The sequence below is a fragment of the Agromyces litoreus genome (assembly GCF_040496015.1).
Classification (GTDB): Bacteria; Actinomycetota; Actinomycetes; order Actinomycetales; family Microbacteriaceae; genus Agromyces; species Agromyces litoreus.
In genome coordinates, this window is the sequence record NZ_JBEPKA010000005.1 from 1 (window position 1) to 56,413 (window position 56,413).

Consider the following 56,413-nt stretch of genomic DNA (forward strand, 5'->3'; position numbering starts at 1 on the left):
GGCTCCGTGCCACGGTGGAACGCGGCCCCGGCGCGACGCTCGACGAGCAGTCCACGCTGGCCTCGACGCAGCGGATGCTCACCGGCAGGACCGAGGAGATCGCCACCCTCGCGGGCAACCTCGCCTCGCGCAGCGGCTACGACGCGACCGGCGCGGTCGACGACCTCGGACTCGCGTTCGTCCTGCTCGCTCCGGCGACCGAGGATCCTCGTGCGGTCGCCGTCGAGCAGCGGGCCCGTGCGGCACTCGACGGCAACGCGCAGGTCGCCAGCGTCGGCGAGACCGAGTTCGGGCCGCTCTGGCGATTCGCCGACGCGGAGCCCGGCCCGGCGGTGCCGCCCCCGAGTCCGCTCGCTCGGTGGATCGTCGCGGGCCAGATCCTCGTCGTCGGTGCGGCGGTGCTCCTCTCGATCCCAACCGGCGGCGGTCGCGAACCCGACCGCCGACCAGCGTCGGTGCGCCGTCGGCGCCGTCGCGGAGGTCGCGGAGCCGGCTCATCGGATCATGCGGGCGAGGGCGACGTCGGCCCGGACGACGCAGCTCCGCGGGCCGACGCGCCGCAGGAGGGCGCGGGTCCGGCCGCGGGCGTCCGTTCCGACGAGGACCTCGATCCGGCCGACGACCGCGACCCGCGGGAGGACGCGGCCACCGACCGGGAGTCGACGCCCGACGCCGCCGAGGCATCGATCGACCCCGACGGGGCTCGGCGTGCCGCGCACGTCGGCGCGCCGGACGACGAGGGAGGCGACCATGCCGGCGAGGCGTAGCGTACTCCGGGCGATCGGGCGCGGGGCTGCCGCGCTCGCCGTCGTCGGCGCCGCGGGAGGCGCGCTCGTCGCGGCCTCCGTCCTGCCGCTGCCCCGGGTCGAGGCCGAGCCGCCGTCGACCGTCGTCCAGCCCGCCGAGAGCCGCCAGCTCCGGGTGTGCCCGGGCCCGCTGCTGACGCTCGCGGACGACGCGACGCAGGCGACCGACGTGCGATCGGCGGGCCCCTCGACGCTGGCCATCGCCGCCGACCCCGCCGACGCGGCGGTCGAGCAGCGACCGCTCGAGGTGCCCGACGACACCGGCGGCGGGCAGGAGGGCGCGCCGACCGCCATCTCCGCGCAGCCCGGCGCGGTCCAGGCCGGCATGCTCGCGGGCACGCAGTCGCAGTCGGTGGACGCCGACTCGCTGCGCGGCCTGGCCGTGGCCGCGTGCGCCGAGCCGTCGTCCGACTCCTGGCTCGTCGCCGGGGCCACCGACGTCGGACGCGCCGGCCTCGTGCTCCTGTCGAACCCGGGCGACGTCACGTCGACCGTCGACGTCCGGGTCGTCGGCTCCACCGGTTCCGTCGAGGCGCCCGCCGGCCTCGGGATCGTCGTGGCCCCCGGCACCCAGCGGATCGTCTCGCTCGCCGGGCTCGCCCCGAACCTCCGCACCCCGGTCGTGCACGTGACGAGCACCGGCGCCCCGGTCGCGGCGGCGCTGCAGCACTCGGTCGTGCTCGGTCTCGAGCCGGCGGGCGTCGAGCTCTCGACCCCGGTCGCGGCTCCCGCCGAACGCCAGGTCGTGCCGGGCTTCAGCGTCGTCGACCGGCGCGGGGTCGATCCGGGCGACGACGAGGCGGCCGGGGACGACCACCCCGCCCTGCGGCTGTACGCGCCGGGCGGCGAGGAGACGGCTGCCGTGGTCGAGGTGCGGGACGAGCAGGGACGGGCCGTGGCCAGTCTCGAGGTCGGGCTCACCGCGGGCCGGGCCATCGACCTGCCGCTCGGTTCGCTCGCCCCGGGCACCTACTCGATCCTCATCCAGGCGGGAGCGCCGGTGATCGCGGCCGCGCGTTCCACCGTGCTCGGCGAGGGCGACGATCCCATCGTGGCCGACCTCGCCTGGGCGGGGTCGACCGGGGCGCTCCTGGACCGCGCGGTCGTGGCGGTGCCATCGGGCCCGGGCAGCGTCCTCTGGCTGGCCAACCCCACGGACGCGACGATCGCGGCGACCGTGTCGACCGAGTCGGGGGAGCGCATCGTGGAGGTGCCCGCCGAGGGCGGCGCGTCGGTGCAGGCCGCGCCGGGCGGTCGCCTGGTCCTCGAGGGCGTCGAGGGCCTGCACGCCGCGCTGACCTACCGCGGCCAGGGCGCGCTGGCATGGGCGTCGGTCGCTCCGCCGGGTGCGCTCGACGCGCCCGTGCGGGTGTTCCCGCAGTGAGGGCGGTCGGACCGGGCCGCGTCGAGGCGATCGGACCCGGTCGCGACGAGGGACCGGCCGGTCAGAAGTGCCGGTACCTGCCGGGGGCGAGCTCCCACGGGTCGCGGCCGAGGAAGTCGCCGACGGCTCGGAACACGCAGCTCTCCACGAGCAGCTTCTCGTCCTTGTCCTCGCCCTCCTGCGTCCGCAGGAAGCGCACGATCGGGAGCCGGAAGAAGATGATCCGCCGCTCGTCGTGGTGGACCTTCCATCGGTCGATGTGGTCGTCGTGGATGGCCTCGGACGGAGCGTCCGCCACCTGGAACGACACGCCACCGAGCTCGGGCCAGAGGCCGCGCAGGTACGCCGCGGTCGACGCCACGGTGAGGTCGAACTCGTCGATCCTGGTGCGCAGCGGAGGAAGGTGCGGGCCCGTGACGGCCGAGCGCATGCCACGACCGTGCCGATCGCGGGAGAGTCGCCGGGACGATGGCGCCGTCGCGGCGACACGACGGGAACGTGGCATGGCGTCCATCGTACCGGCCCCTCGCATCGCTACGCTGGTGGCGCCATGAGACGTTGTTCGCGCACCGCATGCACCGCAGAGGCGGTCGCGACGCTGACGTACGACTACGCCGATTCGCTCGCCGTCCTCGGTCCGCTCTCCCTCGTGCGCGAGCCCCACTCGTACGACCTCTGCGCCGTGCACGCCGGTCGCACCTCCGCGCCGAGGGGGTGGCAGGTCATCCGGCACGCGACCGTCGGTGAGGTAGGGTTCACCGCATGAATCCCCCCGCTCAGACGGGCGCTCGTTCGCGCCTCGAAACGATCGTCAAGGCCTACGACGTCCGCGGCATCGTCGGCGACGTCCTGACCGGAGACGTGGTCGAGGCCATGGGCGCGGCCTTCGTCGACGAGGTCGGCGCCGCCGGCGGGCGGGTCGTCGTCGGCCACGACATGCGGGACTCCTCGCCGGGATTCGCCGAGGCGTTCGCGCGCGGCGCGACCGCCCGCGGCGCCGATGTCGTCGCGATCGGGCTGTGCTCGACCGACGAGAGCTACTTCGCCTCCGGCTCGATGTCGGCGCCGGCCGCGATGTTCACGGCGAGCCACAATCCGGCCGTGTACAACGGCATCAAGTTCTCGCGCGCCGGGGCGCAGGGCATCTCGCTCGACACGGGCCTGGCCGCGATCCGGGACCGCGCCGCGGCCTACCTCGACGCCGGACTTCCGACGTCCGATGCCCCGGGTCGCATCGAGCGGGTGGACGTCCTCACCGACTACGCGACGCACCTCCGCTCACTGGTCGACCTCGGCGGCATCCGGCCCCTGAAGGTCGTCGTCGACGCGGGCAACGGCATGGGCGGGCTGACCGTCCCGGCCGTGCTCGGCGACGCGGCCGGGCTGACGCGCCTCCCGCTGGAGATCGTGCCGCTCTACTTCGAGCTCGACGGCACCTTCCCGAACCACGAGGCGAACCCCCTCGACCCGGCGAACCTGGTCGACCTGCAGCAGGCCGTCCTCGAGCACGGCGCCGATCTCGGGCTCGCGTTCGACGGCGACGCCGACCGGTGCTTCGTCGTCGACGAGCGCGGCGAGGCCGTCGATCCCTCGGCGGTCGCCGCGATCGTCGCCCTCCGCGAGATCGCGCGCGTCCGCGTCGCGGGCGAGGCCCAGCCGACGGTGATCCACAACCTCATCACCTCGCGGTTCGTCGCGGAGACCGTGACGGCGGTCGGAGCCGTCGCGGAGCGCACCCGCGTGGGCCACTCGCTGATCAAGGACCGGATGCACGAGACGGGCGCGGTCTTCGGTGGCGAGCACTCCGCGCACTACTACTTCCGCGACTTCTGGGGCGCCGACAACGGCATGCTCGCCGCGATGCACCTGCTCGCCGAGTTCGGCTCGCAGCCCGAGCCGCTCTCCACGCTCGCCGCCCGGTTCACGCCGTACGCGCTCTCCGGCGAGATCAACTCGACCGTGTCCGACGTCCCCGCCGCGTACACGCGGATCGTCGAGGCGTTCCGGGGTCGCGTGGAGTTCGACGAGCTCGACGGGCTCACGGCCACTGGGGTGACCGCCGAGGACGAGCCGTTCTGGTGGTTCAACGTTCGTCCGTCGAACACCGAGCCGCTGCTGCGGTTGAACGTCGAGGCCGAGGACGCCGCGACGATGGCGACCATCCGCGACGAGGTGCTCGCACTGATCCGCGCCTGAGCGGGCGCGTCGCGGCGCAGCGGATGCCGCGGCGCCGCGCGGCTGCGAGAATGGGGCCCATGACGCTCGCCACGCCCTCCGCGACATCCGCACTGCCCTTCAAGGTCGCCGACCTCTCGCTCGCCGAGTCGGGCAGGCACCAGCTCCGCCTGGCGGAGAACGAGATGCCGGGTCTCATGGCGCTGCGGGCCGAGTACGGCTCGTCCAAGCCGCTCGCGGGCGCACGCATCGCCGGCAGCCTCCACATGACCGTGCAGACCGCGGTGCTCATCGAGACGCTCGTCGCGCTCGGCGCCGAGGTGCGCTGGGCGAGCTGCAACATCTTCTCCACGCAGGACGAGGCCGCGGCCGCCGTGGTCGTCGGTCCGGACGGCACGGTCGACGAGCCGCGAGGCGTGCCCGTCTTCGCCTGGAAGGGCGAGACGCTCGAGGAGTACTGGTGGTGCACCGACCGGATCTTCGACTGGTCCGCCGAGGCCGAGGCGGCAGGTGCCGACTGGATCGGACCGAACATGATCCTCGACGACGGGGGCGACGCCACCCTGCTGGTGCACCGCGGCCGCGAGTTCGAGGCGGCGGGGTCGGTGCCGGCGGCGACGGACGGCGCTTCGGCCGAGTACCGGGTCGTGCTCGACACGCTGCGCCGCTCGCTCGAGGCCGGTCCGGACCGCTGGACGAGGATCGCCGACGAGCTCCGCGGCGTGACGGAGGAGACCACGACCGGCGTGCATCGGCTCTACGAGCTGCACGCCGCCGGGGAACTGCGGTTCCCGGCGATCAACGTGAACGACTCAGTGACGAAGTCGAAGTTCGACAACAAGTACGGCATCCGCCACTCGCTGCCCGACGGACTGAACCGCGCGACCGACGTGCTCATCGGGGGCAAGGTCGCCTTCGTCGCGGGCTACGGCGACGTCGGCAAGGGGGCCGCGGAGGCCCTGCGCGGCCAGGGCGCCCGCGTGATCGTCTCGGAGATCGACCCGATCAACGCGCTGCAGGCCGCGATGGACGGATACCAGGTCGCCCGGCTCGAGTCCGTGGTCGACCAGGTCGACATCCTCGTGACCGGGACCGGAAACAAGGACGTCGTGCGACTCGACCACCTGCTGGGTCTGAAGCACCAGGCGATCGTCGCGAACGTCGGGCACTTCGACAACGAGATCGACATGGCCGCGCTCGAGTCGCTCGAGGGCGCCGAGCGGGTCGAGATCAAGCCGCAGGTGCACGAGTGGCGGTTGCCGAACGGACGCAGCATCCTCGTGCTGTCCGAGGGGCGGCTCATGAACCTCGGCAATGCGACGGGGCACCCCTCGTTCGTCATGTCGAACTCGTTCGCCAACCAGGTGCTCGCGCAGATCGAGCTCTGGACCCGCCCCGAGGCGTACCCGGTCGGCGTGTACGTCCTGCCCAAGCGCCTCGACGAGAAGGTGGCGCGCCTGCACCTCGACGCGCTCGGCGTGGAGCTCACGGAGCTCACCCCCGAGCAGGCAGCGTACATCGGCGTCCCGGTCGACGGGCCCTACAAGGTCGACCACTACCGGTACTGAGCCCGTCGCGTCGGGTCAGCGCTCGGGGAAGCCGGTGGGCCGGGCCTCGAGGATCGGGCCCAGCTGCCGGACCCGGGCGTCGACGAGCGCCAGCGCGGTGAGGTCGCGCTCGCGGCGCAACGCGGCAAGGGCGGCGAGGAAGAGCTCGGGGTCGGCCTGCGGAACCGGAGCCGCGAACGCCGCCGCCTCCTGCGCCAGCGAGGCGGCGACCCGTGCGCGGCTGGCCGGGGCCAGCTGGGGCGCGCTGCGCAGGAACGAGGCGATGCGTCGGGCGAGCGGGTCGGGCAGTCGGCCGACATCGGCTGTCGCCGCCCAGCCCGCGAGCGGGGCGGGCACCCCCGACGCGAGCGGCACGTAGGCGCGCACCCGCTCCACCTGGCCGTGCGTGCCGGCCAGCAGGTCGCCGAGGCGCTTGGAGTCGGGGTTCAGGAAGCCCACGAGCATCGCGAGGCCGCCGAACGTGAGCCAGATCTCCAGGACGCCGACCATCGCGCGGATGAACGAGTGCCGGAAGCCCGTCGCTCCGCCGTCGTCCCGGACCACGCGGACGCCCATCGCCAGCTTGCCGAGCGAGCGTCCGCGCGACGCGGTCTCGACCGCGGTGGGGGCGACGACCAGCAGCAGGACCGCCAGCGAGATCCCGACCGCGCGCAGCGCGGCGTCGTCGAGGTCGAGGCGCGACACCGCGAGCAGCACCAGGACGGCCACGACCACGGTCGCCAGGACGTCGATCGCGGCGCCGCCCGCGCGCATCACTGCGCTCGCCGGCCGGAGGTCGAGCGCAACCGCTTCGCCGGTGAGCACGCCCTCGTCGTCGAGCACGTGACCGGGCCGCTGCAGGACCCGATCTGAGGCGGGGACGGGCATGGCTAGTATTCAAGCAGATGGACCTCGACGCCCTCGCCACCGCCCGCCACGACGACTGGCAGCGGCTCGACGCGCTCGCGCGGCGCTCGCGCCCGACCGGCGACGAGGCCGACGAGCTGATCGAACGGTACCGCGCCGCGTCGGCCGATCTCTCGCTGGTGCAGACCACGGCCGGCTCGACGGCCCTCGGCGAACGGCTCTCGCTGACGCTCGCCCGGGCCCGGCACCGGTTCACCGGCGTCGCCGACGACCCGCTGCGGCAGTTCTCGCACTTCGCCCTCGTCGCCCTGCCCGCCGCACTGTACCGGATCCGCTGGCTGACGCTCGCCGTGGCGGCGGCCACCTTCGTCGTCGCCGCCCTCTACGCCGTGTGGGTGCTCGCCGACCCTCGCGTCCTCGCGAACCTGGGCAGCGAGGAGGAGCTGGCCGAGCTCGCCGAGCGCGGCTTCGTCGAGTACTACTCGGAGAACCCCGCCGCATCCTTCGCGGGGGCGGTGTGGACGAACAACGCGTGGATCGCGGCGCAGTGCGTCGCGTTCGGCATCACGGGCATCTGGGTTCCCTGGGTGCTCCTCCAGAACGCGCAGAGCCTCGGGATCGTGGCCTCGATCATGATCGCCTACGACGAGGCCGACACGTTCTTCCTCTACATCGCCCCCCACGGGTTGCTCGAGCTGACCTGCGTCTTCGTCGCGGCCGCGGCCGGCCTGCGCATCTTCTGGGCGTGGGTGGCGCCCGGGGCACGGACGCGCGGCGAGGCGGTCGCGGCCGACGCGAGGGCGCTCTTCACCGTCGCGCTGGGCCTGGTGTTCTTCCTCTTCCTCGCGGGCCTCATCGAGGGCTTCGTCACGCCGGCGCCGTGGCCGTGGCCGGTGAAGATCGGCATCGGCGCGTGCGCCCTCGGCCTGCTCCTGTTCACGATGCTCGTCCTCGGACGTCGCGCGGCGCTCGCCGGGGAGACCGGGGACCTGCCGGAGTTCGAGGCCGGCGCGCGACGGGCGACCGCGGGCTGATCGCGTCCGCCGACCGGGTGCGGGCCGGCCCGAGACGACGACGGCGGATGCCCGCGTCGGGGCATCCGCCGTCGCCCGGTGATCTCCGGGGTCGCCCGTTCAGGCCGCCAGGACCGCCTCGGCGTCGGCCGCGCGGGAGAGCGTCGCCGGTCGCTCGAACAGCACGCGGAACAGCAGGCCGGCGATGGCCGCGCCGGCGATGGGCGCAGCGAAGGAGGCCCAGAGCTGCGTCAGCGCCTCGCCGCCGGCGAAGACCGCGGTCGCGAGCGAGCGGGCGGGGTTGAACGAGGCGTTGCTCACCGGGATGAACGCCAGCGCCATCGCGGTGAGGGTGAAGCCGATCGCGATCGGCGCGAGGGCGCCTGCGCCGCGGGCGGAGGTCGCGCCGAGGATCACAAGCACGAGGACGGCGGTCGCGAGCACCTCGGCGACCAGGAACGCCCCGAGGCCGAAGCCGGCGGGGGAGAGGGCGTCGAAGCCGGTGGAGACGCCGCGGAAGGCGGTCGCGACCTCGGCCGCGGGGCCGTTCACGAGGATCGCGGCGAGCGCGGACGCGGCCACGAGGCCGCCGACGGCCTGGGCGATCGCGTAGCCCGCGACGTCCTTCCAGGCGAAGCGTCCGGCGACCGCGAGGCCGATGCTCACCGCCGGGTTGAAGTGGCCGCCCGAGACGGGACCGAACGTGAAGGCCGCGGCGATCACCGACATCCCGAGTGCGATCGCGACGCCGAGGAGCCCGACGTTCATGCCGCCCTCCCCGCCCGCGAATGCGGCCGCGTACAGGCCGGTGCCGATGAGGCCGAACACGAGCACGAAGGTGCCGAGGGCCTCGGCGGCGAGCCTCTGGACGATGGTGGGCGTGGCGGACGCGGGCGCGTCGGACATGAGCGTTCCTTTCGGTGGCGTGGAGGACCGGCGCGCGAACCCCCCGGCGCACCGACCGAACCCTATCGGGGGGCGCGGGCACGGGGCGACTCGCTGAGGTTCCGTCGCGAAACCTCGTGTCGCGTCGCGCGTCAGAGCCGGCCGGCGGCCTTCAGCGCCAGGTAGTGGTCGGCGAGGGCGGGCGGGAGCGCCGCCGGCCCCGCCGACACCGTCGACGCGCCGAGTCGCCGGATCGCGGCGTCGACGCGGTCGGCGTCCAGCCTGGCGCGCTCCGCGGCGGCGGCGGCGTACACCGTGGACCGCTCGTCCCGTCGGTGCACGGCGTCCTCGAGCGCGGGGTCCACGACGGACGCCACCACGACCCGGTGGTTCGAGGTCAGTTGCGGCAGCACGGAGAGCAGCCCGCGAGCGCCGCCGGGCGAGTCGACCGCGGTGAGCAGGACGACGAGCGCGCGCCGGCTCGTGACGGCGCGGACCTGCGCGGGCACGCCGGCCCAGTCCGCCTCGATGAGCTCCGCGTCGACGTCGGCCATCGCATCCACCATCCGCGCGAGCAGGTCCGCTCCGCCCGCACCGTGCACGCGCCCGCGCAGGCGGCGGTCCCAGAGGACCAGGTCCACGCGGTCGCCCGCGTGGCCCGCGATCGCGGCGAGCAGCAACGACGCCTCGTACGCCGTGTCGAGCCGCGGCTCGTCGGCGATGCGCGCCGCGGCGGCGCGGGAGGTGTCGACGACGATGACGATGCGGCGGTCGCGCTCGGGCCGCCACGTGCGCACCATCAGCTTGGCCGTGCCGGGCGACTCCGGGTCGGCCCGCCGGGCCGTGGCTCGCCAGTCGATCGACCTGGCGTCGTCGCCGCGCACGTACTCGCGGAGCGAGTCGAACTCGGTGCCCTGGCCGCGAACGAGCACCGGCGTGCGACCCTCGAGCTCGCGCAGGCGGGTGAGACGCGACGGCAGGTGCACCCGAGAGGCGAAGGGCGGCAGCACGCGCAGCCGACCGGGCGCGGCGAGCGTCGCCTGGCGGGCCCACAGGCCGAGCGGCCCCCGGGAGCGGATGGTGACGGACGACGTGACGCGATCGCCGCGTCGCGTCGGGGTGAGCCGCTGGCGCACCCGGCGGCCCTCGCCGGCGGGGACGACGACCCGCATCCGGTTGCGACCGGCGACGCCGGCCGACGGGGGCCAGCCGTCCCGGACCTCGGCTCGCAGCACCCGCGGCCCGAGGTTGCGGATCACGAGTTCGGATGTCGCGCGCTCCCCGAGTCGCAGCCGCGCGGGGAGCTCGCGCCCGATCGCGACGCGGCGCGGCGAGGCCGCGAGCAGGAGGTCTGCGCACCCGGCGAGCACGGATGCGATCAGCCAGAGGGCGAGCACCGCCCACGCCGTCCGCGCCTCGCGCCCGAGCAGGACCACGGGGACGACGCCGAGGGCGACGAGCAGACTGAACCGTCCGGTGAGCGCCATCTCAGAGCGGCACCTGCACCTGCTGCACGATCGCGCGCAGCACCTGGTCGACCGACACGCCCTCGAGCTCCGCCTCGGGCCGCAGCTGCACCCGGTGCCGCCAGGCCGGGAGCAGCATGGCCTGGACGTGGTCGGGCGTCACCCGTTCGACGCCGGTCAGCCACGCCCACGCCTTCGCGGCCGCGAGCAGGCCGGTCACGGCGCGCGGGCTCACGCCGAGCCGCATCGACGGACTGCGACGGGTCGCGCGCGCCAGGTCGACGACGTAGGCGAGGACGTCGTCGGCGACGCCGACCCGGCGGCAGGCCGCCCTGGCCGCCGCGAGCTCATCCGCGCCGAGCACGGGCTCGACGCCCGCGGCGGCGAGGTCGTGCGGGTCGAACCCGTCCGCGTGGCGGCGCAGCATCGCCACCTCGGCCTCGCGCTCGGGCACTTCGAGCACGAGCTTCAGGAGGAAGCGATCGAGCTGGGCTTCGGGCAGGGCGTAGGTGCCCTCGTACTCGATCGGATTCTGGGTCGCGGCGACGAGGAACGGTGCGGGCAGCGGCCGTGTGACGCCGTCGGCGGAGACCTGTCGCTCCTCCATGGCCTCGAGGAGGGCGGACTGCGTCTTCGGCGGCGTGCGGTTGATCTCGTCGGCGAGCAGCAGGTTCGTGAAGACGGGTCCCTCGCGGAAGGCGAACTCGCCCGTCCGCGGGTCGTACGCGAGCGACCCGGTGACGTCGCCCGGCATCAGGTCGGGCGTGAACTGCACGCGCCGCGTCTCGAGCCGCAGGGTGCGGCTGAGCGTGCGCACGAGGAGGGTCTTGGCGACGCCGGGCACGCCCTCGAGCAGGACGTGCCCGTCGGCGAGCAGCGCGATGATGAGGCCGGTCACGGCGCCGTCCTGGCCGACGACCGCCTTGCCCACCTCGGTGCGCACGTGGTCGAGGCCGGCGCGCAGCTGCGCATCGTCGGGGGTCGGGTCGGTCATGGTCGCCTTCCTGTCGGGTCGGTCCGGGCGTGGCCGGGGTCGGGGCGGATCGCATCGCGAACGGCGCGCTCGAGCTCGGCGAGCTCCCGCGCGAGCCGGACGAGATCGGCGTCGACGGTGGGATCCTCGTCGACGAGCAGCGCGCGGACGGAGGTCGCGGGCATGCCGGATTCCCGCGCCGCGGCGGCGGCGACGACGCCCACGTCCGCCGACCGGGGCAGTCGCAGTGCGACGACGAGGCGCCCGATCGTGCCCATCCGGAGCTGGTCGACCGCGTGGAGCCGGGCGCCGCTCCGGGCGTACAGTCGCGCCCGGCCCTCCACGGTCTCGGAGGCGGGCACGTGCACGGGGAGGTCCTCGACGACGAGCGGGCCGAACCGGCGGCCGCGCCAGACGCCGGCCGCGATCGTCACGACGGCGAGGAGCACGAGCACGGGGGAGGTCCACGCCGGGATCAACTCTGGCAGCGTCGGAGCGTCGGCGGCCACCGCGTCGCCCGGTCCGGGCAGGTACCACGCGACGCGGTCGCGGCCGCCGAGCAGGCCGATCGCGAGCGCGGCGTTGCCCGCTTCGTCGATGCGCTCGTTCGAGAACGGGGTCGTCGCCCCGACCAGCACGACGTCACGGCCGTCCGGCGAGGTGCCGGCGACCAGCGCGAACCCGTCGTCCTCGCCCGGGAAGCACCCGCGGAACCCCGTGTCCGGGCCGGCGTCGTCGATGCGGAGCGCGCGCTGGCCGTCGGAGAGCGCGACGGCGCGCACGGCCGCCGGCAGGTCGCAGGATGCCGCGTCCGGCGCAGCGCCGAGCTCGCCGGCGAGTCGAACGCCCGGCGCGAGCTCCTCGAGCGTCGCGAAGTCGGGGCGGGCGACGACGATCAGCTCGGCGTCGCGGGCCAGGCGCCGCACCCCGTCGCGACCCAGGAAGCCGAACTCGTCGTGCACGAAGACCGTCGCGCCCGCCCGGGCGGCGGCGAGGGCGGAATCGAGGCTGCGGACCGGCTCCACCTCGACCCCACGGTCGGCGAGGACCCGGGCGAGCGCCTGCGCCCCACCCGGCCCGGCCCCGTCGGCGGCGAGGCTCCCGCCCGGGGCCCGGAGGGCGCCCTGCAGGGCCAGGAGCGCGAGGGCGCCCGCGACGAGCACGATCGCGAGGAGGAACCACGTGCGCCGTCGACGGAACGCGGTGCGGAGGTCCGGTGTGAGGACCTCGGCGGCGTCTACGCCCTCGACGGCGTCCGGTCGGCTCACGTCCGCACCCCGATCGGAGGCAGAGGAGTCGGCGGGCGGCTCGCCGCGAGCTCGGCGTCGAGCCGGGCGATCGCGCGATAGGTCCCCTCGACGCCCGGGCGGCCCAGGTAGCGCACCTCGTCGAAGCCGTCCGCGGCGCGTGCGAGCGCCGTGCCCTGCGCCGGGAAGCGCTCGGCGGCGGCGCTGGCCACCCCGTGCGCCGTGGTCCCGGGGTGCACGCTCACGAGCTCGCGCTCGACGAGGCCGCGCGCGAGTGCACGGAACCGCTCCTCGATCGCGAGGGTCCAGTCGGCCGCGGCCGCGGCACGGTCGGCGGCGGCGCGGAGCGTGGCGGCGTCGCGGAGGTCGGCGTCGTCGAAGAGCGGGACCATGTCACCGGCGCGGCGCCGGAATCGGGGAAGGCCGAACACGACCAGCGCGATGATGACGAGCGCTGCGACGACGATCACGGCGAGCAGCGCGAGCGCGGGCGTCGGCAGGCCCGTCGCGGAGTCGAACAGGTCGGCGATCCAGTCCCTGACGGCCTGGGCGACCAGGTCGAACGCGGTCGGCTCGGCGGCGCGGTACTCGGGCTTCGCGAGCTCGCCCACCACCCAGTCCCGCGCCTCGTCCGCGTCCGGAACGAGGGGCGGCTCGGCCGTGATCGCGGAGGTCAGGGCCACGTCGGAGCCGTGCCCGCGGCCGGCGCCGGGCCCGTGGTGGCCGCGGGGGCGTCGGGCGGCGGCGCGAACGGGTCGCCCACGGGACGGCCGGCGTCGCGCTCCTCGACGTGGCGTTGCAGCTCGAGGTCGAGGCCCTCCGAGCGCATCCGGAGGTCGAGGTAGATGACCGCCACGAGCGCGGCCTGGACGACCGCCGCGATCGCGCCGATCAGGACGGAGAGGACCGCCCCGATCACGGTCGTCGCGACGATCACCGCCGTGTACGTGGCGCCCTGCGCGGGATCGAGGATCGCGGCGAGGATCGCGCCGGCGAAGGTCGGCACCTGGACGACGCCCTGCGAGACCGTCGACACGATGAGGCCGACGAGGAGGATGAGCCCGAAGGTCCGCCAGAAGTAGCCGGTGGTGAGCCGCCACGAGCGGCGGACCGCGCGGCCGATGCCGGCCCGTTCGAGCACGATCGCGCTCGGCACGAGCGCGAGCTTCGTCCCGAGCCAGGCGCCGAGGGCGACGAACCCGAGCCCGAGCAGGAGCATCACGAGGAAGCTGCCGATGAGCGCCAGCGGGTCGGGGGCGATCAGCGCGGTCGCGATGAAGATGCCCGCGAGCACGCCGAACGCGAGCAGCGTCGCGGCCCCCACGATCAGGGTCCAGCCGATCAGCGGGCGGATGCGCGCACCCGCCCGCCGCCACAGCGCGCCGAACCGCAGGCGCTCGCCGAGCGTGCCCGTCGCGACCTCGATGATCATCACGCCCTGCAGGAACGCCCCGGCGACCACCGTGATCGCGACCGGCACCAGCGAGAGCAGGAGCAGCCAGGCGAAGCTCCCGGCGAGGACGGCGTCGGCATCCTGGGCCGAGGCGGACTCCACCCGTGAGACGGCGGTGACGAACCACGGGACGAACACCGCGGCCGTGGCGACGGCGCTGACCAGCTGGACCACGAGCCCCGTACCGAAGACCGGGGCCGGGTTGCGGCGCAGCGTCCGGAAGGGCGCCCAGAGCAGCGTGCCGAAGCCCATCGGGCGCAGCGGCAGGAGCCCGGGCTTCGGCGGAGGGGTCCACCCGTAGCCGGCCGTGGCGGCTGGAGCGGGGGGAAGCGGCGGGGGAACGGGGCCGTACGTCGGCGGAGCGGTCGGCGCGGTCGGCGTCGCATCGTCGGCGCGTGCGGGAGGAGCGGGGGGATGCCACTGCTGGTCGGACACGTTCGTCGGGCTCCTTCCGAGGATGCCCCCAATGCTGCCACAGCCCCGCGCGGGCGGTCCGCGGGTGCGCAACGGCTACGCTGGGTGCCACAGGACCCGCCGCCCGGCCGCGCGCCGGCACCCACGGAGAACGAACGCATGACGCCTCGCGTACTCGTCGTCGACGACGACACCGCCCTCGCCGAGATGATCGGCATCGTGCTGCGCACCGAGGGGTTCGACCCGATCTTCTGCGCCGACGGCGAGGGCGCCCTGGGCGCCTTCCGCGAGTCGCGGCCCGACCTCGTGCTGCTCGACCTGATGCTGCCGGGCATCGACGGCATCGAGGTGTGCGGGCGCATCCGCGCCGAGAGCGGGACGCCGATCATCATGCTCACGGCGAAGAGCGACACCGCCGACGTCGTCAAGGGCCTCGAGTCCGGCGCCGACGACTACATGGTCAAGCCGTTCAACCCGAAGGAGCTCGTCGCGCGGATCCGCACGCGGCTCCGCCCCGCTCCCGACGCCGCGGTCGAGACGATCGCGGTCGGCGACCTGGAGATCGACGCCGCCGGTCACGAGGTGCGCCGCGGCGACGACCGCATCAACCTCACGCCGCTCGAGTTCGACCTCCTCCTGACCCTCGCGTCGAAGCCCCAGCAGGTGTTCACGCGCGAGATGCTCCTCGAGCAGGTCTGGGGCTACCACTACAAGGCCGACACCCGCCTCGTGAACGTCCACGTCCAGCGCCTGCGCGCCAAGATCGAGCACGACCCCGACAACCCGCGGATCGTGACGACCGTCCGCGGCGTGGGCTACCGCGCCGGCGCCACGACCTGAGGCCCCCGTGTCCACCGCGGTCAACCCGGCGGAACGCGCCGCCGCGTGGGCCCGCGGGCGGGCGCAGCGGCTCAGCGTCGTCTGGCAGCGGTCCCTCCAGTTCCGCACCGTCCTGATCACGCTCGTGCTGTCCGGGTTGGCGATCCTCGTGATCGGGGTCACGATCTCCTTCACGGTCGCCTCGAACCTGTTCCAGAACCAGGTCGACCAGATGCTCGCGTCCACGGCGACGGCGCGCTCGGCGGCGCAGGACGTCCTCGATGCCTCGGACGCGGCGGATCGTGCCACGGTGCAGGCCGTCACGAGCTCCGCGCTCGAGACCGTGATCGGCGTGTCCGGCAGTGCCGACATCGCGCTGTTCCGCGAGCCCGGCACCGCGCCGTCCTCGTTCGCGCCGCCCGACGTGCTGAGCCCCGACCTCGGCGGCGGGAAGATCTCGCCCGAGCTCCGCGAGCGCGTGCAGGAGAACCCCGACGCCCAGTTCTGGCAGTCCATCGAGCTCGCAGGTCCGGACGGCGAGCCGGCGCCCGGGATCGTCGTGGGCACCGACCTCGTGATCCAGGAGGCCGGCCGCTACGAGCTGTACATCGGCTACGACCTCGCCGACGCGACGCAGACGCTCGCGTTCATGCAGCTCACGGGTGCGATCGGCGCGGTCGCGCTCATCGCGCTCCTGAGTGCGATCACGCTCGTCGTGGTGCGCTGGGTGATCGAGCCCATCCAGGCCGTCGCGGCCACGAGCCGTCGGCTGGAGGCCGGCGACCTCGGCGTCCGCCTGCCGGTCAAGGGCGAGGACGAGCTCGCCGCGCTCGCCGAGTCGTTCAACGGCATGGCCGACACCCTGCAGGCGCGCATCCGCGAACTCGCCGAGCTGTCGGTGATGCAGCAGCGATTCGTGAGCGACGTCTCGCACGAGCTGCGGACGCCGCTGACCACCATCCGACTCGCCGGCGACGTGCTCTACGGGCAGCGCGACGACTTCCCGCCGGCGACCGCGCGGACGGCCGAGCTGCTGAAGACGCAGACCGAGCGCTTCGAGACGCTGCTGGCGGACCTGCTCGAGATCAGCCGCTACGACGCCGGTTCGGTCGAACTGGAGTCCGAGCCCACGAACCTCGTCAACCTGGCGGCGGAGTCGATCGAGTCCATGCACGCGCTCGCCGACGAGCACGGGAGCGAGCTCAGGCTGCTCGCCCCTGGCGGCCACCTCGACGCCGACGTCGACCCGCGTCGCATCCGGCGCATCGTGCGGAACCTCATCGGGAACGCGATCGAGCACGGCGAGGGCCGGCCGATCGTCGTCGCGGTCGACTCGAACGAGGCCGCGGTCGCCCTCTCGGTCCGCGACTACGGCTTCGGCATGAGCGAACAGGCGGTGGCGCGCGTGTTCGACCGGTTCTGGCGAGCCGACCCGAGTCGGAAGCGCTCGATCGGCGGCACGGGCCTCGGGCTCGCGATCTCGCTCGAGGACGCCGTCGCGCACGGCGGGACCCTCGACGTCTGGTCGCGCGAGGGACGCGGCACGGTGTTCCGCCTGGTGCTGCCGCGCGAGCGGGGCCGCCCGCCCGCGATCCCGCCCCTGCCGCTGGAGCCGTCGGACCCCGACGCCACCGGACCGATCGGCGCGCCGACCTGGGGCGGCCACGAGGTCGCGCCTGCGCCGGAGCCGGCGGCGGAGGAGGTCCGGGATGCCTAGGCACGCTCGCGTCCGCGCGGTCCGCACCGGCCTGGCCGCGCTCGCTTCGACGCTGCTCGTCGCGCTCGCGGGCTGCGCGTCGATCCCGACCGAGGGCCCGGTCAACCAGGGACTCACCGAGACCGCTGAGCAGCGCGTCGACGTCGACATCCTGCCGCGCGGGCCGCGCGAGGGCGCGACCCAGCAGCAGATCCTCGAGGGCTTCATCGACGCCGCCGCGAGTCCGACGGGCAGCTACGAGATCGCCCGCCAGTTCCTCACCCCGGCGTTCTCCGACGAATGGCAGTCGGACGAGGCCGTGACCATCGACGTGCTCGCGGACCGGTCGTTCACGCAGCTCGGCGACGACCTCATTCGCATGCGGGCCGTTCCGCAGGCGAGCCTCGCGGGCAACGGGCAGTACCTCGAGACCGGGTCGACCGAGCCCGTGCAGCTCGAGTACCGCTTCGAGCTCGTCGACGAGGAGTGGCGCATCTCGGCCGCGCCGCCGGGCGTGCTCATCGACGAGACGAGCTTCGGGCTGGCGTACCGCGCCTACACGCTCACCTTCTTCGACCCCCAGCTGCGGTTCGCGGTCCCCGACGTGCGCTGGTTCGCCGGCCGGAGCTCGGCGCAGACGAGCATCGTCCGCGCCCTGCTGGCCGGGCCCGCCGAGTGGCTCGAACCCGCGGTCGTCTCGGCGTTCCCGGAGGACCTCGCGCTCGACCCGGCCACCGTCCCCGTCTCGAACGGCGTCGCGGAGGTCTCGCTGCAGGGGGCCGCGTTCGACAACCTCCGCACCATCCAGCTGATGCAGTACCAGCTCTCGGAGAGCCTCGCGGGGGTGCGCAACGTCCGCGACGTGCGGCTCTCCCTGAACGGCGTGCCGCTGGACCCGCCCGACCTGCAGACCCCGCCGGAACGCACGCAGCGCGTGGACTCCCGTCCCGTCGTCTACGACGGGGAGTCCTTCGGGTACCTCTCCTCCACTGGCAGCGCCGTCGCGCCGATCGACGGCGTGTCGGACGCGGTCGTCGCGCTCGACCCCACGGGGGCCGCGGTCGGTGCCGGGGGATCGGCCGTCGCGGTCGGCGCCGCGGACGGGGTGTACCTCGTCGCCGACGGCGCCGATGCGGTGCAGCTCGATCCCCGCGAGGACCTGATCACCCCCGCGCTCGACGTCGACGGGATCACGTGGTCGGTCCCGCGCAGCGCACCCGACCAGCTCGCCTGGTTCGCCGACGACGGCACGGAAGGGCAGATCGGCGTGCCGTGGCGTGCGGATGAGATCGTCTCGCTGCAGTTCTCGCGGGACGGTACCCGCGCGGTCGCCCTGCTCGCCGATGGTGGGCGCACCCGCGTCGTCGCGGCCTCGGTCCGGCGTGACGAGGCGGGACGGCCGGTCGAACTCAGCGCGGTGACCCTCGAGCTCACGGGCTCGGGCGGAACGCCGCTGGACGTCGCCTGGCTCGACGCGAACACCGTGGGCACCCTGACGGCGACCTCGGCCGGGGAGACCCGGCTCGCGCTGCAGCAGCTCGGAACGCCGGGGAGCTCGCGGGAGGGGCCGGAAGCGGGGATCGAGCTCGACGGGGCGAACAGCGTGCGCGACGTCCGCGTCCTCACCGCCGAAGGCGATCTCGCGACCGGCGCGGGCGTGACCTGGCAGGTCCAGGCGCGCGACCTCCGGTTCCTCGCGACGCAGCAGACCGACTGACGTCCCGGCTCCGACCGGTCCTCCACCGGGCCCTCCGAGGGGTGCGAGCGCACGGATGCGCTCTCCGCGCGGCCCCGGCGGGGCCGCGCGGATGAAGCTGGCGCCATGGACGAGGCGGTGGGGCGACGGGGCGCCGCGGCTTCGCGCCCGGGGATCGAGGCGGTCCGCACCGCGCTCGTCGACGCCGCGGCCGTCCTGCTGCCGGTGGCCTGCGCGGGGTGCGGTTCGCCCGACCGGGGGCTGTGCGAGGGCTGCCGCGCCGCGCTCGCTCCGCGCCCGGTGCGCCTGGAGCGGCCGGGACCGCCGACCTGGGCGGCGCTCCCGTACGCGGGCGAGGTGGCGGAGGTCGTCCGCGCGTTCAAGGACGACGGGCGGACGGATGCCGCGGGCGTCCTCGGCCGCGCGCTCCGCGCCGCGCTCGCCGCGTCCTGCGCGGAGCTGCAGGACGGCGCCGCGCGCGAGATCGCGACCGTGCCCTCCACCTCGAGCGCGCGTCGACGACGCGGGTACGACCCGGTCCCGCTCCTGGTCAGGCGGTCGGGATTCGCGCCGGTGAGCGTGCTCCGAGCCCGTCCCCGCCGGGACCAGGCCTCGCTCGGCCGCGAGGCCCGCGCGGCCAACTCGGCCGGCTCGTTCGTCGCCCCGCGCCCGTTGCGCGGGCGCCGATTCGTGCTCGTCGACGACGTGCACACGACCGGCGCCACGGTGACCGATGCCGTGCGCGCCATCCGCGCGGCCGGGGGATCGGTGGACGCGGTCTCAGTGCTCGCGAGCACGCCGCTGAGAATCGGCAGGGCGTCCCCGGACGGCTGGCGATCGGGTGGTGACATCCACGACCTCGGGGGCTACGGTGTCAGGACAGGCGTGGTCGAACCACCCTTCAGAACCGGGTGACGCGCCGGTGAACGGAGGTTGACATGGAACTGAACATCGTCGGACGAAACCTGGAGATCACCGATCGATTCCGCGCCTACGTCGCAGAGAAGTCAGAGAAGGTCTCCAACCTGTCCGACCGGGCGATCGCGCTCGACGTCAAGGTCAGCCGCCACAACGAGAAGAACGGCAACAACGCGGGAACGGACCGCGTGGAGCTGACGCTCGTCGGGAAGGGACCCGTGGTGCGGGCCGAGGCTGACGGAGCCGACAAGTACGCGGCGTTCGACGTCGCGATCGGACGGCTCATCGAGCGCATCCGCCGCGCCAAGGACCGTCGCAAGGTCCACCGCGGCAACCGTCGCCCGACCTCGCTCCGCGAGGCGACCGACGCGGGCTTCGCCGGCACGGGCGTGCGAGCCGCGGACGTGGAGGTCCTGGAGAAGGTCCGCACCGGCAACATCCCCGTGGTGGGCGAGGAGCCCGCCGACGCGGGCGACGAGGAGTACTCGCCCGTGGTGATCCGCCGCAAGGTCTTCGCGGCGACGCCCATGACCGTCGACGACGCGCTCTACCACATGGAGCTCGTCGGCCACGACTTCTACCTGTTCATCGACTCCGAGAACCACCGGCCGAGCGTGGTCTACCGCCGCAAGGGCTGGGACTACGGCGTGATCGGCCTCGACGAGCACGCCCAGGGCGACCAGGCCGAGGCGGCCGAGGCGCTCGACCTCGCGCGCTCGAGCGCCTGAGGCGCCTCCTGGCGGCACCGGGCCGTGGGCCGGACGCGTCGTCGTCCGGCCCACGGTCGGTGCCCAGCCCGCAGCCCAGTAGCATGGCTATGATGACCGTCTGCACAGGCGGATCCTCCGGCGTGCGCGGGTGCCCCACCCCGACGTCGCATGCCTGATCGACAACGGGAGAGCAGTTCGTGGTTTCGATTCTTGAAAAGGTCCTCCGCGTCGGCGAGGGTCGCACGCTGAAGCGGCTCGAGAACTACGCCGCCGCGATCAACGCCCTGGAGGACGACTTCCGGGAGTTGAGCGACGAGGAGCTCAAGCACGAGACCGTCGAGCTCCGCGAGCGCTACGGCAACGGCGAGTCGCTCGACGACCTCCTCCCCGAGGCGTTCGCCGCGGTGCGCGAGGCCAGCCGACGCACGCTCGGACTGCGTCACTTCGACGTGCAGCTCATGGGCGGCGCGGCCCTGCACCTGGGCAACATCGCGGAGATGAAGACCGGCGAGGGCAAGACGCTCGTCGCCACCACCGCGGCCTACCTCAACGCGCTGACGAGCCGCGGCGTGCACATCGTCACCGTCAACGACTTCCTCGCGAGCTACCAGTCGGAGCTCATGGGTCGCGTCTTCCGGGCCCTCGGCATGACCACCGGCTGCATCGTCGCCGGTCAGACTCCGTCCGTGCGCCGCGAGCAGTACGCCGCTGACATCACCTACGGCACGAACAACGAGTTCGGCTTCGACTACCTGCGCGACAACATGGCGTGGCAGGCCTCCGACATGGTCCAGCGCGGCCACTACTTCGCGATCGTCGACGAGGTCGACTCGATCCTGATCGACGAGGCGCGCACGCCGCTGATCATCTCCGGCCCCGCCTCCGGCGAGGCCAACCGGTGGTTCACCGAGTTCGCCAACCTCTCCAAGCGACTGGTCGCCGGTGAGGACTACGAGGTCGACGAGAAGAAGCGCACGGTCGGCGTGCTCGAGCCGGGCATCGAGAAGGTCGAGGACTACCTCGGCATCGACAACCTCTACGAGTCGGCGAACACGCCGCTCATCTCCTTCCTGAACAACTCGATCAAGGCCAAGGCCCTGTTCAAGAAGGACAAGGACTACGTCGTGATGAACGGCGAGGTCCTGATCGTCGATGAGCACACCGGCCGCATCCTGGTCGGACGCCGGTACAACGAGGGTATCCACCAGGCCATCGAGGCCAAGGAGGGCGTGCAGGTCAAGGCCGAGAACCAGACGCTCGCGACCGTCACGCTGCAGAACTACTTCCGCCTCTACGACAAGCTCTCGGGCATGACCGGCACGGCCGAGACCGAGGCGGCCGAGTTCATGTCGACCTACCGGCTCGGCGTCGTCGCGATCCCGACCAACAAGCCCATGGTGCGGATCGACCAGGCCGACCTCGTCTACAAGAACGAGGAGGCGAAGTTCGCGCAGGTCGTCGAGGACATCGTCGAGCGGCACAAGAAGGGCCAGCCGGTGCTGGTCGGCACCACGAGCGTCGAGAAGAGCGAGTACCTCTCGCGCCTGCTCGCGAAGAAGGGCGTGCGCCACGAGGTCCTGAACGCCAAGAACCACGCGCGCGAGGCCGCGATCGTGGCGCAGGCCGGCCGCCTCGGTGCCGTCACGGTGGCCACGAACATGGCCGGTCGCGGCACCGACATCATGCTCGGCGGCAACGCCGAGTTCATCGCCGTCCAGCAGATGCACGAGCGCGGCCTGAGCCCCGTCGACACCCCGGAGGAGTACGAGGCAGCCTGGGACGAGGTGTTCGATCGGGTCAAGGCGCAGATGGCGACGGAGGCCGAGAAGGTCCTCGCCGCCGGCGGTCTCTACGTGCTCGGCACGGAGCGACACGAGTCGCGACGCATCGACAACCAGCTGCGCGGCCGCTCCGGCCGTCAGGGCGACCCGGGCGAGAGCCGGTTCTACCTCTCGCTCACCGACGACCTCATGCGACTGTTCAACGCCGGTGCGGCGGAGAGCCTGATGGCGCGCGGCGTGCCCGACGACGTCGCGATCGAGTCCAAGGTCGTCACCCGCGCCATCCGATCGGCCCAGTCGCAGGTGGAGGCCCGCAACGCCGAGATCCGCAAGAACGTCCTCAAGTACGACGACGTCCTGAACCGCCAGCGCGAGGCGATCTACTCCGATCGCCGCCACATCCTCGAGGGCGACGACCTGCACGACCGCGTGCAGGTGTTCCTCGAGCAGGTCATCGACGAGGTGCTCGACGAGCACACGGCGGCCTCCACGCCCGACGAGTGGGACTTCGATGCACTGTGGGCCGAGCTGAAGACGCTCTACCCGATCGGCATCACGATCGACGAGGTCGTCGCCGAGGCCGGTGAGAAGGGTCGCGTGAACCGCGACTTCGTGCGTCGCGAGATCCTCTCCGACGCCCAGCTCGCCTACTCGCGACGCGAGGAGCAGCTCGGCAGCCCGGCGATGCGCGAGCTCGAGCGTCGCGTGGTCCTCTCGGTCATCGACCGCCGCTGGCGCGACCACCTCTACGAGATGGACTACCTGAAGGACGGCATCGGCCTGCGGGCCATGGCGCAGCGCGACCCGCTCGTGGAGTACCAGCGCGAGGGCTACGCGATGTTCCAGCAGATGATGGGCTCGATCCGCGAGGAGACCATCGGCTTCCTCTTCAACCTCGAGGTCGAGGTCGCCCCGCAGAGCGGCGTCGGCGGACCGCGCATCGAGGCGAAGGGCCTCCAGCGCCCGACCGCGCCGGCCGAGAAGCTGAGCTACACCGCACCGAGCGACTCGGGCGGCGTCGAGGTGCGCAACCAGCGCGGCCAGCTGCAGCAGGCCGCGACCCAGCGCGCCCGGCGCGCGGTGGCCCAGCAGTCCGCCCCGCAGCAGCCGCAGCAGCCGCAGCCCGCGTCCCGCGGTGCCTTCGGCCAGCGCACCGAGGGCGGCGACGGCGCCGGTCCGATGAACCGCCAGCAGCGCCGGGCCGAGGAGCGCAAGGGCCGCTGACCCGCCTCCGTCACGATGCCCGGCCGGAGTCCGACTCCGGCCGGGCATCGGCGTCATCGCGAGCCGGTTCGCGCACCGCGCCCCGGTCGTCCGCGCCGCGTCCGAGGACGAACCAGGTCCGCACCGGCCCGATGCCCTTGACCTCGATCACGCCGCGTTCGGAGAGTCGAAACCCGGCGCCGAGCTCCGAGGCCACTCGTTCGGTGACCTGGATCGCTCCGGGCGGAGCGGTCGTCTGCATGCGGCTCGCGGAGTTCACCGTCGCGCCGTAGACGTCCCAGAGGAATCGCGAGTCGCCGATCACCCCGGCGACGACCGGGCCGGCGTCGAGCCCGATCCTGAGCCGGACACCGCTCCGGCCCCCGATCGAGCGGGCCGCGGCGATCTCGCCGAGCCGCAGCGCGAACGTCGCGAGCGAGGGCAGGTCGGCCGCGCCGTCCGGCCCGCCCGTGATGGCGAGGTACGCGTCACCGATCGTCTTGACCTTCGTCACGCCGAGGCGACCGGCCTCGCGATCGAACTCCCTGAGCAGGTCGTTGAGGTCGTGGACGAGATCGTCGGCAGAGATCGACTCGGACAGGCTCGTGAAGTCCACGATGTCGGCGATCAGGACGCCCACGCGGTCGTACCGGTCGGCGATGGGGCGCTCGCCGGCGACGAGCCGGTCGGCGATCCGGTCGGGCAGCACGTTCCGCAGGATCCGGTCGGACCGATCCCGCTCCTCGGCCAGGGCGTTCGACAGCCGATCCCGCGAGCGCACGTAGGAGGCCATGGCGAGGAACATGATCGTCGCGACCGAGGCGATGTTGATCGCGAAGAAGGCGGTGACGATGCGGTCGTCGAGCCGGGGCGCGTGGGCCCGGAGCCAGCCCTCCAGCGGCACCATCACGACCACGAGGGCGACGAACACCCCGAAGACGATCCAGGGCCGGCGCACGCGCGTGAACGAGAGCGCTCCGACCACCGCGACGGAGGCGAACAGGATGACGGCGCTGCTGCGCGCGAATCCGCCGAGCACGACGTGCACGAGCGGCGGGAGCGCGAGGAACATGACCATCTGGGACCAGCGGAACCACCGATCGTCACGCGTCCGGCGCAGGTGCGCGAGCCCGACCAGCGAGAGGATCACGTAGAGGGCGGGGATCGCTGCGGGCACCGGGAGCCCGATGGCGAAGTAGAAGACGGACCACGGTGCGACGACCACGATGGTGAACAGCGCGGTCCTGGTCAGCACCGCCTTCTCCATGCGGCGGCCCTCGTCGTCACCGGGCGCGAATCCGAGTGCGGCGAGGGCGGAGAGGGGGACCCGCCACCGGGGCGGCGACGCCCGCTGGGTGCGCTCCATCGCCTGAGCGTAGTGGATGACGCGCGGACCCCGCCGCCGTGCGGGCGAGATCGACGATCGCGGCCGCCGGGCAGGACTCGGCGGTGGTGCTCAGAGCACGCTGATCACGCTGGCGCGCCAGCGCTGGTCGAGACCCTCCAGGCGGATGGCGACGGCGCGTGAGCGGGCTCGCTGGTGGACCAGGATGACCGCCTCGACGATGCCGTCGGCGGGCTCGCAGATGTGGACCCGCCCGACCGTGAACGCCGGCCGCTGCAGGGCCTGCCCGCGGACGCGGCGCGCGCGCGCCGCGAGGACCACGCGCTTGGACAGGTTGCGGTACACGTCGTCGGTCACCCAACGAGCGAGCTGCTCGAGATCGCGTGCGCCGGCCAGGACCTCGATCACGCAGTGCGTCAGGTTGCGCAGCACGGGCTCCGGATCGGGGAGTTCGGAGCGACCCGCACGCTGGCGCGCGAAGTAGTCGTCGAGGTCGAGGCGGCGGGCGCTGGTCCCGTGGGTCGCGGCGCTGCGGGATGCGCCGGTCTGGCGTGCGGTCATGACGGCTCCAGTAGGGCGGGGCGATCGGCGGGGGCCGACGCGGCGTGCCCCCATTTCGGGGGTGTCCGGGTTCCTAGATCGAACCGTAGGGGCGGCGTCATCGGGGTGTCAAGGAAATTCCCAGCCTGTGGACAACCTCGCCTGCGTGTCGGTCCCGGAGGTACCGTCGGCGCATGCGATGGGACCGGCTGTTCGACGACCTCGAATCGCAGATCGACCACGACCGGCACCGCGAGGAGCGCGCGCTCGCGATCGAGTCGGAACGGCTTCGCATCGGGCGGATGGGGCTCCGCGAGCGGATCGCGGCGATGGCAGCGCCGGGGGACGGGCCCGTCCGCATCGAACTGGTCGATGCCAGTTCCGTGCAGTTGCGCCCGACCGCCTTCGGCCGGGACTGGATCGCCGGCATCCGGGATGGCGCCGCGGGCGGGCACTGCGTGGTCCCGGTCGCCTCGATCAGCGCCGTCGCCGCGAGTCGTCGGCAGCTCGAGCAGAGCCTCGAGCCGCCCGCGTCCGCTCCGGGGATCGTCGACCGGATCGGCCTGGCCTTCGCCTTGCGCGACCTCGGTCGGCGCCGCGCCGGCATCGAGCTGCGCACCCGGGACGGACGACTGCACGGCACGATCGACCGCGTGGCCGCCGACCACCTCGACCTCGCGCTGCACGAGCCGGGTTCCCCGCGACGCGAGCGCGACGTCCGAGGCTATCGGCTCGTGCCCTTCGAGCGGATCGTGGTCGCCTCGACCGTGGCGCCCGGCTGAGCCCCCGGGGTGTGGGGTGCGGTCAATCGACGGCGCGCGGCCCCGGCTGGCGCGCGCCGGAGAACTCGATCACGTTGGCGAACTCGCCTTCGTTCCAGACGACCTCGCGGCGGGCCGACTCGTACCTGACCTCGATGAAGGCCTCGAGCTGCGTGCGTTCGATCCGCCACGGACCCCGGTCGCCCACGCGCAGCGCCGGCAGCTCGCCCGACAGGACGAGGTCGCTCACGTCCTCGACGCCGACGGCGAGCACCTCAGCGGCGTCGGCGATCGTGAGGAATCGACCGAGCGGCTCCTCCGCGGCGTGTTGGACCATGCCTCAAGTATCGAGCCGCGCCTCGCAGGCGCGGAACCGTGTGGATAACTTCTCGGCGTCCTCCCGGCGTCGGGCGACGATGGGTCGCGTCCCGTGCGACCGCCGCGGGCGGGGAGGAGCGCCATGCCGGAGCGCACGGCTCGCGCCGATCGGGGGCGCCGTCGCGTCGACGCGCGCCTGGCGATCGGCCTCGTGCTGGTCGCGGCCTCGACCCTGGGCGTCTGGGTGGTGGTCGAGGCGCTCGACGACGGCACCGAGGTCCTGGTCGCACCGGCGACGCTGACCGAGGGGATGCGGATCGCCCCGGGCGACCTGCGCACGGCGTCGGTCCGGCTGGGCTCGCTCTCCGACGCGTACCTCGCGCCGGGCGACGTGCCGGAGGAGGGAGTGGTCGTACTGCGCACCGTGCGCGCCGGCGAGATCGTCCCCGCGGGGGCGGTCGCCGACGCCGACTCGGGGCGGGTCGCGACCGTGGTCGTCCCCACGCGCGGTCCGCTGTCGCGCGAGATCGTGGCGGGGGCGGTCGTCGACCTGTGGACGGCCACCGAGCTCGAGCGCGGCGTGTTCGAGCCGCCGGCGGTGCTCGTGGGCGGCGCCGAGGTCGCCGCCGTGGTCGTCGACGACGGGATGGTCGGCGGCGAGGGCGCCGACGTCGAACTGCTGATCCCGCGCGAGAAGACGGCGGCCGTCCTCGCCGCGCTGGCCTCGGGCGATGCGGTCGACCTCGTGCCGTCGGGCCCGGTCGCGGGCGCGGGCTGATGGCACGGATCGCCCTCGCGCTCGAACCGGCGGTCGAGGATCGCCTGCTCGCCCCGCTCGTCGAAGCGGGGCACACGATCGTCGCACGCCTGGTCGGCTGGCGTGACGTCGTCGACTGCCTCGATGCGCTCGCGCCGGAGGTCGTCGTGGTGGGCGCGGGGTCCGGGACGCTGCACGTCGAGCTGCTCGACGCCTGCGATGCACGCGGGATCCGGATCGTGGCGGTCGCCTCGACGGACCTCGAACGCGCCGAAGCGCGGCGCATCGGACTCCACGAGGTCGTCGACGCCGCCGTGGACGCGCAGGAGCTCGACGCGCTCGTGACCGGAGGCCCGCCCGTGCCGTCCCGGGTCGGGGAGCGCGGTGCCGCGCCGCCCGCACCGGGCGCCCTTCCCGGGGTCATCGCGGTCTGGGGTCCGGCCGGTGCGCCGGGACGCACCACCGCCTCCGTCTCGATCGCCGCCGAGCTCGCCGCGGCGGGCCACCTCGTGGCGCTCGTCGATGCCGACCCCTACGGCGGCGCGGTGGCTCCCGCGCTCGGGCTCCTCGACGAGGCGCCCGGCTTCGCATCGGCGTGCCGCCTCGCGGGCTCCGGTGCGCTCGACCGGGTCGAGCTGGAACGGATCGCGCAGCGCTACTCCTCGCCGCGGGCCTCCTTCGACGTCTTCACCGGTCTGGTGGGACCGAGTCGCTGGCCCGAGCTCTCGCACGAGCGGGTCGTCGAATCGCTCCGCATCATGCGCGCCAGGTACGAGTGCGTCGTCGTCGACACGGGATTCAGCCTGGAGCGCGACGAGGAGCTCACGAGCGACCCCCTCGCCCCGCGCCGCAACGCCGCCACGTTCGCCGCGCTCGGCGCCGCCGACCGCGTCGTCGCGATCGGCCTGGCCGATCCGGTCGGGCTGTCGCGGTTCCTGCGCGGCCACGTCGAGCTCGTCGGGCTCGTGGAGGCCGAGCGGGTGGACGTGATCGTGAACCGGGTCCGCTCGAGCGCGCTCGGCATCGACGCGCATGCCCAGGTGCGCCAGACGCTGCGCCGGTTCGCCGGCCTTGCCGACGCCACGTTGCTGCCGCACGATGCCAGGGCCGCGGACGCCGCCGTCCTGACGGCCCGCGCGATCCGGGATGCCGCGCCTCGCTCGCCGCTGCGCGCGGCGCTGCGCTCGTACGTCGACGCGCGACTGCTGCCGAGCCCGCCCGCCGACCGTCGCCGCGCGCCGCTCGGGGCGCTCCGTCGACGGGTCGCGGCGTCCGAGGGGAGGACGCGGGGTGGGTACGCTTGACGCGTGTCGACCCTCAGTGACCTCGTCCTCGCGCAAGGGCGCAGCAGCCAGGCCGACGTGGACTGGCTGCACATGCTCGTCGGCGACCTGCAGCTGCTCGCCGACCTCGCGTTCGCCGACATCGTGCTGTGGGTGCCGTCCGGCGAGGACGGCTTCGTCGCGGTCGCGCATTCCCGGCCGTCGAGCGCGGCGACCCTGTTCTACCGCGACTTCGTGGGTCAGGGTATCCGCGAGGAATGGAAGGGACTGGCCTCCGAGGCGTTCGCGACCCGGCGGATCCAGGACTCCTCGGCGCCGGACTGGTACGAGGAGATGCCCACGCGCGTGCGCGCCGTGCCCGTGATGCGACGGCTGTCGGTGACCGGCACCGAGCTCGCGCCGCAGCCCGTGGCCGTGATCACCCGGCACACGAACCTCGGGTCCACGCGCACCCCGAGCCGCCAGGAGCTCACGTTCAACGACTGCGCCGGCGAGCTGTTCCAGATGATCGCCTCGGGCGACTTCCCCGACCTCGGCGCCCCCACCGGGCCGCGCCGCGGTGCACCGCGCGCCTCGGACGGGCTCATCCGCCTCGACGTGGACGGGGTCACGACGTTCGCGAGTCCGAACGCGCTGTCGGCGTTCAACCGCATGGGCTTCGACGACGAGCTCGAGGGCCAGTCGCTGGCGGATGTCGCGACCCGCCTGCTCAGCGGCAAGCTCGTCGTCGACGAATCGCTCCCGCTCGTCGTCACGGGACGCGCGCCGTGGCGCACCGACGTCGAGTCCCGTGGCGTGACCGTGTCGCTGCGCGCCATCCCGATCCGACGCCGGGGCGAGCGGACCGGAGCGATCGTCCTCACGCGCGACGTGACCGAGCTGCGCCACCAGGAGCAGGAGCTCATCACCAAGGACGCGACGATCCGCGAGATCCACCACCGGGTGAAGAACAACCTGCAGACGGTCGCGTCGCTCCTGCGCATCCAGGCGAGGCGCACTCACTCGGACGAGGCTCGCGACGCGCTCACGCAGGCCATGCGCCGCGTCGGCGCGATCGCGGTCGTGCACGACACGCTCTCCGAGGGGCTCACGCAGAACGTCGACTTCGACGACGTGTTCGACCGGGCGCTGCTCCTGGTGGCCGAGGTGGCCGCCGCCCACAACACGACGGCGCACCCGAAGAAGTCGGGCACGTTCGGCGTCCTGCCGAGCGAGTACGCGACGCCGCTCGCGCTCGCGCTCACCGAGCTGGTCACGAACGCGGTCGAGCACGGCCTCGCGGGTCAGGAGGGCGACGTCGAGGTGATCGCCGAGCGATCCGACACGGTGCTGACGGTGCAGGTCCGCGACAGCGGCTCGGGCCTGCCCGAGGGCAAGGTCGGCGAGGGCCTCGGCACCCAGATCGTCCGCACCCTCATCCAGGGCGAGCTCGGCGGCACGATCGACTGGCACACCGTGATGGGCAGCGGCACCGAGGTCACGATCGAGGTCCCGCTTCGCTGGATCACGAAGGCCTGATCGTCCGCCCAGTGCGAACGGCACCCGCGATCGCGGGTGCCGTTCGGTCCGGGTGCTGCGGGGAGTCCGGGGGATCCGGGTCGGAACCGCGGCCCGAGGCCGGGCCGATCCGAGCGTGGATCGCGGGAGCGGGTCCGGTCAGCCCGCGCGACGCGCGCGAGCCGCGCGCCGCTTGAGGGCGCGGCGCTCATCCTCGCTCAGGCCGCCCCACACGCCCGAGTCCTGGCCGGACTCGAGCGCGTACTGCAGGCAGATCTCGGTCACGGTGCAACGGGCGCAGACCGCCTTCGCCTTCTCGATCTGGTCGATGGCCGGACCGGTGTTGCCGACGGGGAAGAAGAGTTCCGGGTCGGCGGTGAGGCAGGCGGCTTTGTCGCGCCAATCCATGAAGATGCTCCTTGTGTTGTCGTTCGCAGCGCACGCACACCGGCGCAGCCGGAGACCGGCTGTGCTGCTTGGGGGAAGGCCGAATCTCGGGAAGTAGGATCGGGGAGGCGATCGGCTCACGTCCCTGTGAGCATCAACTCGGCCTCATAAATGGTGGCATAGCGAGAGAGGCGAATCAAGAGTGCTCTTCGGGAGATGGCTGTGAATCAGGGCGGCGTCCGGGCCGCGTTCGTGACCGTGGTCGGGCTGCTCTTCGCCGAGGCGGCGGCGCTGCTGGCGATGCTCGCGTGGCTCGTCGTCGACTTCATCGTGCTGCGGCCGTCGTCGTACGCGACGGCGCTCGCGCTCATCGTGGTCGTCGCCATCGCCGTCGCCTGGGTGGGCGCGATCGCGGTGGCCGCCGCGCGTCGTGCCCCGTGGGCGCGGGCCGCCGCCATCGTCTGGCAGGTGCTCCAGCTCTCGATCGCCGTGGGCGCCTTCCAGGGGCTGTTCGCCCGACCCGACATCGGGTGGGTGCTGCTGGTGCCGGCGATCACGGTGGCGGGCCTGCTGCTGTGGCCCCCGGTCCGCGACCTGTTCGCGCGTCCCGAGGACCGCACCGCGGACTGAACGCCGACGGGCGGCCGCCGCCACCGCGACGACCGCCCGCACGGTCCCGATCCGGATCAGCCGTCGAGGCCGAGCTCCTTGCGGATCCGTGCGACGTGCCCGGTGGCCTTGACGTTGTACATGGGCTTGGCGATGCGCCCCTCCTCGTCGATCAGGAAGGTGGAGCGGATGGATCCGGTCACGGTCTTGCCGTAGAGCTGCTTCTCGCCCCAGGCGCCGTAGGCCTGCTGGACCTCGAGGTCGGTGTCGGAGAGCAGCGGGAAGTTCAGGCCGTCGCGCTCGGCGAATTCCTTGAGCCTGGCCACCTCGTCCTTCGAGACGCCCACGACGCGAACCCCCGCGCCCGCGAACGAGTTCAGGCTGTCGCGGAAATCGCAGGCCTCGGTGGTGCAGCCGGGCGTCATCGCGGCCGGGTAGAAGTAGAGCACGACCTTCTCGCCGCGCAGGGACGAGAGCGTGACGGGGGAGCCGTCCTGGTCGGGGAGGGTGAAGTCGGGGGCGAGGTCGCCGGCGGCGAGTCGAGCGTCGGTCATGGGTCAATCGTAGGCACGTCGACCGACGGCGCGTCGCGCATGCCGCGCGCGGAATGCATCGGTTCCGGCCTCAGCCGAAGGTCGCGAGCAGGCGCTGCAGGGAGTCGAGGCGCACCCGGCCGGACTCGCCGAGCTCGCCGGCCTCGACTGCCTCGATGATCGCGCAGTCGGGGGAGTCGGGCAGGTGCGTGCAGCCGCGCGGGCAGTCCTCGGCGACGCGCGCGAGATCGGCGAACGCCCCGAGGATGTTCGCGGGGTCGACGTGACCGAGTCCGAACGAGCGCACGCCCGGGGTGTCGATGACCCACCCCGTGCGCCCGCCGTGCTCGAGCCGCAGCGAGACGGTCGATGAGGACGTGTGCCGCCCGCGTCCGGTGACGACGTTCACGTGACCGGTCGCGCGATTCGCGTCGGGCACGAGCGCGTTCACGAGCGTCGACTTGCCGACGCCGGAATGGCCCACGAAGACGGTCCGGTGCCCCACCAGGCGGTCGGCGATCGCGTCGAGCGGCATGTCCCCGGTGCGGCTCAGGAAGACGGGGAGGTCGAGTCCGTCGAAGTTGGCCAGGAACGGCGCGGGGTCGGCGAGGTCGGTCTTGGTCACGCACACCAGCGGGGCGATGCCGGCGTCGTACGCCGCGACGAGGTAGCGGTCCACGAGCCGCACGCGCGGCTCGGGATTCGCCGCGGCGATGACGATGAGCATCTGGTCGGCGTTGGCCACGATCACGCGCTCGACCTCGTCGGTGTCGTCGGCGCTCCGGCGCAGCAGCGTGCTCCGGTCGCGGATCCGGACGATCCGCGAGAGGGTGCCCTCATCGCCGGTCGTGTCGCCGACCAGGTCGACGCGGTCGCCGTTCACCACCGACTTCCGGCGCAGCTCGCTCGCCCGGGCCGCGACGACCTCCCGCTCATCAGGTCCGCCCTCGTCGACGAGCAGCGTGTAGCGGCCGCGGTCGACGCCGAGGACGACGCCCTCGACGGCATCGGCGTGGTCCGGACGGACCTTCGTTCGCGGCCTGCTGCCGCGCCGGCTGGGACGGACGCGGACGTCGGACTCGTCGTACTCGGGCTCGTCCTCGTCGTCCTCCGTCTCCCACCAGCTCATCCGAGCATCCGCTCCCAGAGGTCGGTGAACTGCGGCAGGGTCTTCGAGGTCGAGCCGATGTCGTCGACCACGACCCCGTCGACGGCGAGACCGACGATGGCGCCCGTCGTCGCCATCCGATGGTCGGCGTACGCGCGCCAGTCGCCCCCGTGCAGCGGGGCGGGCTCGATGCGCAGACCGTCCTCGAGCTCGGTCACCCGCCCGCCGAGCGCGGCGAACTCCGCGGCGAGCGCCGCGAGCCGGTCCGTCTCGTGGTGGCGGATGTGCCCGACGCCGGTGAACGTGCTGGGGCCGTCGGCGAACGCCGCGAGCGCGACGAGGTTCGGGACGAGTTCGCCCGCCTCGGCGAGGTCGAGGTCGACCCCGCGGATGCCGCGGCCGCCGTCGGCCCCGGGCTCTGGCGCATGCACCGTGAGGCGGTCGCCGTCGAGGGTGACCCGCGCGCCGAAACGGGGGAGGAGCTCCGCCAGCTGCGCGCCGACCTGCGTGGTCTCGACGGGCCATCCGGAGATCGCGACCGTGCCGCCGGCGACGAGCGCCGCCACCAGGAAGGGGGCCGCGTTGGAGAGGTCGGGCTCGATGTCGACGTCGCGCGCGGCGATCGGGCCGGGCGCGACGAGCCAGCGGCCGACCGACGGCTGCTCGACCTCGACGCCCCGCCGGGCGAGCGCCTCGACGGTCATCTCGATGTGCGGGAGGCTCGGGAGCCGATCGCCGGAGTGCGTCAGGTCGAGACCGCGTTCGAAGCGCGGCGCCGAGAGCAGCAGGCCGGAGACGAACTGGCTCGACGCCGAGGCGTCGATGGACAGCTCGCCGCCCTCGACGCGGCCGGTGCCGTGCACCGTGAACGGCAGCGCCCAGCGGCCGTCGTCGTCGAGGTCGACGCCGATGCCGCGCAATCCCTCGATCACGCCGCGCATCGGACGGCGGTACGCCGCCTCGTCGCCGTCGAAGGTGGTCGGCCCGAGCGCCAGTGCCGCGACCGGCGGGAGGAACCGCATGACGGTGCCCGCGAGACCGCAGTCGACCGTCGTGGAGCCCAGGAGCTCGTCGGCCGGGATCACCCGCAGGTCGTCGCCGAACCCGCCGGCGCCCGGGACCCGGTCGAACCCCGTCCCGAGCGCACGGAGGCCCTCCACCATGAGCTCGCTGTCGCGCGACCAGAGCGGCGCCCGCAGCGTCGACGGGCCGTCGGCGAGGGCCGCGAGCACCAGTTCGCGGTTGGTCAGGGACTTCGATCCCGGGACGGTGAGGGAGGCCGCGAGCGGCCGGCGGGCGGTGGGCGCGCGCCACCCGGCATCCGTCTCGATCGGCCGGTCGTCGCCGTACGGATCGAACTCGGGCGCGGAATACCTCGATACCTGCATCGGTTACCAACAGTAGCGCCCGTGAGCAGGAAGGAGTCGTGCGTGTCATTCGCGGTACTGGAACGCCCGGGGCCCTCGCAGGCCGACGATCTAGGATGGCCCCTGATGAGCGCCGACGACACTGCCATTCCGACCGGTGAGACCCGGTCCGACGACGACACGCCCGACCTCGGTGCGCTGTTCGAGGAGCAGGCGATGCCGTTCATCGACCAGCTCTACGCGGCGGCCCTCCGCATGACGAAGAACCCCGCCGACGCGCAGGACCTCGTCCAGGAGACGTTCGTGAAGGCGTACGCCGCGTTCGCCTCGTTCAAGCAGGGCACGAACCTCAAGGCGTGGCTGTACCGGATCCTCACGAACACCTTCATCAACAGCTACCGGAAGAAGCAGCGCGAGCCCTTCCAGGGCACGATCGACGAGCTCGAGGACTGGCAGCTCGGTGGAGCGGAGTCGACGACGGCGGCGACGAGCCGCTCGGCCGAGGCCGAGGCCATCGACCACCTGCCGGATTCGGCGGTGAAGGAGGCGCTGCAGGCGCTCCCCGAGGACTTCCGGCTCGCCGTCTACTTCGCCGACGTCGAGGGATTCTCCTACCAGGAGATCGCCGACATGATGCACACCCCGATCGGGACCGTGATGAGTCGCCTGCACCGAGGCCGGCGCATGCTCCGCGAGTCCCTGGCCGACTACGCGCGCGAGCGCGGCTTCGCCGTGGCGCAGCCGGCCGCCCGATCCACCAGGAGCACGAGATGACCGACTGCGGTTGCGAGAAGGCCAGGGCCGAGCTCGAGGAGTATCTCCACAACGAGCTGTGCCGTGAGGACGCCGCGGACATCCGCGAGCACATGGAGCACTGCGACGACTGCCGCGCCGAGCTGCGCGTCGGCGTCGCCATCACCGACGTCGTGCAGCGGGCGTGCAAGGAGACTGCACCCGAGGAACTGCGCGCGGTCGTGCTGACCCGGATCCGCGACATCCAGTCCGGGCACGGCATCCTCGTCGACTGATCCGGCGCGGTCGCGTCCGGATCCTTCGTGATCCGAACTTTCGATGGACGCGCTCGCGCGGCCGGCGTCCGTAGCGTCGAGGACGATGAACGAGCATGCCGTCGCGAAACGATCCGGGGGTCGCGTCCCCGTCTGGCTCCGAGCCCTCATCCCGACCGTCCTGATCCTGGTCTGGTTCGGGCTGTTCGGGGCAGGAGGCGCCGCGTTCGGCGGCCTCTCCGACGTCCAGCAGAACGACCAGGCCTCCTTCCTGCCCGCGTCCGCCGAGGCGACCGAGGCGAGCGAACTCCAGGAGGGCTTCCGCGACTCCGAGAACGTGCCCGCCATCGTCGTGGTGGCCGCCGACGACGGGTCCGAGCTGACCGCATCCCAGCTGGCCGACATCGAGTCCCTGCGCGGCGACGTGCTCGCCGTCGATGCCGTGGTCGCCGACGAGAGTTCGCCGGTGATCCCGTCGGAGGACGGCGAGGCCGCGCAGTTCGTCGTGTCGATCGCGCCGTCCGACGAGGGCGAGGGCGGGGCGCGCGAGAGCGTCGAGGAGATCCGTGCGCTCCTCGAGGAGGAGCCCGTCGCCGGGACGACGGCCGCGGTGACCGGGCCCGCGGGCTTCACGGCCGACCTCGCCGCCGCATTCGCCGGCATCGACGGGCTGCTGCTCGCCGTCGCGCTCACGGCGGTGCTGATCATCCTGGTGATCGTCTACCGCTCGCCGCTGCTGCCGCTCATCGTGCTCTTCACGAGCGTGACCGCGCTCACGGCCTCCGTGTTCACGGTCGTGCAGCTCGCGCGCGCCGACCTGCTGCTGCTCTCCGGGCAGACGCAGGGCATCCTGTTCATCCTGGTGATCGGTGCGGCCACCGACTACGCGCTGCTCTACATCGCGCGGTACCGCGAGTCGCTCGGACGGTACGAGACCAAGTGGGATGCCACGTGGGCCGCGCTCCGCGGTTCGTGGGAGCCGATCGCCGCATCCGCCGGCACGGTCATCGTCGGGCTCCTGATCCTGCTGGCCTCGGAGTTGAACTCCAACAAGATCCTCGGCCCGGTCGCCGCGATCGGCATCGTGTTCGCCCTGCTCGCCGCCCTCACGCTGCTGCCCGCCCTCCTGCTGTGGGCCGGGCGCGTGGCCTTCTGGCCGCGCCGCATCCCGCGCGTCGAGGCCGCCGCCGATGGCGGGGCCCCGGCCGGACACGGCCGCCACGCGACGCCCGGCGAGTCCGCCGACTCGGGGGAGCGGGGACTCTGGGGCGGCATCGGCCGACTCGTCTCGCGCCGTCCGCGCCTGGTGTGGATCGTGTCGACGCTGCTGCTCGGCGTCATGGCGATCGGGCTCGTGCGGCTCGACGCCGACGGCGTGCCGTCCAGTGAGTTCGTGCTGGGCGAGTCCCAGGCCCGCGACGGCCAGGAGCTGCTGAGCGAGCACTTCCCCGGCGGCTCCGGCACCCCCGCGACGATCATCGGTCCCGAGGACGAGCTGCAGGAGATGGCCGAGGCGGCGCTCGGAACGCCCGGCGTCGACTCCGTCGCGGTCATCGCCTCGGACTCGCCCGCCGGCACGGCGCAGGTCACCGAGGACGGGATCGTCGCGTTCGGTCCGCCGGGCACGCCCGCGCCGGAGCCGACCGTGGTCGACGGCCTCGTGCTGCTGCAGGCCACGCTCGACGACCCGGCCGATTCCGCCGAGGCCGAGGCGACCGTCGTCGACCTGCGCGACCGGCTCGACGCGGTCGACGAGGACGTGCTGGTGGGCGGGCCCACCGCCGTCGCGCTCGACACGAACGAGGCCGCGATCGCCGACCAGCGGCTCATCATCCCGCTCGTGCTGCTGGCGATCCTCGTGATCCTGATGCTGCTGCTCCGTGCGATCGTCGCGCCCCTGCTGCTCATCGCGAGCGTCGTGCTGTCCTTCGCCGCCGCGCTCGGCGTCTCGGCGATCGTGTTCGAGTACGTCTTCGGCTTCTCGGGCGCGGACCCGTCGGTGCCGCTGTTCGGCTTCGTGTTCCTCGTCGCGCTCGGGGTCGACTACAACATCTTCCTGATGACCCGGGTGCGCGAGGAGTCCCGTGCGCACGGCACCAGGGAGGGGATCCTGCGCGGACTCCGGCTGACGGGGGGCGTCATCACGTCCGCCGGCCTGGTCCTCGCCGCCACCTTCGCGGCACTGGGCGTGCTGCCGATCCTGTTCCTCGCCCAGATCTCGTTCATCGTCGCGTTCGGCGTGCTGCTGGACACGTTCCTCGTGCGCACCCTGCTGGTGCCGGCCGCGTCGTACGACATCGGCCGCGCGATCTGGTGGCCGAGCCGCCTCTGGCGGGAGGACCGTCGACACGGCGTCCACGCCGCGCCCGGCGCGCCCGCGGACGGCGACGGCGGGGACGCGGGAGCGGAACGCGCCGAACCGGAGCTCGCGATCACGCGCTGAGCGAGTCCGGTCCATCCGATGCGGAACGGGCGGGTGCCTCGATGAGGCACCCGCCCGTTCGTCGTCCGTCGGCGGATCCGGGCCCGCGCACGCGACGCGACCCGGGCGCGGATCAGGTGAGCGCGCGCTTGACCAGGTCGGCCTGCTCGGCGTTGTGGCGCTTCGCGGAACCCGTGGCGGGCGAGGCCGCCGCGGGCCGTGCCACGACGCGGACCTCGCGCGGGCCGAGCTTGTTCGTCTCGATCACGAAGAACGGCCAGGCGCCCTGGTTCTCGGGCTCGTCCTGTGCCCACACGAACTCGGCGTTCGGGTACGAGTCGGCGACCGCCTTGAGCTCGTCGGCGGGCAGCGGGTAGTACTGCTCGAGCCGGACGAGGGCGACCTCCGGGTTCGGGTTCTTCTCGAGCTCGGCGCGAAGGTCGTAGTACAGCTTGCCGGCCATGAAGACGACCCGCTTGACCGCGGCCTTGTCGCTGATGCTCGCGTCGTCGATCACCGGCTCGAAGCGACCCTGCGTGAAGTCGTCGACCTCGCTCGTGGCACCGCGCAGGCGCAGCATGGCCTTCGGCGTGAACACGACGAGGGGCCGGCGCGGGCGCTGGTACGCCTGGCGGCGCAGCAGGTGGAAGTACGACGCCGGCGTCGAGGGGCGCGCGACGGTCATGTTGTCCTCCGCGCACATCTGCAGGAACCGCTCGATGCGGGCGCTGGAGTGGTCGGGGCCCTGACCCTCGTAGCCGTGCGGAAGCAGCAGCACGACGCTCGAGCGCTGGCCCCACTTCTGCTCGGCCGAGCTGATGAACTCGTCGATGACGGTCTGGGCGCCGTTGGCGAAGTCGCCGAACTGGGCCTCCCACATCACGAGCGCGTCGGCCCGCTCCACCGAGTAGCCGTACTCGAAGCCCATCGCGGCGTACTCGCTGAGCAGCGAGTCGTAGATCCAGAACCGCGCCTGCTGGTCGCCGAGGTACTGCAGCGGCAGCCACTCCTGGCCGTTCGAGCGATCGTGGAGCACTGCATGGCGCTGCACGAACGTGCCGCGCCGCGCATCCTGGCCGACCAGTCGCACCGGGGTGCCCTCGAGCAGCAGCGAGCCGAGCGCGAGCAGCTCGCCGAAGCCCCAGTCGACCTTGCCGTTCCGGCTCATGTCGAGGCGCTTGGCCAGCAGCTGCTGGATCTTCGGGTGCACGGTGAAGCCCTCGGGCTTGTTCTGGAAGGCATCGCCGATTGCGTGCACGACCTCGACCGCGACGCCCGTGGTCTCCAGCTCGCCGGAGACCGGCTCGTTGGCGTCGGCTCCGCCGCCCACGATCGGGATCGCCCCGGTCTGCGCGGCGTGCGTCTCGGCGAAGGCCCGCTCGAGGCGGTCCTGGAAGTCGCGGTGCGCCTCCTGGTACTCCTCCTCGGTGATGTCGCCGCGACCGACGAGGGCCTCGGTGTAGAGCTTTCGCACGGAGCGCTTGGCCTCGATGAGGTTGTACATGAGGGGCTGCGTCATCGACGGGTCGTCGCCCTCGTTGTGACCGCGGCGGCGGTAGCAGACGAGGTCGATGACGACGTCGCGCTTGAACTCCTGGCGGTACCGGAACGCGAGCTCGGCCACGCGCACGACGGCCTCGGGGTCGTCGCCGTTCACGTGGAAGATCGGCGCCTGGATGGCCTTCGCCACGTCCGTCGAGTAGATCGAGGAGCGGGCGTCGCCCGGCACGGTGGTGAAGCCGACCTGGTTGTTCACGACGAGGTGGACCGTGCCGCCGGTGCGGTACGCACGCAGCTGGGACATCTGCATGGTCTCGACCACCACGCCCTGGCCGGCCATGGCCGCGTCGCCGTGGATCAGGATCGGCAGGACCGAGTAGGTGCCGACCGGCTTGCGGTCCTGCTTCGCGCGCACGATGCCCTCGAGCACGCCGTCCACGGCCTCGAGGTGCGACGGGTTCGCCGCGAGCGACACGGGGACCTGCTGCCCGTCGTCGGCCGTGAAGGTGCCCTCGGTGCCGAGGTGGTACTTGACGTCGCCCGAGCCCGAGAACGACTTCGAGTCCTGGGTTCCCTCGAACTCGCGGAACACCTGGCCGTAGGTCTTGCCGGCGATGTTCGTGAGCACGTTCAGCCGGCCGCGGTGGGCCATGCCGATGGCGACCTCGTCGAGGCCCTCCTTGGCGGCGCCCTGCAGCACCTCGTCGAGGAGGGCGATCATCGACTCGCCGCCCTCGAGGCTGAAGCGCTTCTGCCCGACGTACTTGGTCTGCAGGAAGGTCTCGAACGCCTCGGCCTCGTTGAGCTTGCCGAGGATGCGCATCTGCTCGTCGTGCGTGGGCTTCTCGTACTTGCGCTCGACCTGCTGCTGGATCCAGCGGCGCTGCACCGGGTCCTGGATGTGCATGTACTCGATGCCGATGGTCCGGCAGTACGAGTCGCGCAGGACCCCGAGGATGTCGCGGAGCAGCGCCGTGCGCTTGTCGCCGAACCCGCCGGTGACGAACTCGCGGTCGAGGTCCCAGAAGGTCAGGCCGTGGCTCTCGATGTCGAGGTCGGGGTGCGAGCGCTGGACGTACTCGAGCGGGTCGGTGTCGGCCATCATGTGGCCGCGGACGCGGAAGGAGTTGATCAGCTCCTGCACGCGCGCGGTCTTGTCGATCGCGCTCGCGACGTCGACCGAGATGTCCTGGTTCCACTTGATGGGCTCGTACGGCAGGCGGAGGGCCGCGAAGATGTCCTGGTAGAAGTCGCGGTCGCCGATGAGCAGCTCGTGCACCTTCTTCAGGAACTCGCCGGAGCCGGCGCCCTGGATCACGCGGTGGTCGTACGTGGAGGTCAGCGTGATCGTCTTGCCGATCGCGAGGTTCGCGAGCGTCTTCTCGCTGGCGCCCTGGAACTCCGCCGGGTACTCCAGCGCACCCGCGCCGATGATGCAGCCCTGGCCCTTCATGAGCCGCGGCACGCTGTGCACCGTGCCGATGCCGCCGGGGTTGGTCAGCGAGATCGTCGCGCCCTTGAAGTCGTCGGCGGTGAGCTTGTTCGAGCGGGCACGACGCACGAGGTCCTCGTACGCGCTGAGGTACTCGTTGAAGGTCATCGTCTCGGCGCGCTTGATCGCCGGCACGAGCAGCGCCCGCGTCCCGTCGGGCTTCGGGATGTCGATCGCGATCCCGAGGCCGATGTGCGCGGGCTTGACGAGCGCCGGCTTGCCGTCGACCTCGGAGTAGAAGACGTTCTGGCTCGGGAACTCCTTGAGCGCCTGGATGAGCGCCCAGCCGATGAGGTGCGTGAACGACACCTTGCCGCCGCGGGTGCGGCGGAGGTGGTTGTTGATCACGATCCGGTTGTCGATCATGAGCTTCGCGGGCACGGTCCGCACGCTCGTGGCCGTGGGCACGGCGAGCGAGGCGTCCATGTTCGCCGCGAGGGTCTTCGGCAGGCCCTTGAGCGGGAGGACCTCGTCCTCGCGCTCGCCGGCGTCGACCTGCTGCTGGGGGCTCGTCACGGGCACGTCGGCGGGCACCGGCGCGGTGCGCGGGGCGACGGAGGTCGTGCGTGCCGCGGGCGCCTGGCCGATCACCGGGTTGGGTGCGGTCACCGGGCTCGAGGCGGGCGCCGCGGGGGCGGGCGCCGGGCTCGCGGAGGCGGCCTGCGCGGGCGCTTCGTCGGCCGGGGCGGCGGCGGGGGCCTCCTCGGCGGCGGGGGCCTCCTCGGCGGCCGCGCGGTGCAGGTCGGCCTCGTCGGGCATCGAGGGGGATGCCGCGGGTGCGGCGGACTCGCCGGTGCGCACCTGACGGTAGTGCTCGAGCACCTCGCGCCAGGTCTCGTCGACGGAACTCGGGTCGGCGAGGAACCGCTCGTACATCTCGTCCACGAGCCATTCGTTGGCTCCGAACATCGCCGACGTCGTCTCGTCGGATCCCGACCCGGTCAATTGGCTCGACACAGCCTTTCGCCCACTCTCTCCATCGATGGAAAACTCACCTGGTGGCGTGGCGCGCAGCACGTCGCGGAACGCCCTCACAAGCCTAAACCCCTTCCGAAGTCCTCCAGCACCTCGCATACGGCGTGCAGGCGGATCGCAGGCTCCTCCCAGCCGTCGGGCGCACCGGGCGGTCCGTGGCGACGGCGCTCGGCCGCCGGACGGCGACGCGGCCTACGCTGAGGACCATGGAGTTCTATCGCACGACGCCGCGGCACGACCTCACGTACTCCGACGTCTTCCTGGTGCCGAGCCGTTCGGGCGTGACCAGCCGGCTCGACGTGTCGCTCGCGCCCGACGACGGCTCGGGAGCGAGCATCCCGATCGTCTCGGCGAACATGAACTCGGTCACGGGACCGCGGCTGGCCGCGACGCTCGCGCGGCGAGGCGGCATCGGCGTGCTGCCCCAGGACCTTCCGCTCCAGCAGCTCGACGACGCGATCCGCTGGGTGAAGTCGAGGCCGGCCCGCTTCGACGTGCCGCACGCGTTCCAGGCCGATGCCACCGTGGCCGATGCGCTCGAGGTGCTGCCGCCGGTCGAGGGGCATGGCATCGTGCTCCACGACGACGACGGCGCCTACGCGGGCACCATCCCCGCGGCGCGGCTCGCCACCGCCCTGGCCGACGCACGCCTCGGCGACCTCGTGCACGGCGCCATCCCGTCGCTCGACGCCGACGACGTCGACACGCCCCGCCGCGCGTTCGACCTCATGGTCGACGCGGGCATCGACTTCGCACCCGTCCTCGAGCACGGCCGGGTCGTCGGCACGCTGAGCCGCCGCAGCGCGCTGCGCGGCACGGTCTCCGAGCCGAACACGGACGAGGCCGGCCGCCTGCGGGTCGCCGCGGCGCTCGGGATCAACGGCGACGTCGCCTCGAAGGCCCGAGCGCTCGTCGCGGCCGGGGTCGACATGCTCGTCGTCGACACGGCGCACGGGCACCAGGAGGGCATGATCGCGGCGGTCCGGACCGTGCGGGCGGCCGGACTCGGCATCCCGATCGTGGCGGGCAACATCGTGACCGCCGACGCGGTCGCCGACCTCGTCGACGCCGGAGCCGACGTCCTGAAGGTCGGCGTGGGACCCGGCGCGATGTGCACGACGCGCATGATGACCGCGGTCGGACGCCCGCAGTTCTCGGCGGTGCTCGAGACCGCCGAGGCGGCTCGGGAACTCGGTGCGGCGGTCTGGGCCGACGGCGGCGTGCGCTATCCGCGGGACGTGGCCCTCGCCCTCGCCGCGGGCGCGGCCTCGGTGATGATCGGCTCGTGGTTCGCCGGGACCATCGAGGCGCCCGGCACGCTCCGCCGGTCCGCCGACGGCCGGGTCTACAAGGAGAGCTGGGGGATGGCCTCGACCAAGGCCGTCAAGGAGCGGTTCGGCCGCCTCTCGGCCTACGAGCTTGCGCGAAAGGAGCTGTTCGCGGAGGGCATCAGCTCGTCCGCGATCTACCTCGACCCGCTCCGGCCGTCACTCGAGGACCTGCTCGACATGATCACCTCCGGCGTCCGCAGCTCGTTCACCTACGCCGGCGCCCGATCGCTGCCGGAGTTCCGCGAGCGGGCGCTCGTGGGCATCCAGTCGGCCGCGGGCTACGAGGAGGGCAAGGCGCTGCCGGTGAGCTGGTAGTCCGGGTGCGACCGGACGTCGTCCGGCCGCGCGGCGATCTCCCGTCACGCCCGGCGGCCGCACGGACGCCGCGGATATACTGTCGGCACAATGGACGACCCTCCCTCTGCGACCTCACCCGGCCATAGACCCTCGCCCGTGACCGAGCGGGGAGGTGCGGATGTCTGAGTGGCTCCTGCTCGGCATCGGACTCCTCCTCACCGTCGGCACGGGCCTGTTCGTCGCGAGCGAGTTCGCGCTCGTCAACCTCGATCGTGCGGACCTCGAGGCGCGTCGCGCCAAGGGCGAGACCCGACTCGGGCTCACCATCGAGGGGCTCAAGATCACCTCGACGCACCTGTCGAGCGCACAGCTGGGCATCACCCTGACGACGCTGCTGACCGGCTACACGATGGAGCCGGCGATCTCGTCCCTGCTCGCGACCCCGCTCTCCGCGGTGGGCGTGCCCGAGCCGCTCGTGCGCCCGGTCGGGGCGATCACCGCGGTGGTGGTGGCGACGCTGCTGTCGATGATCGTCGGCGAGCTCGTGCCCAAGAACTTCGCGCTCGCGCTGCCCCGCCTGACCGCGAAGGTCGTCATGCCGTTCCAGACCGCGTTCACGTGGCTGTTCCGGCCCGCGATCGCAGTGCTGAACGGGAGCGCGAACAGCCTGCTGCGCCTGGTCGGCATCGAGCCGAAGGAAGAGCTCTCCGGGGCGCGGTCGGCCGAGGAGCTCTCCAGCCTCGTCCGCAGGTCGGCCAGTGCCGGCATGCTCGAGCAGGACACGGCGACCCTCCTCGGCCGCACGCTGCGCTTCTCCGAGCACGACGCCTCCGACGTCATGACCCCGCGGCCCCGGCTCGCGGCCGTGCAGCGCACGGAGTCCACCGAGGCGGTGCTCGAGCTCGCACGCCAGACCGGGTACTCCCGGTTCCCGGTCTACGACGAGGACCTCGATGACGTCGTGGGCCTCGTGCACGTCAAGCAGGCGGTCGCGGTGCCGCGTGAGAAGCGCGAGGTCGTGCCCGCGTCGGCACTCCAGTCCGAGGCGCTGCGCGTGCCGGAGACCATGAAGCTCGACGCGCTGCTCGGCGAGCTGCGCGGGCGCGGCTACCAGATGGCGGTCGTGGTCGACGAGTACGGCGGCACGGCGGGCGTCGCGACGCTCGAGGACCTCGTCGAGGAACTCGTGGGCGAGGTCTCCGACGAGCACGACCGCACGCGCGCCGGCGTGGTCCGGCGCGGCGAGTTCGTGAGCTTCCCCGGGATCCTGCGGCCGGACGAACTGCTCGACCGCACGGGCATCCGAGTCCCGGAGGACGGGGCGTACGAGACCGTCGCCGGGTTCGTCATGGCCACGCTCGGACGGCTCCCGGTCGTCGGCGACGAGGTCGAGGTGGAGGGCGGCACGTTCCGGGTCCAGCGCCTGGACGGCCGCCGCATCGACCGCATCCAGTTCTCGCCGGCCACGGTGCCGACGCAGGCCGACTCCGACGCCGTGGAGGTGCCCCGATGAGCGACTGGGCCGGACTCGCCTGGCTGTTCGTGCTGCTGCTCGGCAACGCCTTCTTCGTCGGTGCGGAATTCGCGGTCATCTCGGCGCGGCGCTCCCAGATCGAGCCGCTCGCCGAGCAGGGCAGCAGAAGTGCGAAGACCGCCCTCTGGGCGATGGAGCATGCGACGCTCATGCTCGCGATGAGCCAGCTCGGCATCACGATCTGCTCGCTGCTGATCCTCACGGTGTCGGAGCCCGCGATCCACCACCTGCTCGAGTACCCGCTCGAGCTCACGGGCTGGTCGCCCGAGGTGGTCTCCACGATCGCATTCGTGATCGCGCTGCTGCTCGTCTCGTACCTGCACGTGGTCCTCGGCGAGATGGTGCCGAAGAACCTCTCGTTCTCGCTGCCCGACCGCGCGGTCCTGCTTCTCGCGCCGCCGCTGGTGTTCACGGCACGCCTGTTCCGCCCGGTGATCGTGGCGCTGAACGCGGCCGCGAACGGCGTGCTGCGCCTGTTCGGCGTCGAGCCGAAGAGCGAGGCGACCTCGACGTTCACGCTCGAGGAGGTGCAGACCATCGTCGCCCAGTCGCGGCGGGAGGGCATGCTCGAGGACGCGAGCGGGACGCTCACGGCCGCGTTCGAGTTCACGACCAAGCAGGTGCACGACATCGCCGTGCCGATGGACGAGCTCGTCTGCCTCCCGGCGGATGCCACGCCGGGCGACGTGGAGCGCGCGGTCGCCCGCCGCGGCTTCTCGCGGTACGTGCTCGCGGGCGCCGACGGCGAACCCGTCGGCTACGTGCACCTGAAGGACGTGATCGACCTCGACGACGACGAGTTCGACGATCCGATCCCGGCCAAGCGCGTCCGTCGGCTCGTGTCGATCTACGACGGCACCGACCTCGAGGACGCGCTGGCGAGCCTGCGGCGTCTCGGCACGCACGTGGCGCGCGCCTTCGACGAGCAGGGTCGCACGACCGGGGTGATCTTCCTGGAGGACATCATCGAGGAACTCGTCGGCGAGGTGCAGGATGCCACCCGGAGGGGGTAGCGCGGCCCGCGGCCGAGCGGCGTAGACTCCCGATCACCACCGAAGGTGAGGATTGCTCGATGCGGCGATCCGGCACCGGATGCCCATCGGGGGACCCCACCGGCGACGGCGTCCGCGCACGCGCGCGGACGGCACGGACAGACAGGGGAACGCACGATGCCCGACATCCAGATGGCCATGGTCACCCTTCCGGCGTCCGACCTCGCCCGCGCACGCACGTTCTGGCACGACGCGTTCGGCGTCGAGCCCATGGACTCGCGCGAGGGCGCCGACTTCTACGTCATGGCCGGGACCGTCGTCCTGGTCTACGAGACCGAGTTCGCCGGGACGGCGAAGAACACCGCGCTGTCGCTGATGACCGAGCACCTCGACCGCGACATGACCGAGCTCCGCACGCACGGCGTGACCTTCCACGACTACGACCTGCCGGGCCTCCGGACCGTCGACGGCGTCGCCGACCTCGACGAGATGCGCACGGCGTGGTTCACCGACACGGAGGGCAACATCATCGCGATCAACGAGCCGACCTCGGCCGACGCCCGCGAGCAGGTCCGCGCGATGCGCGGCGGCGTGGCCCCGGCCTGACCCGCGCCCCCGCGGATGCCCCGGCCCGGGCGCGCCGGTGCATCCGCCGAGTGCGGTTCCGCGCCCACGACAGGAGATGGAGTTTCCCATGTTCGAGAACGGCATTTCGGTCGCAGTGCTCCCGGCCTCCGATATCGAGCGCGCGCTGCGATTCTGGCACGACGTCTTCGGCCTGGATCCGGTCAACACCGACATGGGCGGGGCCGCGTTCATGGTCGGGTCCAGCGCGGTGCTCGTCTACCCGTCCGAGTTCGCCGGCACGAACAAGGCGACGGCGCTCTCCATCATGAGCGACGACCTCGATCGCGACATGGCCGAGCTGCGCGAGAAAGGCGTCACGTTCCTCGAGTACGACTTCCCGGGGCTCACGACCGTCGACGGCGTCGCCGACATGGACGGCGACCGGGGCGCCTGGTTCGAGGACAGCGAGGGCAACATCATCGCGATCGCCGAGCCCATCAAGATGTCGATGGACGAGGCCCGCGCGATGCTCTCCGCCGCGGCCGGCTGATCCCGCAGGCGGGCCTCGGCCCGCCGGTCACCACTCGCCGTCGTTCGCCTCCGGGACGGCCCGCAGGTACTGCGGCGGCCACATCGCCGTGCCCGCGCGGAGTTCGTGCGCGGCCCGCATCGCGAAGTGCGGGTCGCGCATCATGGCCTTGCCGAACATCACCGCGTCGGCGGCCCCGGAGGCCACGATGGCCTCGGCCTGCGCGGGCGTGGTGATCCGGCCGACCGCGGAGACGGAGACGCCCGCGCGATCGCCCACGAACTCGGCGTGCGCGGCCTGGTAGGCGGGCCCGACCGGGATGCGGACGTCGCGCACGAGTCCGCCCGTGGAGATGTCGAAGAAGTCGGCGCCGAGCTCCTCGGCCCGCTCCGCGACGATCGCGGTCTGCGTCTCATCCCACCCGCCCGGAGCCCAGTCGGTGGCCGAGAAGCGCACGAACAGCGGCATCCGCTCGCCGATCTCGGCGCGCACGGCGGCCACGACCTCGAGCAGCAGCCGGGAGCGGCCCTCCAGGTCGCCGCCCCAGCGGTCCTCGCGCCGGTTCGACAGCGGTGAGAGGAACTGGTGCAGCAGGTAGCCGTGCGCCGCATGCACCTCGACGACGTCGAATCCGGCCTCGACCGCTCGCCGGGCCGCGGCGCGGAAGTCCTCGACCACCGCGAGGATGCCGTCCTCGTCGAGCGCGACCGGTTCCCGCAGTCCGTCGAACGCGATGGCCGACGGTGCGAGGGTCGGCCAGCCACCCTCCTCGAGCGGCTGCGAGCCCGCGCGGCGCAGCGGCTCCGGCCAGACGGATGCCTTTCGGCCGGCGTGGGCGAGCTGGATGCCGGATGCCGCGCCCTGCGTGCGCACGAACCGGGTGATGCGCGCCCACGCCTCGACCTGCGCGTCATCCCACAGGCCGGTGTCGTGGTCGGAGATGCGACCCTCCGGGCTCACCGCGGTCGCCTCGGCGATCACGAGCCCGGCGCCTCCCGCGGCCATGGACCCCAGGTGCACCAGGTGCCAGTCCGTCGGGACGCCGTCGCGCGCGGTGACCGAGTACTGGCAGAGGGGCGGCACCCAGACGCGGTTGCGGATCTCGAGGTCGCGGATCGTGATCGGGCGGAACAGCGCGGGACCCTCGCCCCGCATCGCCTCGTCGGGGCTCACGCGGCGAGGTCCCGCAGCCAGGCCTCGAGGCCCGCCGCATCCTCGAACACGTGCCCCGTCCCGCCGACCGCGACGGCGCCGTCGACGTTGACCGCCTTGTTGTCGACGAACACCAGTTCGCCGGGGCCGATCCCGAGCTCGCGCATGACGTGCCGGAAGATCTCGGCGTCCGGCTTGACCAGTTGCAGCTCACCGCTGACGAAGACGGCGTCGAAGAGTCGGGCGAACGACCCGTGCCGGAGCCATCCGCCGAAGTCCGGCCCGGCGTTCGAGAGCAGCGCGAGCCGGGTGCCGCCCGCGCGCAGGGCGTGCAGCACCGCGAGGGTGTCGGGATCGACGCTGAGCCAGCTCCGGTGGTCGATGGCCCAGAGCTCGTGCACGTCGAGGTCGGACCAGTCGGCGCCGAGGTCGGCGGCGACCCGCCGCCAGTACTCGGCGATCGGGAGCGTGCCGCGGTCGAGCTCGTCGCGGTGGGCCCAGTAGGCCGACCAGAACGCCGAGGCGCGATCGGCCGACACGCCCGCTCTCGCCAGCAGTTCGGAGCGGTCCGCCGCGGAGGGGGCGCGGGAGATCACCTCGCCGTAGTCGAACACGACCACTCGGGGCGACAGGGCGATCGGCGCGTGGATGGTCGACGGCATGCCACTCAACCTATCGTTGGCTCATGCGGACCGGGACATGGCGGGAGTGGACCGCCGACGACGCGGCGCGCCTCCTGCGCGCGCCCGCCGCCGACGACGACAAGTACCGGCGGGGCGTGCTCGGCGTGATCACCGGATCGCCGGACTTCCCCGGCGCCGCCGTGCTGGGCGTCGAGGCGGCGCACCGCACGGGCGTCGGCATGGTCCGCTACCTCGGCCCCCGTGACGTCCGCCGTGCGGTGCTCGCCGCGCGGCCCGAGACCGTCGGCGTCGCCGGGCGGGTGCAGGCCTGGCTCGTCGGATCCGGGATGGACCCGTCGAACCGGTCGGCGGCGCTCGAAGAGGAGCTCGACCGTGCACTGGGCGGCGCGATGCCCGCCGTGATCGACGCGGGCGCGCTCGACCTCGTCGAACGCGCCACCGGGCCCGTCGTGGTCACGCCGCACGCCCGCGAGCTCGCGCGCCTCCTGTCCGATCGCGACCTCACGTGCACCCCGGAGGAGGTCGCGGCCGACCCCGGAGGCTGGGCGGTGCGCGCCGCGGGCGCGCTGGAGGCGACCGTGCTGCTCAAGGGCGCGGTCACGCACGTCTGCGCGCCCGACGGCATCCGGCTGACCGTGACCGCGACCACGCACTGGCTCGCGAGCGCCGGGACCGGCGACGTGCTCGGCGGCATCCTCGGCGCGCTCGCGGCGACGCACCACGAGGCACTCGCGCGCGATGCCGGACTGCTCGCGCCGCTCGCCGCGACGGCGGCCTTCCTGCACTCCGCCGCCGCGCGCGCCGCGAGCGACGCGTGGCACGGCGGTCCCGTCACCGCGCTCGACGTGGCGCAGGCCGTGCCGTCCGTCGTCGGCCGCCTCCTCGGGCGCTGACGTGGCGACGGCGGGACGAGTGGACGCGGCGCACGGTCGCTCCCGCCCCCGCCGGATCCGCGCCGCGCTCGCCGGGCGCGCGGCGCTGTGGGTCGCGTTCGCCGCCGTGCACCTGTGGCTCGCCGCGCTCAACCTCTCCGGTCCCGGCCAGCCGTTCGGCGACGTGACCGGCGTCTACCGGGTGTGGGCCGAGAACGCCCAGCACGGCTGGCTGCGCATGGGCATCGATGCGCCGTGGGTGTACCCGATCCTCGCGTTCGCGCCGATGACCTCGGCGCTCGCGTTCGGCGCCGAGTGGTACGGGCAGACCTGGCTGGCGATGGTGACCGCGCTGGACGCGCTCGCGTTCTCCATCCTCCTCGGCTCCGGGGTGCTCTCGCGTCGCCGCAGGACGGCGGCGTGGTGGTGGCTGGCGTTCCTGCTGCTGCTCGGTCCGATCGCGCTCGGCCGCATCGACGCCGTCACGGTGCCGTTCGCGATCGTCGGGTTGCTCTGGGCCGCGGGACGTCCGCGCGTCGCAGCGAGCCTGCTGACGATCGCGACCTGGATCAAGGTGTGGCCCGCGGCGCTCGTCGCGGCGATGATCGTCGCGCTGCGGCGGCGCTTCGAGGTGGCGACGGTGGCTGCGGCGCTCTCGCTCGGGATCCTCGCCGTGAGCCTGCTGGCCGGGGCCGGGCCGAACGCGCTCGGCTTCGTCGGCGAGCAGGCGGGTCGTGGACTGCAGGTCGAGGCGCCGCTCGCGGTGGGCTGGCTCTGGTGGATCGTGGCCGGGACGTCCGAGGCGACGATCGCGTACGACCGGGACATCCTGACCTTCCAGGTCGCCGGGCCCGGCGTCGAGACGGCCGCGGCGCTCACCACGCCGCTCATGCTGGTCGGCGTCGCGGCCGTCTTCGCGCTGGGCATTCGTGCCGCTCGCCGCGGGGCGCCGGCGGGCGCGCTCCTCCCGCCGCTCGCCCTGGCGTTCACCCTCGTGCTCGTGCTCGCGAACAAGGTGGGGTCGCCGCAGTTCACGACCTGGCTGGCCGCGCCGGTCGTGCTCGGCATCGCGCTCGGCGGCGCCCGGTTCCTGACCCCCGCGGCGCTCGCCTGCGCGATCGCCGCCCTCACGCAGGCCATCTACCCGTACTGGTACGACTGGCTGCTCATCGCCCATCCCGGTCTGGTGCTGCTGCTGACGGTGAAGGTGGTGCTCCTCGTGGTGCTGCTCGGCTGGTCGCTGCACGCGGTGTGGCAGGCTGGACGCGTCCGGCGCCGGCCGGCGCCGTCACGCGGCGTGCGCCCCGGCTCCGATCCGGCGGTGGATGCCGCCCGTACCTCGAGGAGGAATCCGCATGCTGGTGGCGTTCTCGGTCGCACCGAGTGGAACGGGGCGTGACGACGGCTCGGTGCACGATGCCGTCGCGGCCGCCGTGCGGATCGTGCGGGAGTCGGGCCTGCCGAACCGCACGACCTCGATGTTCACCGAGCTCGAGGGGGAGTGGGACGAGGTCATGGCGGTCGTGCGGCAGGCCTGCGACGCGGTGGCCGCCTACGGTTCGCGGGTCTCGCTCGTGCTGAAGGCCGACATCCGTCCCGGGTACGCCGGCGAGCTCGACGCGAAGCTCGATCGGCTCGAGAGCGCGATCGAGCGCAACGGCTGACCGACGAGGGTCGCCGGATGCCGCGGACCTCGTCGTGGCCGTCGGCTGCGTTTGTCGAATCGATTCGATCCATGCGATGATCGGGCGATGACCACGGAGCAGCCGGGGACGACCACGGCATCGCCGATGCGCATCCGGCTCGCGCTGCTCGCGCTCGCGATGGGCGGCTTCGGCATCGGTGCGACCGAGTTCGTGGCCATGGGCCTGCTGCCCGACATGGCCGCCGACCTGCTCCCGGGCCTCTCGGCGACCTCGACCGAGGCCGCGAACGCCGCCGCCGGGTGGATCATCTCGGCCTACGCGCTCGGCGTCGTCGTGGGCGCACCGACGATCGCCGCCGCCGCCGCTCGGTGGCCCCGGAAGCGGCTGCTGCTCGCCCTCCTCGCGGCGTTCAGCCTCGGCACGATCGCCTCGGCGCTGCTGCCGACGTTCGAACTCGTGGTCGCGGCGCGGTTCGCCGCGGCGCTCCCGCACGGCGCCTATTTCGGGATCGCCTCGCTCGTGGCGGCCGGGCTCATGGGCCCCGGCAAGCGGGCGCGCGGGGTCGCGCTCGTGCTCAGCGGCCTCACGATCGCCAACGTCGTCGGCGTCCCGGCGATCACCTGGCTCGGGCAGCAGGCGGGATGGCGCGTCGCCTACCTCGCCGTCGCCGGCATCTTCGTCGTGACGTTCCTCGCCGTCGCCGCGGCCGTGCCGCACCAGCCGGGCGACCCCGCTGCGACGATCGGGCGCGAGCTGCGGATCTTCACGCGCGCGCAGGCGTGGTTCGCGCTCGCGATCGGGGCGATCGGGTTCGGCGGACTCTTCGCGGTGTACAGCTACGTCGCGCCGCTGGCCACGGAGGTGACCGGGCTCCCGGCGGGGGCGGTGCCGCTGGTGCTCGTCGTGTTCGGGCTGGGCATGACGATCGGCAACCTCGTCGGCGGACGTCTCGCCGACTGGAGCGTGCGGCGCTCGATGTACCTCTTCTTCGGGATCCTCGCCGGCGCCCTCCTGTTCCTCGTGGTCGCCGCCGCGCACCCCGTCGGGCTCGGCGTGGGCGTCTTCCTCGTCGGCGCGGCGGCCGCCGCGCTCTCGCCGACGATCCAGGCGCGGCTGCTCGACGTGGCTCGCGACAGCCAGTCGATCGCCGCGGCGCTGAACCACTCGGCCCTGAACATCGGCAACAGCCTGGGTGCCATCCTCGGCGGCCTCGTGATCGCCGGCGGGCTCGGCTACGTGGCGCCCGTCTGGGTCGGGCTGCTGCTCACGATCGCGGGCAGCGCCCTCGCGGTCGGCACCTTCGCGCTCGACCGCGCCCGTCGGCGCCGCGGCATCCCGCTGCCCTCGGTCACCGGGGCGATCGGCGCCGTCGGCGACTGATCCGGCGGCGGGTCGGGTCGACGCCGGGCCGTCCTACTCCGACTGCAGCAGGATGCCGTCGGCGATCGCGCGCTTGCGCAGCGCGACCTTCGTGCCGACGTCGTAGCCCGCGAGCCGGTACTTCTCCCGGATCCGCTTCAGGTAGCTCTTCGCGGTCTCCTCGGAGATGCCGAGCTGGAACGCCACCGCCTTCACCGGCTGGCCCGCCCCGTAGAGCGCCATGACCCTGCGTTCCTGGGCGCTCAGCCGTGGCGCCGAGGCGTCGCCGACGAGCGCCTCCTCGAGCTCGCCGGAGAGGTAGGTGTCGCCGTCGCGCGCGGCGCGGATGGCCTCGACGATGGTCTCGACCGGCTCCGACTTCACGAGGTACCCCAGCGCGCCGGCTCCGAGTGCCTCGCGCACGACCGCCGGCTCGGAGTACGTGCTCATGAGCATGGTGCGCACGCCGGCCGACTTCAGCGTCGAGAGCTTGATGGAGATCGGGATGTTGTCGCGCAGGTCGAGGTCGAGCAGCACGACGTCGACCGGGAACTCCGGATGCGCGAGCAGTTCGGACCACGAGGGGACCGCGGCGACCAGGTCGACGTCGGCCGTCGCGGCGCGCAGCCACTCGGAGAGCGCGCCGAGCAGCATGCGGTGGTCGTCGACGACCGCGAGTCGGATGGGTGGAAGCTGGGGTTCGGGCACGTCATGCTCCCCTCGGGTTCGCGGCGCTGGGCGGCGCCGGGTTCCGGATCGTGGGGTCGATCCGGCAGTCGATCTCGACCCGGAACCCCTCGGGGCCCGGGGCGACCTCGTGTACACCGACATTATCGAGCGCATCCCATGCAGCGGCATCGACTCGGCGCGCCGTGAGACCACCGACCTCGATTCGGACGGCGAGCCGCGCCGCCGGACCCTCATCGCCACCCTCGTCGGCGGTGCCGACGTCGTCGGCGTCCGCCTCGCGGATGAGCACGAGCACCTCCAGCGGTGGCTCGACGGCCTTCCGGCGCCGCTGGCCGGCGATGAGCCAGAGCGCCAGCAGCATGCCCTCCCGCTGGGCCGGGGCGAGGAGCCCGGCGACGCCGGTCGGGTCGTCGACGGTGACGCGCCGGCTGAGGTAGGCCGACTCCGTCACCGCGTGGCGCAGCCAGGTGTCGGTGCGGCCCTCGATGAGGCGCACGCGCAGGCGCGCGGCGAGGTCTCCGGCGCGCGCCGCCGCCTCGGGCGGGACCGGCAGCTCGATGCGCCCCGAGCCGACGTCCTCCAGCAGCGCCTCCGCGTCGAAGTCGAGCTCCGCGAGCTCCTCGGATGCGCGCATCCCGACGGCGGTGCGGGGCGTCGCGACGGTCGACTGCACGAGCGTCAGGTCGAGCTCGCGCCCGACCAGCCTGCGGAACCCGCGCACCGCGATGGCGTCGATCACCGCCGGCACGATCGCGGTCGCCGCGACTCCGAGCCCGACCACCGTCCACGTCCCCGCGAGCGGGGCCTGCACGAACGCCGCGACGGCGAGCACGCCGGCGATGACCGCGCACGCGACGACCGGGGTGCGGGTCTCGCGCAAGGCGGTCACGGGCAGCAGGAGGGCGGCCGCTGCGGGCGCCGCCGTCGGCGTGATGCCGAGGTGCAGCAGCCCCGCCGTTCCGGCCAGGTCGAGCCAGATCGGGATGACGAGCGCGACGAGGATGAGCGCGTAGGTCACGTCGCCGACGCGGGAGAGCCATCGCGTGGCGACCACCATCGCCGCGGCGATGACCGCGAGGGCGATCCAGGCCGCACCCGGGCCGGTGCCGGGCGGGTACTGGCCGATGAGCCCGATCGCGTGCACGGCGTGCCCGAGCAGGATGATGCTCGCGGCCGCGGTGACGCCCGCGGCGAGTCGCCGTCCGCCGTGGGCGCTGCGGATGTCCTCGGCGGCGCGCGCGGACCGGCTCGGGCGGTGGAAGAGGACCTCGTGCGTCGTGTCGGGCGACGCGTCGTGCTCGGGGGCTCGGCGGAGCAGGCTCACGGCTTCGGCACCTCCAGCATCACGGTGGTGCCGAATCCCGGCGAACTGAACACGCGTGCGCGCCCGCCGACGGCGTGCAGCCGGCCCACGACCGACTCCGCGAAGCCGAGTCGAGCCGGGTCGACGCTCGCGGGCTCGAAGCCCGCGCCCTGATCCGTGACCATCGCGCGCACGGTCTTCTCGTCGTCGGTCACGGTGACGTCCGCGACGGCGACGCCGGCGTGCCGCCGGACGTTCTCGAGGCACTCGCCGAGCGCGCCGAGCAGCGCGTCGAGCCGGTCGCGCGGGAGCACGAGATGGTTGGCACCGTGCCAGTGGACGTCGAGTCCCATCCTGGCGAACCGCTGGCGCACCGACTCGAAGGTCGCTCCGAGGCCGTCGGACGTGGAGTCGGGGGAGAAGATCGCGCTCGAGCCGTTCTCGAGCGGTGCACCGAGGCGAAGCTGCTTGAGCAGGCGCGCGTCGTCGCCGGCCTGCTGGCGCAGGGCGCTGGCCCCCACCCCGACGCCCGAGTGCGCGAGCAGGCTGAGCGTGGCGAGCACCGTGTCGTGCAGGACGCGGGCGTCCTGGCGATGCTGCGCCTCGGACTCGCTCGCGAGCCGCTCGGCCTCGTGGGCACGGCCGACCTCAGCGATCCGCTCGGCCGCCCGGTCGATCGCCCGGGCGAGCCAGACCGCGACGATGACGGCGGCGATCCACCCGGCCGCCGTCGCGAGCGCCACGAGCCGCATGTCGGCGCCGGCGACCGCCGACGCGCCGATCGCGAGCAGCATCGTGCCCGCGATCGCCGTCACCGCGGCGGCGCCCGAGCGACGCACGACGAGCGGCATGCCGAGCGAGGCGGTCGTCAGCGACCCCGTCGCGGCCATCGCGGTCGCGGCAGCCGGGTCCACGTCGGCGTCGAGGCCGACGACGAGCATCAGCCCGGTGGCGGCGGCGACCGCGGCGACGGTGGGCAGCGCGGCCGAGCGCGTCGTCGCGAGGCCAGCGAGGGCACCGACCGCGACGGCGAGGGCTGCGGCGAGGGCGAACCGGGACTGCGGGAGGGCGCCGGGGACCAGGAGGCAGCCGAGGGCGATCGCCGCCCCGGTGAGGCCGCCGACCCGCGCGAGGCGGCGCAGCAGGCGGTCACGCTCCTTGTCGATCCGCCGCATCCCACCCCCTCGGCTCCGGGCGCGTCCACGCACCGCGACATCCTCTCGAAGGTACCGCATCACGTCCCCCGGACGTGGGCCAAACGGTCTCGATCCGGGTGCCGGCCCGGGCTCGGCGGGGCGTCAGGCCGCCAGCAGGCGCGAGAGCCAGTCGCCGACCGCCTCGTGCTCGATCAGGAACGCGTCGTGGCCGTAGTCGGAACGCAGCACGACGGGCTCCCGGCCGTGGATGCTGCGACGCAGGCCGGCCGCGATCTCGTGCTGGCCGTCGACCGGGAAGTACCGGTCGCTGTCGATGCCGAGCACGAGCGCGGTCGCGTCGATGCGGTCGAGCGCCGCGGCCACGCCGCCTCGACCCCGCCCGAGGTCGTGCGAGTTCATCGCCTCGGTGAGCACGAGGTAGCTGTTCGCGTCGAAGCGCCGCGTGAACCGGTTGCCGTGGAAGTCGAGGTAGGACTCGACCGCGAAGCGCCCGCCTCCGCCGAGCGGGTCGAGGTCGGACTGCCAGCTGCGCTCGAAGCGATGGTTCAGCTCGACCGGCGTGCGGTAGTTGAGCATCGCCATCCGCCGGGCGAGTGCGAGCCCACGGTTCGGGCCCTCGCCGTCGGGCGCGTCGTAGTACGCGCCGCCGCGGAAGGCCGGGTCGCTGCGGACCGCCTCGAGCTGCACCGAGTTCAGCGCGATCTGGTCGGCCGTCGCGGCGGCCGGGGCGGCGAGCACCGCGATCCGCTCGACGGCGTCGGGCGCCATGAGCGCCCACTCGAGCACGTGCATCGCGCCCATGGAGCCGCCGAGGACCGCGGCGAAGCGATCGATGCCGAGTCCACGGGCGAAGGCCAGCTGCGCGGTCACCTGGTCGCGGATCGTGACGAACGGGAACCGAGCGCCCCACTCGACGCCGTCCGGCGCCACCGACGCCGGACCCGTCGAACCCTGGCACCCGCCGAGCACGTTCGGAGCCACGACGAACCACCGGTCGGTGTCGATCGCCCGTCCCGGTCCGACCACCTCGCCCCACCAGCCGGCGCTCGCATGCCCCGGACCCGCCGGGCCGAGCACATGGCTGTCGCCCGTGAGCGCGTGCAGGACGAGGACGGCGTTGTCGCCGGCGGGGGAGAGCTCGCCCCACGTCTCGTAGGCGATGCGGACGTCGGGCAGCTCCAGTCCGGACTCCAGCGCGAGGGCGCCGAGGTGCGCGAAGCGCCGATCGCCGACCGGATCGCCCTCGCGCCAGGCGCCCGTCGCCGGCGCGCGACTGGCGAGCTGGTGGGCGGCACGCGCCTCGGGGACGATGCTCGCGGGCACCGTCTCCGCCGTCGTCTGCCAGTCCATGTCTCCGATTCTCCCCGAGCACCGGGGCGCCCGGGC

At 73.2% G+C, this 56,413-nt stretch carries 50 protein-coding genes and 1 pseudogene; 29 read left to right on the forward strand and 22 right to left on the reverse strand.

Annotated elements, in window-relative coordinates; all coding sequences use genetic code 11:
* Together ABME01_RS05370 and ABME01_RS05375 are read left to right on the forward strand one after the other, a co-directional pair.
* Positions 1-767 (forward strand): annotated as a pseudogene (locus ABME01_RS05370) (hypothetical protein); the annotation flags it as partial.
* Positions 751-2,190, forward strand: a complete 1,440-nt coding sequence (locus ABME01_RS05375) for a DUF5719 family protein (RefSeq protein WP_353827340.1) — start codon at positions 751-753, stop codon at positions 2,188-2,190. The pseudogene ABME01_RS05370 and the gene ABME01_RS05375, both read left to right, overlap by 17 nt.
* A 61-nt stretch (positions 2,191-2,251) precedes the next feature.
* Here the strand turns inward: ABME01_RS05375 and ABME01_RS05380 are convergent, their stop codons facing one another.
* Positions 2,252-2,620, reverse strand: a complete 369-nt coding sequence (locus ABME01_RS05380) for a hypothetical protein (protein WP_353827341.1) — start codon at positions 2,618-2,620, stop codon at positions 2,252-2,254.
* Between the two features lie 120 nt (positions 2,621-2,740).
* Between ABME01_RS05380 and ABME01_RS05385 the strand changes: the two genes are divergently transcribed.
* Genes ABME01_RS05385 through ahcY form a run of 3 tightly spaced genes read left to right on the forward strand, consistent with a single transcriptional unit; the run spans position 2,741 to position 5,933 of the window.
* Positions 2,741-2,956, forward strand: coding sequence for a DUF3499 family protein (locus ABME01_RS05385; RefSeq protein ID WP_353827342.1), 216 nt, complete (start codon positions 2,741-2,743; stop codon positions 2,954-2,956).
* Positions 2,953-4,386, forward strand: coding sequence for a phosphomannomutase/phosphoglucomutase (locus tag ABME01_RS05390; RefSeq protein ID WP_353827343.1), 1,434 nt, complete (start codon positions 2,953-2,955; stop codon positions 4,384-4,386). Before ABME01_RS05385 ends, ABME01_RS05390 begins: the two co-directional genes overlap by 4 nt.
* 59 nt (positions 4,387-4,445) lie before the next feature.
* The gene (gene ahcY, locus ABME01_RS05395; RefSeq protein ID WP_353827344.1) at positions 4,446-5,933 is read left to right on the forward strand and encodes an adenosylhomocysteinase; all 1,488 of its coding nucleotides are present in this window, start codon (positions 4,446-4,448) and stop codon (positions 5,931-5,933) included.
* Between the two features lie 15 nt (positions 5,934-5,948).
* On the opposite strand, the gene ABME01_RS05400 is transcribed toward ahcY, so the two are convergent.
* The gene (locus tag ABME01_RS05400; RefSeq protein ID WP_353827345.1) at positions 5,949-6,800 is read right to left on the reverse strand and encodes an RDD family protein; all 852 of its coding nucleotides are present in this window, start codon (positions 6,798-6,800) and stop codon (positions 5,949-5,951) included.
* Positions 6,801-6,817: 17 nt separating this feature from the next.
* Here ABME01_RS05400 and ABME01_RS05405 point away from each other — a divergent pair, with 17 nt between their 5' ends.
* Positions 6,818-7,813 (forward strand): stage II sporulation protein M, encoded by a 996-nt coding sequence (locus ABME01_RS05405; protein ID WP_353827346.1) that lies wholly within the window; start codon positions 6,818-6,820, stop codon positions 7,811-7,813.
* 99 nt (positions 7,814-7,912) lie between these two features.
* On the opposite strand, the gene ABME01_RS05410 is transcribed toward ABME01_RS05405, so the two are convergent.
* From ABME01_RS05410 to ABME01_RS05435, 6 genes are all read right to left on the reverse strand, one after another.
* Positions 7,913-8,698: an aquaporin gene (locus ABME01_RS05410; protein ID WP_353827347.1), complete on the reverse strand. Its 786-nt coding sequence runs from the start codon at positions 8,696-8,698 to the stop codon at positions 7,913-7,915.
* A 131-nt stretch (positions 8,699-8,829) separates the two neighbouring features.
* Positions 8,830-10,164, reverse strand: coding sequence for a DUF58 domain-containing protein (locus ABME01_RS05415; RefSeq protein WP_353827348.1), 1,335 nt, complete (start codon positions 10,162-10,164; stop codon positions 8,830-8,832).
* A 1-nt stretch (position 10,165) separates the two neighbouring features.
* Positions 10,166-11,137, reverse strand: coding sequence for an AAA family ATPase (locus ABME01_RS05420; protein ID WP_353827349.1), 972 nt, complete (start codon positions 11,135-11,137; stop codon positions 10,166-10,168).
* A complete protein-coding gene (locus ABME01_RS05425) occupies positions 11,134-12,384 on the reverse strand; it encodes a DUF4350 domain-containing protein (protein ID WP_353827350.1) in 1,251 nt (416 codons plus the stop codon). The genes ABME01_RS05420 and ABME01_RS05425 overlap by 4 nt, the downstream gene beginning before the upstream one ends.
* On the reverse strand, positions 12,381-13,046 hold the full coding sequence (locus ABME01_RS05430) for a DUF4129 domain-containing protein (RefSeq protein WP_353827351.1): 666 nt from the start codon (positions 13,044-13,046) through the stop codon (positions 12,381-12,383). Before ABME01_RS05430 ends, ABME01_RS05425 begins: the two co-directional genes overlap by 4 nt.
* On the reverse strand, positions 13,037-14,251 hold the full coding sequence (locus ABME01_RS05435) for a DUF7847 domain-containing protein (RefSeq protein WP_353827352.1): 1,215 nt from the start codon (positions 14,249-14,251) through the stop codon (positions 13,037-13,039). The genes ABME01_RS05430 and ABME01_RS05435 overlap by 10 nt, the downstream gene beginning before the upstream one ends.
* A gap of 138 nt (positions 14,252-14,389) precedes the next feature.
* Between ABME01_RS05435 and mtrA the strand changes: the two genes are divergently transcribed.
* From mtrA to secA, 6 genes are all read left to right on the forward strand, one after another.
* Positions 14,390-15,070 (forward strand): MtrAB system response regulator MtrA, encoded by a 681-nt coding sequence (mtrA, locus tag ABME01_RS05440; RefSeq protein WP_353827353.1) that lies wholly within the window; start codon positions 14,390-14,392, stop codon positions 15,068-15,070.
* A gap of 7 nt (positions 15,071-15,077) precedes the next feature.
* Positions 15,078-16,766 carry an MtrAB system histidine kinase MtrB gene (gene mtrB / locus ABME01_RS05445; RefSeq protein ID WP_353827354.1) on the forward strand — a complete coding sequence of 563 codons (1,689 nt, stop codon included), beginning with the start codon at positions 15,078-15,080 and terminating at the stop codon, positions 16,764-16,766.
* A complete protein-coding gene (locus ABME01_RS05450) occupies positions 16,759-18,462 on the forward strand; it encodes an LpqB family beta-propeller domain-containing protein (protein WP_353827355.1) in 1,704 nt (567 codons plus the stop codon). Before mtrB ends, ABME01_RS05450 begins: the two co-directional genes overlap by 8 nt.
* A gap of 105 nt (positions 18,463-18,567) precedes the next feature.
* Positions 18,568-19,356: a ComF family protein gene (locus ABME01_RS05455; RefSeq protein ID WP_353827356.1), complete on the forward strand. Its 789-nt coding sequence runs from the start codon at positions 18,568-18,570 to the stop codon at positions 19,354-19,356.
* A 23-nt stretch (positions 19,357-19,379) separates the two neighbouring features.
* Positions 19,380-20,087 (forward strand): ribosome hibernation-promoting factor, HPF/YfiA family, encoded by a 708-nt coding sequence (gene hpf / locus ABME01_RS05460; protein WP_353827357.1) that lies wholly within the window; start codon positions 19,380-19,382, stop codon positions 20,085-20,087.
* Between the two features lie 179 nt (positions 20,088-20,266).
* The gene (gene secA / locus ABME01_RS05465) at positions 20,267-23,074 is read left to right on the forward strand and encodes a preprotein translocase subunit SecA (protein ID WP_353827358.1); all 2,808 of its coding nucleotides are present in this window, start codon (positions 20,267-20,269) and stop codon (positions 23,072-23,074) included.
* Positions 23,075-23,084: 10 nt separating this feature from the next.
* Here the strand turns inward: secA and ABME01_RS05470 are convergent, their stop codons facing one another.
* Both ABME01_RS05470 and ABME01_RS05475 read right to left on the reverse strand, forming a co-directional pair.
* Complete coding sequence (locus ABME01_RS05470) at positions 23,085-24,419, reverse strand: adenylate/guanylate cyclase domain-containing protein (RefSeq protein ID WP_353827359.1); 1,335 nt, start codon at positions 24,417-24,419, stop codon at positions 23,085-23,087.
* A gap of 90 nt (positions 24,420-24,509) precedes the next feature.
* Positions 24,510-24,959: an Rv3235 family protein gene (locus ABME01_RS05475; protein ID WP_353827360.1), complete on the reverse strand. Its 450-nt coding sequence runs from the start codon at positions 24,957-24,959 to the stop codon at positions 24,510-24,512.
* Positions 24,960-25,132: 173 nt separating this feature from the next.
* Between ABME01_RS05475 and ABME01_RS05480 the strand changes: the two genes are divergently transcribed.
* Positions 25,133-25,720: a hypothetical protein gene (locus ABME01_RS05480; protein WP_353827361.1), complete on the forward strand. Its 588-nt coding sequence runs from the start codon at positions 25,133-25,135 to the stop codon at positions 25,718-25,720.
* A 22-nt stretch (positions 25,721-25,742) separates the two neighbouring features.
* Here ABME01_RS05480 and ABME01_RS05485 read toward each other — a convergent pair whose 3' ends face one another.
* Positions 25,743-26,036: a helix-turn-helix domain-containing protein gene (locus tag ABME01_RS05485; RefSeq protein WP_353827362.1), complete on the reverse strand. Its 294-nt coding sequence runs from the start codon at positions 26,034-26,036 to the stop codon at positions 25,743-25,745.
* 123 nt (positions 26,037-26,159) lie between these two features.
* On the opposite strand from ABME01_RS05485, the gene ABME01_RS05490 reads away from it, so the two are divergent.
* Genes ABME01_RS05490 through ABME01_RS05500 form a run of 3 tightly spaced genes read left to right on the forward strand, consistent with a single transcriptional unit; the run spans position 26,160 to position 29,575 of the window.
* Complete coding sequence (locus ABME01_RS05490) at positions 26,160-26,795, forward strand: hypothetical protein (protein WP_353827363.1); 636 nt, start codon at positions 26,160-26,162, stop codon at positions 26,793-26,795.
* Entirely contained in the window at positions 26,795-28,078 is a 1,284-nt protein-coding gene (locus ABME01_RS05495) for a CpaE/TadZ family protein (protein WP_353827364.1), read from the forward strand. Before ABME01_RS05490 ends, ABME01_RS05495 begins: the two co-directional genes overlap by 1 nt.
* 3 nt (positions 28,079-28,081) lie before the next feature.
* Positions 28,082-29,575 carry a sensor histidine kinase gene (locus tag ABME01_RS05500; protein WP_353827365.1) on the forward strand — a complete coding sequence of 498 codons (1,494 nt, stop codon included), beginning with the start codon at positions 28,082-28,084 and terminating at the stop codon, positions 29,573-29,575.
* A 138-nt stretch (positions 29,576-29,713) separates the two neighbouring features.
* Here ABME01_RS05500 and ABME01_RS05505 read toward each other — a convergent pair whose 3' ends face one another.
* Positions 29,714-29,962: a WhiB family transcriptional regulator gene (locus ABME01_RS05505; protein WP_353827366.1), complete on the reverse strand. Its 249-nt coding sequence runs from the start codon at positions 29,960-29,962 to the stop codon at positions 29,714-29,716.
* Between the two features lie 195 nt (positions 29,963-30,157).
* Between ABME01_RS05505 and ABME01_RS05510 the strand changes: the two genes are divergently transcribed.
* Positions 30,158-30,571 (forward strand): hypothetical protein, encoded by a 414-nt coding sequence (locus ABME01_RS05510; protein WP_353827367.1) that lies wholly within the window; start codon positions 30,158-30,160, stop codon positions 30,569-30,571.
* A 56-nt stretch (positions 30,572-30,627) separates the two neighbouring features.
* On the opposite strand, the gene bcp is transcribed toward ABME01_RS05510, so the two are convergent.
* The 3 genes from bcp to aroA all read right to left on the reverse strand — a co-directional run bounded on the left by bcp (position 30,628) and on the right by aroA (position 33,579).
* Complete coding sequence (gene bcp, locus ABME01_RS05515) at positions 30,628-31,104, reverse strand: thioredoxin-dependent thiol peroxidase (RefSeq protein WP_353827368.1); 477 nt, start codon at positions 31,102-31,104, stop codon at positions 30,628-30,630.
* A gap of 70 nt (positions 31,105-31,174) precedes the next feature.
* Entirely contained in the window at positions 31,175-32,212 is a 1,038-nt protein-coding gene (gene rsgA / locus ABME01_RS05520) for a ribosome small subunit-dependent GTPase A (RefSeq protein ID WP_353827369.1), read from the reverse strand.
* On the reverse strand, positions 32,209-33,579 hold the full coding sequence (gene aroA / locus ABME01_RS05525) for a 3-phosphoshikimate 1-carboxyvinyltransferase (protein WP_353827370.1): 1,371 nt from the start codon (positions 33,577-33,579) through the stop codon (positions 32,209-32,211). Before aroA ends, rsgA begins: the two co-directional genes overlap by 4 nt.
* Before the next feature lie 105 nt (positions 33,580-33,684).
* On the opposite strand from aroA, the gene ABME01_RS05530 reads away from it, so the two are divergent.
* The 3 genes from ABME01_RS05530 to ABME01_RS05540 all read left to right on the forward strand — a co-directional run bounded on the left by ABME01_RS05530 (position 33,685) and on the right by ABME01_RS05540 (position 37,008).
* Positions 33,685-34,332, forward strand: coding sequence for a sigma-70 family RNA polymerase sigma factor (locus ABME01_RS05530; protein WP_353827371.1), 648 nt, complete (start codon positions 33,685-33,687; stop codon positions 34,330-34,332).
* Positions 34,329-34,586 carry a zf-HC2 domain-containing protein gene (locus ABME01_RS05535; protein WP_353827372.1) on the forward strand — a complete coding sequence of 86 codons (258 nt, stop codon included), beginning with the start codon at positions 34,329-34,331 and terminating at the stop codon, positions 34,584-34,586. The genes ABME01_RS05530 and ABME01_RS05535 overlap by 4 nt, the downstream gene beginning before the upstream one ends.
* An 85-nt stretch (positions 34,587-34,671) precedes the next feature.
* Positions 34,672-37,008 (forward strand): MMPL family transporter, encoded by a 2,337-nt coding sequence (locus ABME01_RS05540; RefSeq protein WP_353827373.1) that lies wholly within the window; start codon positions 34,672-34,674, stop codon positions 37,006-37,008.
* 112 nt (positions 37,009-37,120) lie between these two features.
* On the opposite strand, the gene ABME01_RS05545 is transcribed toward ABME01_RS05540, so the two are convergent.
* Positions 37,121-40,936, reverse strand: a complete 3,816-nt coding sequence (locus ABME01_RS05545) for a multifunctional oxoglutarate decarboxylase/oxoglutarate dehydrogenase thiamine pyrophosphate-binding subunit/dihydrolipoyllysine-residue succinyltransferase subunit (RefSeq protein ID WP_353827374.1) — start codon at positions 40,934-40,936, stop codon at positions 37,121-37,123.
* 224 nt (positions 40,937-41,160) lie between these two features.
* Here ABME01_RS05545 and guaB1 point away from each other — a divergent pair, with 224 nt between their 5' ends.
* The 5 genes from guaB1 to ABME01_RS05570 all read left to right on the forward strand — a co-directional run bounded on the left by guaB1 (position 41,161) and on the right by ABME01_RS05570 (position 46,225).
* Positions 41,161-42,600, forward strand: coding sequence for a GMP reductase (gene guaB1 / locus ABME01_RS05550; protein ID WP_353827375.1), 1,440 nt, complete (start codon positions 41,161-41,163; stop codon positions 42,598-42,600).
* 160 nt (positions 42,601-42,760) lie between these two features.
* The gene (locus ABME01_RS05555; protein WP_353827376.1) at positions 42,761-44,095 is read left to right on the forward strand and encodes a hemolysin family protein; all 1,335 of its coding nucleotides are present in this window, start codon (positions 42,761-42,763) and stop codon (positions 44,093-44,095) included.
* Positions 44,092-45,129 carry a hemolysin family protein gene (locus ABME01_RS05560; RefSeq protein ID WP_353827377.1) on the forward strand — a complete coding sequence of 346 codons (1,038 nt, stop codon included), beginning with the start codon at positions 44,092-44,094 and terminating at the stop codon, positions 45,127-45,129. Before ABME01_RS05555 ends, ABME01_RS05560 begins: the two co-directional genes overlap by 4 nt.
* Positions 45,130-45,285: 156 nt before the next feature.
* Positions 45,286-45,714, forward strand: coding sequence for a VOC family protein (locus tag ABME01_RS05565; RefSeq protein WP_353827378.1), 429 nt, complete (start codon positions 45,286-45,288; stop codon positions 45,712-45,714).
* A gap of 88 nt (positions 45,715-45,802) precedes the next feature.
* Entirely contained in the window at positions 45,803-46,225 is a 423-nt protein-coding gene (locus ABME01_RS05570) for a VOC family protein (protein WP_353827379.1), read from the forward strand.
* Positions 46,226-46,252: 27 nt separating this feature from the next.
* Here ABME01_RS05570 and ABME01_RS05575 read toward each other — a convergent pair whose 3' ends face one another.
* Together ABME01_RS05575 and ABME01_RS05580 are read right to left on the reverse strand one after the other, a co-directional pair.
* On the reverse strand, positions 46,253-47,359 hold the full coding sequence (locus tag ABME01_RS05575) for an NADH:flavin oxidoreductase/NADH oxidase (protein WP_353827502.1): 1,107 nt from the start codon (positions 47,357-47,359) through the stop codon (positions 46,253-46,255).
* Positions 47,360-47,373: 14 nt separating this feature from the next.
* Entirely contained in the window at positions 47,374-48,018 is a 645-nt protein-coding gene (locus ABME01_RS05580) for an HAD family hydrolase (RefSeq protein WP_353827380.1), read from the reverse strand.
* A gap of 23 nt (positions 48,019-48,041) precedes the next feature.
* On the opposite strand from ABME01_RS05580, the gene ABME01_RS05585 reads away from it, so the two are divergent.
* From ABME01_RS05585 to ABME01_RS05600, 4 genes are all read left to right on the forward strand, one after another.
* Positions 48,042-48,893, forward strand: coding sequence for an ADP-dependent NAD(P)H-hydrate dehydratase (locus tag ABME01_RS05585; protein WP_353827381.1), 852 nt, complete (start codon positions 48,042-48,044; stop codon positions 48,891-48,893).
* 19 nt (positions 48,894-48,912) lie between these two features.
* Positions 48,913-50,271, forward strand: coding sequence for a hypothetical protein (locus ABME01_RS05590; RefSeq protein WP_353827382.1), 1,359 nt, complete (start codon positions 48,913-48,915; stop codon positions 50,269-50,271).
* Entirely contained in the window at positions 50,228-50,536 is a 309-nt protein-coding gene (locus tag ABME01_RS05595; protein ID WP_353827383.1) for a thiamine-binding protein, read from the forward strand. The genes ABME01_RS05590 and ABME01_RS05595 overlap by 44 nt, the downstream gene beginning before the upstream one ends.
* Positions 50,537-50,623: 87 nt before the next feature.
* Positions 50,624-51,898, forward strand: coding sequence for an MFS transporter (locus ABME01_RS05600; RefSeq protein WP_353827384.1), 1,275 nt, complete (start codon positions 50,624-50,626; stop codon positions 51,896-51,898).
* A gap of 33 nt (positions 51,899-51,931) precedes the next feature.
* Here ABME01_RS05600 and ABME01_RS05605 read toward each other — a convergent pair whose 3' ends face one another.
* The 4 genes from ABME01_RS05605 to metX all read right to left on the reverse strand — a co-directional run bounded on the left by ABME01_RS05605 (position 51,932) and on the right by metX (position 56,377).
* Complete coding sequence (locus ABME01_RS05605; protein ID WP_353827385.1) at positions 51,932-52,585, reverse strand: response regulator; 654 nt, start codon at positions 52,583-52,585, stop codon at positions 51,932-51,934.
* A 1-nt stretch (position 52,586) separates the two neighbouring features.
* Positions 52,587-53,891, reverse strand: coding sequence for a hypothetical protein (locus ABME01_RS05610; RefSeq protein ID WP_353827386.1), 1,305 nt, complete (start codon positions 53,889-53,891; stop codon positions 52,587-52,589).
* Positions 53,888-55,045 carry a sensor histidine kinase gene (locus ABME01_RS05615; RefSeq protein WP_353827387.1) on the reverse strand — a complete coding sequence of 386 codons (1,158 nt, stop codon included), beginning with the start codon at positions 55,043-55,045 and terminating at the stop codon, positions 53,888-53,890. The genes ABME01_RS05610 and ABME01_RS05615 overlap by 4 nt, the downstream gene beginning before the upstream one ends.
* A 123-nt stretch (positions 55,046-55,168) precedes the next feature.
* Complete coding sequence (gene metX, locus ABME01_RS05620; protein WP_353827388.1) at positions 55,169-56,377, reverse strand: homoserine O-acetyltransferase MetX; 1,209 nt, start codon at positions 56,375-56,377, stop codon at positions 55,169-55,171.
* Between the last annotated feature and the right edge of the window lie 36 nt (positions 56,378-56,413).

Bases quoted from the DNA above. Each gene is read 5' to 3' on its own strand.
- ABME01_RS05480 (WP_353827361.1), top strand. From the start codon at position 25,133: ATGCGATGGGACCGGCTGTTCGACGACCTCGAATCGCAGATCGACCAC.
- ABME01_RS05485 (WP_353827362.1), bottom strand. From the start codon at position 26,036: ATGGTCCAACACGCCGCGGAGGAGCCGCTCGGTCGATTCCTCACGATC.
- ABME01_RS05600 (WP_353827384.1), top strand. From the start codon at position 50,624: ATGACCACGGAGCAGCCGGGGACGACCACGGCATCGCCGATGCGCATC.
- aroA (WP_353827370.1), bottom strand. From the start codon at position 33,579: ATGCAGGTATCGAGGTATTCCGCGCCCGAGTTCGATCCGTACGGCGAC.
- ABME01_RS05580 (WP_353827380.1), bottom strand. From the start codon at position 48,018: ATGCCGTCGACCATCCACGCGCCGATCGCCCTGTCGCCCCGAGTGGTC.
- ABME01_RS05570 (WP_353827379.1), top strand. From the start codon at position 45,803: ATGTTCGAGAACGGCATTTCGGTCGCAGTGCTCCCGGCCTCCGATATC.
- ABME01_RS05475 (WP_353827360.1), bottom strand. From the start codon at position 24,959: ATGACCGCACGCCAGACCGGCGCATCCCGCAGCGCCGCGACCCACGGG.
- ABME01_RS05565 (WP_353827378.1), top strand. From the start codon at position 45,286: ATGCCCGACATCCAGATGGCCATGGTCACCCTTCCGGCGTCCGACCTC.
- ABME01_RS05390 (WP_353827343.1), top strand. From the start codon at position 2,953: ATGAATCCCCCCGCTCAGACGGGCGCTCGTTCGCGCCTCGAAACGATC.
- guaB1 (WP_353827375.1), top strand. From the start codon at position 41,161: ATGGAGTTCTATCGCACGACGCCGCGGCACGACCTCACGTACTCCGAC.
- ABME01_RS05385 (WP_353827342.1), top strand. From the start codon at position 2,741: ATGAGACGTTGTTCGCGCACCGCATGCACCGCAGAGGCGGTCGCGACG.
- ABME01_RS05450 (WP_353827355.1), top strand. From the start codon at position 16,759: ATGCCTAGGCACGCTCGCGTCCGCGCGGTCCGCACCGGCCTGGCCGCG.
- metX (WP_353827388.1), bottom strand. From the start codon at position 56,377: ATGGACTGGCAGACGACGGCGGAGACGGTGCCCGCGAGCATCGTCCCC.
- ABME01_RS05490 (WP_353827363.1), top strand. From the start codon at position 26,160: ATGCCGGAGCGCACGGCTCGCGCCGATCGGGGGCGCCGTCGCGTCGAC.
- ABME01_RS05470 (WP_353827359.1), bottom strand. From the start codon at position 24,419: ATGGAGCGCACCCAGCGGGCGTCGCCGCCCCGGTGGCGGGTCCCCCTC.
- mtrA (WP_353827353.1), top strand. From the start codon at position 14,390: ATGACGCCTCGCGTACTCGTCGTCGACGACGACACCGCCCTCGCCGAG.
- ABME01_RS05495 (WP_353827364.1), top strand. From the start codon at position 26,795: ATGGCACGGATCGCCCTCGCGCTCGAACCGGCGGTCGAGGATCGCCTG.
- ABME01_RS05540 (WP_353827373.1), top strand. From the start codon at position 34,672: ATGAACGAGCATGCCGTCGCGAAACGATCCGGGGGTCGCGTCCCCGTC.
- ABME01_RS05420 (WP_353827349.1), bottom strand. From the start codon at position 11,137: ATGACCGACCCGACCCCCGACGATGCGCAGCTGCGCGCCGGCCTCGAC.
- ABME01_RS05380 (WP_353827341.1), bottom strand. From the start codon at position 2,620: ATGCGCTCGGCCGTCACGGGCCCGCACCTTCCTCCGCTGCGCACCAGG.
- ahcY (WP_353827344.1), top strand. From the start codon at position 4,446: ATGACGCTCGCCACGCCCTCCGCGACATCCGCACTGCCCTTCAAGGTC.
- ABME01_RS05400 (WP_353827345.1), bottom strand. From the start codon at position 6,800: ATGCCCGTCCCCGCCTCAGATCGGGTCCTGCAGCGGCCCGGTCACGTG.
- ABME01_RS05530 (WP_353827371.1), top strand. From the start codon at position 33,685: ATGAGCGCCGACGACACTGCCATTCCGACCGGTGAGACCCGGTCCGAC.
- ABME01_RS05595 (WP_353827383.1), top strand. From the start codon at position 50,228: ATGCTGGTGGCGTTCTCGGTCGCACCGAGTGGAACGGGGCGTGACGAC.
- ABME01_RS05585 (WP_353827381.1), top strand. From the start codon at position 48,042: ATGCGGACCGGGACATGGCGGGAGTGGACCGCCGACGACGCGGCGCGC.
- ABME01_RS05615 (WP_353827387.1), bottom strand. From the start codon at position 55,045: ATGCGGCGGATCGACAAGGAGCGTGACCGCCTGCTGCGCCGCCTCGCG.
- hpf (WP_353827357.1), top strand. From the start codon at position 19,380: ATGGAACTGAACATCGTCGGACGAAACCTGGAGATCACCGATCGATTC.
- ABME01_RS05510 (WP_353827367.1), top strand. From the start codon at position 30,158: ATGGCTGTGAATCAGGGCGGCGTCCGGGCCGCGTTCGTGACCGTGGTC.
- ABME01_RS05505 (WP_353827366.1), bottom strand. From the start codon at position 29,962: ATGGATTGGCGCGACAAAGCCGCCTGCCTCACCGCCGACCCGGAACTC.
- ABME01_RS05575 (WP_353827502.1), bottom strand. From the start codon at position 47,359: ATGCGGGGCGAGGGTCCCGCGCTGTTCCGCCCGATCACGATCCGCGAC.
- bcp (WP_353827368.1), bottom strand. From the start codon at position 31,104: ATGACCGACGCTCGACTCGCCGCCGGCGACCTCGCCCCCGACTTCACC.
- rsgA (WP_353827369.1), bottom strand. From the start codon at position 32,212: ATGAGCTGGTGGGAGACGGAGGACGACGAGGACGAGCCCGAGTACGAC.
- ABME01_RS05405 (WP_353827346.1), top strand. From the start codon at position 6,818: ATGGACCTCGACGCCCTCGCCACCGCCCGCCACGACGACTGGCAGCGG.
- ABME01_RS05455 (WP_353827356.1), top strand. From the start codon at position 18,568: ATGGACGAGGCGGTGGGGCGACGGGGCGCCGCGGCTTCGCGCCCGGGG.
- ABME01_RS05410 (WP_353827347.1), bottom strand. From the start codon at position 8,698: ATGTCCGACGCGCCCGCGTCCGCCACGCCCACCATCGTCCAGAGGCTC.
- ABME01_RS05415 (WP_353827348.1), bottom strand. From the start codon at position 10,164: ATGGCGCTCACCGGACGGTTCAGTCTGCTCGTCGCCCTCGGCGTCGTC.
- ABME01_RS05560 (WP_353827377.1), top strand. From the start codon at position 44,092: ATGAGCGACTGGGCCGGACTCGCCTGGCTGTTCGTGCTGCTGCTCGGC.
- ABME01_RS05375 (WP_353827340.1), top strand. From the start codon at position 751: ATGCCGGCGAGGCGTAGCGTACTCCGGGCGATCGGGCGCGGGGCTGCC.
- ABME01_RS05535 (WP_353827372.1), top strand. From the start codon at position 34,329: ATGACCGACTGCGGTTGCGAGAAGGCCAGGGCCGAGCTCGAGGAGTAT.
- ABME01_RS05555 (WP_353827376.1), top strand. From the start codon at position 42,761: ATGTCTGAGTGGCTCCTGCTCGGCATCGGACTCCTCCTCACCGTCGGC.